Source organism: Muricoccus roseus, assembly GCF_900141905.1.
GTDB classification, from domain to species: Bacteria; Pseudomonadota; Alphaproteobacteria; order Acetobacterales; family Acetobacteraceae; genus Roseomonas; species Roseomonas rosea.
This window is the reverse complement of the sequence record NZ_FQZF01000005.1, coordinates 56,937-111,101: the sequence shown is the minus strand read 5'-3', so window position 1 is coordinate 111,101 and position 54,165 is coordinate 56,937. Positions and strand designations below refer to the sequence as shown.

Here is a 54,165-nt window from a genome sequence, read left to right as displayed (position 1 = left end):
GGCACCTCCATCCGCCGGGCCGGCTGGTCCATGACGCTGCCGATCTTCGTGCTGGGCGGCATCTATATGGGCGTGTTCACCGCGACGGAGGCGGCCGGGGCCGGCACGCTCTATGCCATCGCGATCGCGGCGCTGATCTACCGTACCCTGACCTGGCGGGACCTCTGGGACGGCGTGCAGGATGCCACGCGCACCAGCGCCATGCTGCTGATGATCATCGCGGGCGCGGCGGTCTATGGCTACATGCTGACCAAGCTGCGCATCCCGCAGGAGCTGGCGGCGCTGGTGACGGAGATGGGGCTGTCCCGCACCGGGTTCCTCATCGCGATGATGGTCCTGCTCTTCGTGCTGGGGCTGGTGCTGGAGAGCTTCAGCATCATCCTGCTGACCATGCCGGCCGTGCTGCCTTCGCTCGCGATCCTCGGGATCGGCAAGGTCTGGTACGGGGTGCTGCTGACGCTTTCGCTGGAGATGGCGCTGATCAGCCCGCCGGTGGCGATGAACCTGGTGGTCATCAAGGCGATCACGGGGGCGCCGCTGAGCGAGGTGAACCGCTCTATCATCCCCTACATGCTGATGCTGGCGGCCGGGACGGCGCTTCTGATCGCCTTTCCCGAGATCGCCCTCTGGCTGCCGCGGCAGGCCGGGTACTAGCGCGGCGCCGCCCCGGTTCCGGCCCGCCGCGCGGTGTCAGGCCGCGCGGAGCACCTCGTCGCCCTTCTGCCAGTTGCAGGGGCAGAGTGCGCCGGCCTGGAGCGCATCGAGGACCCGGAGCACCTCCTGCGGGTTCCGGCCGACCGCGAGGTCGTTCACGCTGACATGGCGGATGGTGCTCTCGGTATCGACGAGGAAGGTGGCGCGGAGCGGCACGCCCTCGTTGTGGTCGAGGATGCCGCAGGCGGAGGAGAGCTCGCGCTTGATGTCGGAGAGCATGGGGAAGGGCAGGTCCCGCAATTCGGGCTGGGCGAGGCGCCAGTTCATATGGGCCAGCTCGCTGTCGAGCGAGACGCCGTAGATGACGGCGCCGCGCTCGGCGAAGTCCGGGGCCATGCGGCCGAAGGTCACGATCTCCGTCGGGCAGAGGGTGGAGAAGTCCTTCGGCCAGAAGAAGACGAGCTTCCACTGGGTGCTGTCATCGGCATCCGTCACGATGCGGAAGGCGGTTTTCGGGTCCAGCCCGCGCGCGCCGCCCTCGAGGGCGTTGAGCTTGAAGGAGGGGAAGCGGTCGCCGACGGTCAGCATGGGGTGGGGTCTCCGGGAGGGGCCGGGGCTCAACGCCGCTCCCGATCGGTTGTTTGCGTCGGGGTCAGGGGGATGCCGATGCCATCCGGTGCCGCTCCACGCCGCCGACACGGGTGGAGAGCACGCGGGTGCCCGCGATCGCCGCCGGATCACCCTCCAGGATGTCGTTGTCGAGGATGGCGAAGTCGGCCAGCAGGCCGGGGCCGATGCGGCCCTTCTCATGCTCCTCGCGCTGGGCCCAGGCGGCAAGGGTGGTGTAGGCGGCCAGCGCCTCGCGCGGGGTGATGGCCTGGCGGATGTCGAGATCGGCGCCGCTGGCGGTGCGGCGGGTGACCATGGCCGAGAGGGCGGTGAATGGATTCACCCGGCAGACCGCGAAGTCCGAATGCCCCGGGGCGGGAACGCCGGCATCGATGAGGGCCCGGTGGGGCCACATGTTCACCATCTCCGCCTGGCCGCGATGGGCGACATAGGCCTCGCCCAGCTCATCCATGAAGCCGGTGGCGGAGCTGTCCACGAAGCCGCCGCGCCTGAGCCGGGCCAGGATCTCCGGGGTGACGTTGCAGCAATGCTCCACGCGCATCCGGTGGTCGGCGACGGGGTGGGCTGCCAGGGCGGCCTCCATCACGTCGAGCGCGAAATCGATGCCGCGGTCGCCCACGCCCTCGATCATCACCTGCAGCCCGGCGGCGTGCGCGGCGGTGGCGCGGCGGGTGAGGTCGTCACGGTCATAGAGGAGCATGCCCGTATTGGGCACGGGCTCGCCCGGGACGGGGGTGCCGAGATAGGGCGCGTAATAGGCGGCGGTGCGGCCGGAGGTGGAGCAGTCCGGGCACCACTCCACGCCGATCAGGCGAAGGGTGGAATCGCCGAAGCCGGACTGGATGCCGGCGGCGATGAGGGCCTCGATCAGCCCGTCTTCGCGGCCCGAGGCGATGATGCCCATCCGCAGGCGCCAGCGGCCGTCCCGCTTCATGGTCTGGTAGGCGCGGATGGCCTTGGAGGGGCAGAGGGAGTTCGCGATGGAGGTGATGCCATGGGCCAGGCACTGGTCCTGCACCATCTCCATCCCGTCGGCGATGTCCTCCTCGGTATCCTGGCCGTGGATGGCGTTGAGGAAGACATGCGCGGCGGTTTCCCGCACGAGGCCGGTGAAGCCGCCGCCGTCGCGGTCGAAGCGGCCGAAGGGCGGGTCCGCCGTGTCCGGCCCGATGCCGCAGGCGGCGAAGGCGGCGGAGTTGGCGAGGCCGAGATGGCCGTCGGTGCGCAAGATGAAGAGGGGGCGGCCGCCCGTCGCCGCGTCCAGCTCGGCGAGGCTGGGATAGCCGCCGCTGGCGCGCTCGTTCAGCCGGTAGCCGGCGAACCAGCGGCCGGGCGGGAGCTCGGCGCAGCGGGCGCGGATGGTGGCCAGCAGCTCCGCCCGGCTCTGGATGCGGTCCGGCGAGAGAAGGGTCCAGCGCAGCAGGCGCACGGCATAGGCATCGGGGTGGTTGTGCCCGTCGACGATGCCGGGAATCACGCGGCGGCCCTGGGCATCCAGCACGCGGGTGGCGGGGCCGGCGAGAGCGGCGATGTCGGCGTCCTCGCCCGTTGCGGTGAAGCGGCCGTCCAGCACCGCGAAGGCGGTGCAATCGCCGCCCTCGGCCATGGTGGCGACGCGGCCGTTGAGGAGGATGAGGTCAGGGGCGGGCATCAGGCGGCGATCCGGTCCATGCGGTCGCGCAGCCGGTACCAGCCGCCGACGAGGGGCAGGAACCAGGGGCGGCCGCCATAGCTGGGGGCGGTGGGGAAGGGGAGGTCGGCGAGGGCGAAGGGCTCGTTCTCGGCCCCCGCGATGCGGAGCACCGCGCGATGGCCGAGCCAGCTGGCCATGGCGACGCCGGAACCCTGGCAGCCTGCGGCGTAGTGGATGCCGTCCTGCGTGCCGAGATGCGGCAGGAAGTCGAAGGTGAAGGCGACGTTCCCCGTCCAGGCATGGGTGATTCGGACCTTCTCCAGCTCGGGGAAGACATCCGTCATGAAGCCGTGCAGCACGGGGGCGGCCTTCTCCGGCGTCGTCGGGCCGAAGGAGGCGCGGCCGCCCCAGAGCACCCGCGTGCCGTCCGGCGAGGGGCGGAAGTAGTTCAGCACGCGCTTGGTGTCGCTGATCATGCGCCGGCCGGGGAAGAGGCGGTCGATCGTTTCCGTGGGCAGTGGCTCGGTCGCGATGATGTAGGAGCCGACGGGGATGAGGCGCCGCGCGAGCCAGGGCATGGCGCTGCGGCCCTCGGCGTCGAGGCTGTAGCCATTGGTGGTGACGAGCACGGCGTCCGCCCGGAGAAGGCCGCGCGAGGTGCGCAGCACGAAACGGCTGCCCTCCTGCGCGATGCCCTCCACGCGCGTGGAGTCGACCAGCGTGGCGCCGGCCGCGGCGGCGCTGGCGGCGAGGCCGCGGGCGTATTTGCCGGGATGCAGGCTGCCCGTGGCGGCGGCGAGCATGCCGCCGTGATAGTGGTCGCTGCCGAGCGCCTCCCGCTGGCGCTCACGCGGGAGCATGGCGGCGGGAAGGCCGGTCATGCTTTCGATGAAGGCGACCTTCTCGGCCTGAGCCTCGTAATGCGCGGGGGTCCAGGCGGCGGCGAAGCGGCCGCAGCGGATGTAGTCGCAATCGATGCCTTCGCGCGCGATCAGCTCCTCGAGGAAGGGGAAGGAGGCGGCGGCGTCGCGGGCGATGGCGGCTGCACGTTCCGCGCCATGCGCGCGCGCCAGGTCGGAGGTGGCGAGCTTCAACCCGCCCGAGACCATCCCGCCATTCCGGGACGAGGCGCCCCAGCCGATGCGCTCGGCATCCAGCACCACGGGCCGGTGGCCGAGGCGGCAGAGGGTGAGGGCGGCGGAAAGGCCGGCATACCCGCCGCCGACGATGGCGACCGCCGCCTCGTCGGGCAGCTCGGCCGGGCGGGAGGCGGGCTCGGCGGCCTCCCACCACCACGGCGTCGTCCGGAACCCTTCGGCAAGGAGAGAGTGGCTCATGGCTACCGGTGCCCCCGCTGGTATCAAAATTGCTGGCTACTTTCCCCAGACATGGCAGGGTTGCGCCGGGCCGGGGTTTCGGCAAGGGGCGAAGGTCAGGGGGAGAGCACCGATGCTGCAGAGCTTTCACGAGGATTGCGTCGAACGCGCGCAGGGTGCCCTGCGGCGTGGCGTGGACCGGCGGACGGCGCTGCGCGCGCTCGGCGCGCTCAGCCTGGCGCCGCTGGCGGCGGGTGGGCCGGCCCGCGCGCAGGGCGCGAGGGAGCTGGTGATCGTCAACTGGGGCGGCATCGCCAATGAGGGGTTCGGCCGGTTCTATGGCGCGCCTTTCGAGGCCGCGAATGCGGGCTTCAAGGTGATCCAGAACAGCACCGGCCCCTCGGCCGGGCGGATCAAGAGCATGGTGGACAGCGGTTCCGTCACCTGGGACCTGTGCGACAGCTCCTCGACCTCCGCGCGCGTGCTGGGCAAGCAGAACCTGGTCGAGAAGATCGACTACGCCGTCGTGAAGAAGAGCGACGCGATCTCCGAGGCTTTCACGCTGGAGCACGGGGCGGCGCCCTATTCCTTCTCCTCCGTGCTTGCCTATGACAGCAGCAAGTTCCCGAATGGCGCGCCGCAGAGCTGGGCGGATTTCTACGACCTGCGGAAGTTCCCGGGCACGCGGCTGATGCGGCGCGACGCGCTGGCGGTGCTGGACGCGGCGCAGATGGCGCTGGGGAAGGATCCGCGGAACCTCTATCCGCTGGACACCCGCGCCTGCCTGAACAAGCTGAAGGAGATCCGGCGCAACGCGGTGTTCTGGGCGAACGGGTCGGAAAGCGAGCAGTTCCTGCGCACCGGCGAGGCGGTGATGGGGCAGATCTGGCACACTCGCGCCAAGGTGCTGGAGCAGGAGACGAACGGCCGCATCAAGTTCATCTGGAACCAGGGGCTGCTGCAGGCGGGCATCTTCGTTATCCCGCGTGGCGCGCCGGGCGGCGCGAACACGCAGCGGTTGCTGGCGAGCATGCTGGCCAACCCCGAGCCGCAGGTGGAGCTGCTGAAGTTCCTCGGCAATGGGCCGACCAACCCGCGCGCGGCAGCGCTGGTGCCGGAGGAGTTCAAGCGCTTCAACCCGACGGATCCGGCGAACGCCGTGCAGCAGGTGACGCTGGACGGCAATTGGTGGGGTGACAATTACACCCAGCTGAACCAGGACGTGATCGACATCATCACGGGCTGATTCATGCTTCTGGTAAAGGCCGAGGGCGCCAAGGTGCGCCAGAACTGGTGCGAGCTGCTGGCCGAGCTGCGGCCGGGCCTCGTGGCGAAGCCCTTCGACGCGCCTGACCTTCGGGCCGAGGACACGGCCTATGTGCTGGCCTGGGAGCCGGAGCCGGGCTGGCTGGCGGGCTTTCCGAACCTGCGGGCGATCTTCTCGCTCGGCGCGGGGGTGGACCACATCACGCGCGACCCGGCATGGCCCCGGCACGTTCCGCTGGTGCGGATGGGCGGCGAGGAGACCGGGCAGCGCATGGGCGAGTACATCGCCTGGGCCTGCCTGACCCTGCTGCGGCATGGGCGGGACTTCGCCCGCCAGCAGGCCGAGCGGCGCTGGGGCTACAAGGTGGGCGAGGACACGGCGCGCGACCTGACGGTGGGCATCATGGGGCTGGGCACGCTGGGTGCGGCCGCCGTGCCGATGCTGCGCGGGCTGGGCTACCGCGTGATCGGCTGGTCCCGCTCCCGCAAGGCGGTGGAAGGGGCGGAGAGCTATGCTGGCGAAGCGGAGCTGGACGCCTTTCTGGCGCGCAGCAACGTGCTGGTCTGCCTGCTGCCCTCCACGCCGGAAACCGCCGGCATCGTGAATGCCGGGTTGCTCGCGAAGCTGCCGGAAGGCGCCGCGCTGGTGAATGCGGCGCGGGGCTCGCATGTGGTGGTGCCGGAGCTGATCGCGGCCCTCGATTCCGGGCATCTCTCCGGCGCCGTACTGGACGTTTTCGACCCCGAGCCTCTGCCGGAGGACAGCCCGCTCTGGTCGCATCCGAAGGTGACCGTCACACCGCATGTAGCGAGCGTTGCGCGGCGGCGGGAGCGGGCGCGCTACGTGGCGGATGCGATCGCCGCCTTCGAGGCGGGGGCGGCGCTGCCCAACCTCTATGATCCCGAGCGGGGCTACTGACATGCCGCTTCCCCCGCCGCCGGTCCGGCCGGACCCGAACCATGTGCCGACCGAGGCCGAGCTGCGGCGCGACCTGGCCGCGGCCTACCGTCTCTTCGCCCTGTTCGGGATGACGGATCTCGTCTTCACGCATCTCTCCGTGCGCGTGCCGGGGGAGGGGCACCGGTTCCTGGTGAACCCCTACGGGCTGCTCTTCGAGGAGATCACCGCCTCCTCCCTCGTGCTGGTGGATGCGGCGGGCGAGCCGGCGCAGGAGACGAGCTGGCCGGTGAACCCGGCGGGCTTCGTCATCCATTCCGCGCTGCATCTCGGCGCGCCGCGCGCGCATTGCGTGATGCACACGCATACGCTGGCGGGCATGGCGGTGGCCGCCCAGAAGGGCGGGCTGCTGCCGCTGAACCAGATCAGCACGGAATTCCACGGGCGCGTGGCCGTGCACGAGTATGAGGGCATCGCGGCGGACGACAATCTGGGCGAGCGGGAGCGGCTGGTACGGGACATGGGGGACAAGCCCTGCATGATCCTGCGGCATCATGGGCTGCTGACGGTCGGGCGCACGGTCGCGGAGGCCTTCTACTGGATGTACTATCTGGAGCAGTCCTGCCGCATCCAGCTCGCCGCGCAGTCCAGCGGCGCGCCGCTGGACATTCCGCCGGAGGAGGTGGTGGTGCGGGCGCGCGACCAGATGGGCGACAGCCCGGTGAAGGGCTGGCTGCCCTGGCAGGCGCTGCGGCGGAAGCTGGACCACGAGCAGCCGGACTACGCGTCGTGAGCGGGCCGGCCGGCCATGCGCTCTCGCTGCAGGGCGTGGCGAAGCGCTATGGCGACTTTACCGCGGTGCAGGGGGCCACGCTGGAGGTGGCGAGCGGCGAGTTCCTGACGCTGCTCGGCCCCTCCGGTTCCGGCAAGACCACGATCCTCATGATGATCGCGGGCTTCGTGGAGCCGAGCGCGGGGCGGATCCTGCTGGACGGGCGGGACATCACCGCTCTGCCGCCGGAGCGGCGCGACTTCGGCATGGTGTTCCAGGGCTATGCGCTGTTCCCCCACATGACCGTGGCGGAGAACGTGGCCTTTCCCCTGCGCGTGCGGCGGATGGCGCGGGCGGAGCGGGATGCCAAGGTGCGCGCGGCGTTGGACCTCGTGCAGCTGGACCGCTTCGCGGACCGGCGGCCTTCGCAGCTTTCGGGCGGGCAGCAGCAGCGCGTGGCGCTGGCGCGGGCGCTCGTCTTCGACCCCGCCCTGCTGCTGCTGGACGAGCCCCTTTCGGCGCTGGACAAGAAGCTGCGGGCGGAGCTGCAGGAGGAGCTGAAGGCGCTGCATCGCCGCATCGGGCGCAGCTTCATCAACGTCACGCATGACCAGGAGGAGGCGCTCAGCCTTTCCGACCGGATCGCCATCCTCAACCATGGGCATGTCATGCAGGTGGGCTCGCCGGAGGCGCTGTATGAGCGGCCGGCGACGCGCTTCGTGGCGGATTTCCTCGGCAAGTCGAACTTCATCGAGGGCGAGGCGGAGCCGGATGCGGGCGGCATGGCGTTGCGGCGCGGCCGCGCGCGGGTGGTCGCGCGAGGCACCGCCCCGGCCGGGCGCGCCCTCCTCTCGCTGCGGCCGGAGAAGATCGTGCTGCTGCCGGCGGAGGGGGCGCCCGCGCTGGCCGAGGACAATGTGGTGGAAGGGCGGATCGCTGCCTGGTCCTATCTCGGCACCGGCTTCGCCGTGACGGTGGAGACGCCCGATCTCGGCGCGATCCGGGTGCATCTGCCGGCCTGGCGCTCGCCGGTGGCGCCCGCGGAGGGGCTGGCGGTGCGGCTGGGCTGGTCGCGGGATGCGGCGGTGGTGGTGGCGGAGGATGCCGCCATGGCGCCGCAGGGCCACGCCGCTTGAGCCCGAAGGGCCGCCATGCCGCGGGGTGGTGGGCGCTGATCCTGCCCGCCTTCCTGCTGATGACTGCTTTTTATGTCGCGCCGATCCTGCAGGTGCTGGCGATCAGCGTGACGGAGCCCTCTCCGGGCCTGGGCAATTACGAGCGGCTCTTCACAAGCGAGAGCGTGCAGCGGGTGATCGGGACCACGCTGCGGATCGGGGTGGTGACCACGGCGGTCGCGCTGCTGCTCGGCTATGTGCTGGCCTATCGCATCGCCCTGGCGGGGCCACGGGCGCAGCGCTGGTGGCTGCTGGCCGTGCTGGTGCCGCTCTGGATTTCCGTGCTGGTGCGCGCCTTCGCTTGGGTGACGCTGCTGCGGCGCCAGGGGCTGGTGAATGAGGGGCTGCTGGCGGCGGGGGTGATCGACCAGCCGCTTTCGCTCGTCTGGAACGAGTTCGGCATCATCATCGGGATGGTGCACTACATGGTGCCCTATGCGGTGCTGCCGATGCTCTCGGCCATGCGCGAGATCGACCCGCGGGTGCTGGCCGCGGCGCGGGGGCTGGGCGCGAGCCGGACGGGGGCGTTCCTGCGGGTATTCCTGCCGCTTTCCCTGCCGGGGGTGATCGCGGCGGGGGTGCTGGTCTTCATCTTCTCGCTGGGCTTCTACATCACCCCGGCCATTCTGGGCGGCGGCAAGACGCTGATGGTGGCCGAATGGATCAAGCTGCAGATCCTCGACCTCATCCGCTGGGGGTTGGGCGCGATGATGGCGACCGTGCTGGTCGTCGCCATCCTCGCCACGCTCGCGGTCTTCTCGCGGCTGGTGAACCTGCGGCGGCTCTTCGGGGCGGGGGGCTGAGGCGATGGGCGGGTATCGGCCGGGCTGGCTGAACGGGGCGGTCGCCTGGGCGACGGTGATCTATCTCATCCTGCCCATCACCATCATCCTGCCGGTCTCCCTGACCGATCAGCGCTTCCTCTCGCTGCCCGTGCACGCCCTGTCCGGCGAGCACTACCTGCGGCTGCTGACGACGCCGGCCTGGACGAATGCCATCCTGCAATCGGCCTTCATCGCGGTGGCCTCCACCGTGCTGGCGGTGGTGCTGGGAACGCTTTGCGCGATCGGCTGCTGGCGGCTCTCGCGGCGCAGCACGGAGCTCGTGCGCGCGCTGATGCTGCTGCCGATCATTATCCCCAGCATCGCCTATGCCATCGGGCTGTACCGGTACTTCGCGAAGCTCGGGCTACTGGACAGCTTCACCGGGGTGGTGATCGCGCATGGGGTGACGGGCATTCCCTATGTGGTCATCACCGTCTCCACGGCGCTGGCGGCCTTCGACCCACGGCTGGAGAGCGCGGCGCGGGGCATGGGGGCCTCGCTGCCTCAGACGCTGCGCTGGGTGATCCTGCCGCGCATCGCGCCGGGGATCGTCTCCGGCGCTATCTTCGCCTTCATCCATTCCTGGGACGAGCTGGTGGTGGTGCTCTTCATCGCCTCCCGCCGCGTCTTCACCCTGCCGCGGAAGATCTGGGACGGGATCAACGAGAACCTGGACCCGGCCATGGCTGCCGTGGCCGTGCTTCTGGTGGCGATGACGGTGCTGCTGCTGTTGCTGGACCTCGCCTTGCGGCGGCAGCGCAGGGATTAACGCGCCGCCCGGGATGGGGCATGAATCCACGCCCTGCCGGGCGCGCGCCGCTGCTCCTATCGAAGGCCTCCCCATGACCGAGAAGCATCCCGTCACGGCCCACAAGGGCATGGTGGTGACCAACCATCCGCTGGCCTCGGCGGCGGGGTCGGAGATGCTGCTGGCGGGCGGCAACGCGGTCGATGCGGCGATCGCGGCGCTGTTCACCTTGACGGTGGTGGAGCCGATGATGGTCGGCATCCTCGGGGGCGGGGTGGCGCATCTGCGCCTGCCGGATGGGCGGCATGTGGTGGTGGACGGGCTTTCCACCGCGCCCGCCGCCGCGCGGCCGGACATGTACCGCACCGTGTCCGATGTGCTGCCGGACTATCAGGAGACGGTGGGGCGGCAGAACCATTTCGGGCCGCTCGCCATGGCTGTGCCCGGCGCGCTGCGGGCCTGGTGCCACACCCTGTCGCGCTACGGTACCCTGCCGCTGGCCGATGTGCTGGAGCCCGCGATCCGTTGCGCCGCGCGGGGATGGCGCGCCACGCCCTACCTGGCCGACGCTGTGGGCGACAATGCGAAGGAGCTGGCGACGGATGAGGGGCTCGCGGCCATCTTCCTGCCGCAGGGCACGCCCATCCGCGCCGGGGACCGCGTGCTGCGCCCGGATTACGCGGACACGCTGCGCCTGATCGCGGCTGTGGGGCCGGATGCGCTGCATGACGGCCAGCTCGGCGATGCCCTGGCGGCGCATATGCGGGCGGCGGGCGGGCTGATCACCGCTGCGGATCTGCACGCCGCCGCGCCGGTGGAGCGCGAGGCGATCCGCGCCTTCTACCGGGGCCATGAGGTGATCGGGCCGCCGCCGCCTTCCTCGGCCGGCGTGCATATCGCGCAGATGCTGCATGTTCTGGAGGGCTTCGACCTGCGCGCGCTCGGGACCGGCTCCGCCGATGCCGTGCATCTCCTGGCCGAGGCGCTGAAGATGGCCTTCGCCGACCGCGCCGTGGCGACCGCCGACCCGGCCTTCGTCGAGGTGCCGGTGGCCCAGCTGACGGCGCGCGACTATGCCGAGGCGCGGCGCGGCGAGATCGACATGGCGCATGCGCGGGACTGGGCGCCCGGGGCGGGGCTGATGGAATCGGCCAACACCACGCATGTGACCGTGGCGGACGGGCAGGGCACGATCATCGCCACCACCCAGACCATCAACAGCCTGTTCGGCGCGCGCTTCACCGTGCCGGGCACGGGGATGGTGGCCAACAACTACATGTACAACTTCGACCCGCATCCGGGAAAAGCGCTCTCGGTCGCGCCGGGAAAGCGGGTTTTCACCTCCATGGCGCCGATGATGGTGCTGAAGGACGGGAAGCCGGTGGTGGCGCTGGGCCTCCCAGGTGGGCTGCGCATCTTCGGCTCGGCCATGCAGGCCATCATCAACCTGCTGGACCACCGCATGTCGCTGCAGGAGGCGGTGGAAGCCCCGCGGGTCTGGAGCCAGGGCCACCTGCTGGAGCTGGAGCCCGGCATCAGCACCGAGACCGAGGCGGCGCTCGTGGCGCGGGGGCACCGGACCCTGCGCGTGCCCACGGTGGGCGGCGGCATGGGGGCCGTGGCCTTCGGGCCGGACGGCACGCTGACGGGCGCGGCCTGCTGGCGGGCAGACGGCACGCCAGTCGGGATCGGCGGCGGGCTGGCGCGGCCGGGGGTGCGCTTCGTGCCGGAACAGCGGCCCTGAGGTTTTTGGGGTGTCGGTCTGTCCCGGGGAGAGGAAGAAGGAATTCTTCCTCTCCCTGGACCCCTCATCATCATCTTTTTCTCAGAGTTTGGAATCGCTGGGCTGACGGTGCGCCTGAGGTCTAGGACCTCAGGCGACTGAAGAGGCAGGAAGAGGCACCCTCAACGGGAGACCCCCTCGATCCGGGGTATCCACGGCAGTCGAACGGGGTTCCAAGAGCCTCAGGCGCTTGGCGGGTGGAGGGCGGAGCCCTCCTCTTCCCTACCCGACAACCAGCGGCGCCACGGCGTCCCGCAGGGCCTGGGGAAGGGGGGTAGGGCGGGTTTGGGTCTCCCGGTCCACATAGACGTGGATGAAGTGGCCTTCGGCGCTCGCCTGGTCTTCGGCGTTGCGGAAGATGCCGATTTCGTAGCGGATTGAGGTGTTGCCGATGCGGGCGACGCGGAGGCCAGCGGTCACGAGGTCCGGGAAGGCGATGGGGGCGAGGTAGCGGCAGCCCGTTTCGACCACCACGCCGATCACGGGCGAGGTTTTGAGGTCGATGGCGCCGGATTCCAGCAGGAAGCGGGACACGACTGTGTCGAAGAAGGAATAATAGACGACGTTGTTGAGGTGGGCATAGGCGTCGTTGTCGCCCCAGCGGGTGGGGATTTCGAGGAAGTGCCGGTAATCCGCCCGGGTCGGGCGCGTCTTGCCGCTCATGGGACCTCGCCTGTGGGTTGCGATGTGGCCCTGGGGCCGCGCCGCAGGGTCCGCGTGTCGGCAACGTGGCGCAAGGCTTCGCCTGCCGGACACTTCCCTGTAATGTGAGGGCGAGACCCCCGCCCTCAGGATCACGCAGCCCGGTATGTCCTCTCCCGCGTCCGAAGCCCGATTGGAGCCGTTCCGGCTGCGCGGGGCGAATTTCAACCTCCTGGTGCTGCGCCTGCTCGACCCGCGGGTGGAGGTGGTCGTTCCTGCGCTGGCCGATCAGTTCCGGCGGGCGCCGGGCTTCCTGCGGAATGCACCGATCGTGCTGGGGCTGGACGACCTGGACCCGGCGGCGGCGCCCGATTTCAACCATCTCATCGCCCAGCTCCGGGGTGTCCAGATCGCCCCGATCGGGACCACGGGCGGCGGGCCCGAGCTGCGGGCAGCAGCGCAGGCCGCCGGCCTGCCTCCGCTGCGGGCGGCCGGGGAGCAGCCGCTGGCGGCCGCGCCGGCCCCGGCGCCTGCCCCCATGCCCGAGCCGGTCCCCGAACCGCCACCCCCTTCGGGCTGGCAGCCGACCATGGTGGTGGACCAGGCCGTGCGCGCCGGGCAGCGTATCTGGGCGCAGGGCTGCGACCTGATCGTGCGCGGGACCGTGAATCCGGGCGCGGAGGTGATCGCGGACGGGAATGTGCATGTTTACGGGGCCCTGCGGGGCCGGGCGATCGCGGGCGGGTCGGAGAACCTGTCCGCCCGCATCTTCGCCCTGAACTTCGAGCCGGAGCTGGTCTCGATCGCCGGCTATTACGCGGTGCGGGACGGGTTGGGGGACGCGCCGCTGGGGCGGGCCGTGCAGGTCTGCCTCATCGGGGAGAGCATGCGGTTCGACAAGCTGGGCTGAGCCTGCCCGGCAGGCCGGAATCCCCTTTGCAGGGCCGGCGCCGGGCATGCGATGGAGTGCAATGTTTCGCCCCGCCGGCCGAACAGGGGCGGCCGAGCAGGGGCGGGCTGCGGGATGAGGGGGTTGGAGAGCGGCGCATGGCGCAAGTGATTGTGGTGACATCGGGCAAGGGGGGCGTGGGCAAGACCACATCCTCCGCCGCCTTCGCGACCGGGTTGGCCCAATCCGGGAAGAAGACCGTGGTGATCGACTTCGATGTCGGCCTGCGGAACCTTGACCTCATCATGGGCGTCGAGCGTCGCGTGGTGTTCGATATCGTCAACGTCATCACGGGCGAGGCGAAGCTCAACCAGGCCCTCATCCGCGACAAGCGGGTGGAGACGCTGTCCATCCTTCCGGCCAGCCAGACGCGGGACAAGGACGCGCTGACCAAGGAGGGCGTGGCCACCATCATCGAGGAGCTGTCGAAGGACTTCGACTACATCCTCTGCGACAGCCCCGCAGGCATCGAGAAGGGCGCGCTGCTGGCGCTCTACTTCGCCGACCAGGCGATCGTGGTCACGAACCCCGAGGTTTCCTCGGTGCGGGACAGCGACCGCATCCTGGGCGTGCTCCAGTCCAAGTCCCGCCGGGCCGAGGAGAAGAAGGACCCGGTGAAGGAGCACCTCCTCGTCACCCGCTACGACCCGAACCGGGTCGAGCGCGGCGAGATGCTGAAGCTCGAGGACATCCAGGAGATCCTGCGGATTCCGCTGCTGGGCGTCGTGCCGGAGAGCGAGAGCGTGCTCAAGGCCTCCAACACCGGCAATCCGGTGATCCTCGACGAGCCCTCGCCCGCCGGGCAGGCCTATCGGGATGCGGTGGCCCGTTTCCTCGGCGAGGACCGCCCCATGCGCTTCGTGGATGCGGAGAAGAAGGGCTTCCTCTCCCGGCTGTTCGGTGGGAGGGCCGCATGAGCTGGCTGAAGCTCTTCCGCGGCAAGCAGGCGGAGGCCCCGCAGACCGCTTCCCAGGCCAAGGAGCGGCTGCAGATCGTGCTCGCGCATGAGCGCATCTCCCGCAAGGGCGAGGATTTCCTGCCCAAGCTTCAGAAGGAGATCATCGAGCTGGTGGCCCGGCATGTCTCGATCGATCCCGGCCGGGTGAATGTGTCGCTGGAGCGGGGCGGGGACCTGTCCACCCTCGCGATCGCGGTCGAGATCCCGGGCCCGGAGCCGGTGCGGCGCGCCTCCTGAGGGCACGCTTTCCCGGCGTTTAACGATCGGGCAAGGCGCCCCGCGCCATGATCCGCATGGAATTATGCGGGAATCAGGCGGATGGCGGGGCGTCTCCTTCCCTGGCAGGGTTTGCGGTCGCGGTTGTTCTTCCTCTCGGCCGCGCCCTCCCTGCTCTGCCTCGTGGTGACCGTGCTCGGCGTGGGGTGGCTGGCGGGGGACCAGCAGCGCGACCGGGACGAGGACGCGCTTCGTGCCGCCAGCCTCCGGGTCGAGATGCGGATCGCGGAGCTGCGAGGCCGGCTTGAGGGCCTGGGCCGCCTGCTTTCCCGCGACCAGCAGCTTGCCGAGACGTTGGCGGCGGACCGGCCGCTCGACGGTGCGCTCCTGCGCCATCTGCTCTCCGAGTTGCAGGTCGGGGAGCCCTTGATCGGCGGGCTGGAACTGCGGGTCCAGAGCCCTGGGCACCCGGACCGGGGCGGGCGCATCGAGGAGGGCTGCGGCGTGGCGGGCGCCGCTTGCGGCGCGGCCGGCCTCCCCTCCGTCAGCAGCCTGTTCAACGTTGTTCTGCCAAGCGGGGTGGTGGCCGAGGCCCGGATCTCGGCCGCCCTGGGCTATGACCTGGCCGAGGGGCTGGCGGCGGCGGAGCAGGGCGCCCTTTTCCTCGTCGTCGATGGGGAGGCGCGGGTCAGCACCATTCCTCTGCCGGCCGGCCCGGTGACCCGCTGGGCGCCGGCCTGGCTGCTGGATGCGCTGGCCGAGGACCATTCAGGGAGCGGCACCCTGCGGATCGAGGGGCGGAACTGGCTGGCCCGGAGCATGCCACTGCCCGGCTCCCTGCCCGGCGGCTTCTCGGGGACGCGGCCGGCCATCCTCCTGCTCCTGCCGGCGAGCGCCGGGGTCATGGCGATGGACGAGACCCTGGCCATGATCCTGTCCGGCGCCGTGCTGGTGCTGGCGCTCAGCATGACCTTCGCGGCCGGGGCCGCGCGGCGGCTGGGCGGCATGCTGGCGGCACTGAGCGAGGCCTTGCGCCGCCTGGGGCGGGGCGACCTGGCCGTGCCCATCCCCCCGGCGCCGCCGGGCGCGCCGCGCGAGGTGATCGAGCTGACCGATGCCTGCATCCTCTTCCGCGACGCGGCGGCGGAGCGGAGCCGCCTTTCCGAGCGCCTGCGGTGGCTGGCGAATTTCGACGGGCTGACCGGGCTGCCGAACCGCGCCCTGCTGGGGGACCGGCTGGAGCTGGCCTTCGCCGCCGCGCAGCGCGACGGCACGGGGCTGGTCGTGCTCGCCCTCGACCTCGACCACTTCAAGGAGGTGAACGACACGCTCGGCCATGCGGCCGGGGACGAGGTGCTGCGGGTGGTGGCCGGGCGGCTGCGCGGCTGCCTCAGGGCGACCGACACGCTGGCCCGGATCGGCGGGGACGAGTTCGTCCTCGTCGCCCCGGGGCTGGACGCGCCGGAGCAGCTGGCCGCCTTCGCGGGGCGGCTGCTGGCGGTGATGGAGGAGCCGGTGCCGATCGCCTCCGACCACCGGTCCGTCGGCGTCTCCATCGGCGCCGCGATCATGCCGCCGGGCCGCTTCGACGGCCGGCCGGAGGCGCTGCTGCAGGATGCCGACCTGGCGCTCTATCAGGCGAAGGCGGAGGGTGGCTCCTGCCTGCGCGTGTTCGAGCCCGCGATGGACGAGCGGCTTCGCACCCGCCGGGCGCTGGTGGCCGATCTGCGCAACGCCATGGCCCGGCAGGAGCTGACCATCCTCTTCCAGCCGCAGGTCTCCACTGCCACGCGGCGGATCACCGGAGCGGAGGCGCTGCTGCGCTGGCACCACCCCACGCGCGGCCTGATCAGCCCCGAGACCTTCATCCCGCTTGCGGAGCAGACCGGCCTGATCGTGCCGATCGGCGCCTGGGTGCTGGAGCAGGCCTGCCATGTGGCGCGGGGTTGGGGGGACCTGCATCTGGCGGTGAACGTCTCCCCCCTGCAGGTGCGGCAGGCGAGCTTCGTGGCGACGGTGGAACAGGCGCTGGCGCGTTCCGGCCTGCCGCCGCAGCGGCTGGAGCTGGAGATCACCGAGGCCGCGATGCTGGCCAACAGCGCCGAGACGCTCGGCATCCTCTCGCGGCTGCGCTCGCTCGGCGTGCGGCTGGCGATGGATGATTTCGGGACGGGCTATTCATCCCTGGCCACCTTGCAGCGCTTTCGCTTCGACAAGATCAAGGTGGACCGGTCCTTCATCCGCCATCTCGCGCGGGATGCGAGGGCGGTGGCGCTGCTGCGGGCGGTCATCGCGCTCGGCAGCGCGCTGGATGTCACCACCAATGCCGAGGGGGTGGAGGATGAGGGGCAGCTCTCCCTGCTGCGGGCGGAGGGTTGCGACGAGGCGCAGGGCTACCTCTTCGGCCGGCCCATGTCCGCCGCGGAGTTCCATGCCCGGGTCAACCGGCAGGACAGCCGGGCGGCCTGATCGCCGGCGGTCCTTGCGGAGCGGCTAGCGCCCGAAGCGAAGGTCCAGCCCGGCCGCCTTCCAGGCCGCTTCGGTCGCCTCCATGTCGATCTCGCCCGAGGGGTTCGCCTTCCGGGGCTGCCGGTCGAGATAGGGCGCCCGGTCGCGCCGCCAGATGGCGAGGAGGCGGGCCAGCTCCTTCAGCGGCTCGGGATGGTCGTCCACCCGGATGTCGAGATCGGGGAAGTCCTCCGTCGTCACTAGGCGGAGGGCGGCGGACTGGCGGCCGCGCCGGTCGCCGCCCGCGGCCTCGCCGGCCTCGAGCGCGGCGACCAGGCGCTCCGGCAGGGGGCTGTCGCCCTTCACGGTGAAGGCCGCGAAGGTGTCGTGCAGCACTTCGGGGCCGGACAGCATGTTCCCGGCGACGGAGAGGTTCTGCGCTGTCCGCTCGCCCGCCCATTCCACGCAGTTCCGGCCGGTGAAGGCGGCGCTGCGGCCGAAGCGGTCCACGGCATGGACTTGGCGGAGGTGGCGCCCCTCATCCCCGGCCAGCGCGCCCTCGATGGCCATGGCGGGGGAGAGGCCGCGCGCCATTCCGTCGAGCACGGCGGGGCCGAGATAACGGTTGGTGAAGGACTGGGTCGAGACGGCGCCCACCCCCGCGCGCAGATGCGGGCAGGAGGCGCCGACCGCGAAGCTGCAGGTCGTGACGGCCACGGCGAAGGCGCCGCTCGCCGGGTCGTGGACGACGATGGACCAGGTCATGGGGCCGCCGCGTTCTCTCCGCTGATATGGCGAGATTACACGGGCCCGGCGGGGCCGCCAGCCGCCCGGTTCAGCCCTTGCGCATGAGGAACAGCAGCCAGGCCGCGTGGCGGGGCCCGGCGGCCTCGCCGGCTTCCTCCAGCAGGGCGGCGGCCGGGTCGGCCTCGCCCAGGCCCGAGGGCGGGCTGTCCGCGCTGGCGCGCCAGGGGTCGAGGGAATGGCCCTCCAGCCGCTGCGGCAGGAGGCCCGCGGCCTGGGCGGCGCCACGGATCGAGGCCGCGGTGAGGCCCGGCGCCGTGGCCTGCCGCCCCAGCGCCGCGGCGAGGCGGCGGCCCAGCGATTCCGCGTTCTCCGCCACGACAAGGGCGAGCCCGCCGGGGCGGAGGGCGCGTGCCGCCTGCGCCAGCTCCCCTGGCAGGGAGGCGGCATCAGGGAGGATGAGCGCCAGATCCTGGCTGGCCTCGGGCAGGGGATCGGCGCCATCGGACAGCATGGCGGAAGCGGCAAAGGATGCGGCGGCGAGGTCCGATGCGGCCGGACCGAAGGTCGCGATACGCTGGCCGGCGCCATGGCCGAGCAGCCCGAGGAGCCGGGCCGGTAGGGCGCCCCATTCTCCGGTCCGCGGCGCGGCGGGCGGGCGGATCTCCGGCGGCTGGGGTGCCGGGGCCTGCAGGGGGGCCTGCAGGGGGGCCTGCAGGGGGGCTTGTAGGGGCGCCAGGCGCGGGGCGGTGGACGGCACGAGTTTGGGCGGCGCGGCGGCGGGCAGCGGCACCGGGGTCGGGCGCGGCGCGGCGGCCGCCGGCTGGGGCGCTGCTGCCGGGGCGGGGGCAGGCGGGGCCGGGGGGTGGGGCGCGGCAGCCGCCGGCTCGGGGCGCGGGGGGACCCGCAGGGCCAGCGCCTCGGGCGGGAGGGTGGAGCGCGGGATCTCCGGGGCGTGGGGCGGCGTGACTGGTGTCATTGCCGATTCGGGCGGCTTGTCGGCCTTGGGCACGCTGGCTTCGAGGAAGGTCGGGCCCGATGGCGGGCGGGGGGCGGCGGCTGGTTCGGCCTCGGGTACCCCGGCGCGCGCGCTCTCGGTCTGGAGGCTGTCGGCCAGTCCGCGAACGGGTGCGGAATTCCGCATGTCGGCCAGCCCAAAGGTCGGGCGGCGGGCGAAGACGATGTAGCCGTCATTGGCGTAGACCGCCGTCGTCTCCGCGAGAAGGCGGCGCAGCAAGGCGGGGGGCAGGGCACCCGGCCGGCCTGTGGGGACCACGGCCCAGTCCGGCACCGCGCCGGGATCGGGTGCGGCGAGGTTCCCGAGCACGGGGGCGAAGCTATCGGGCGCCACGACCCGGAGACCGGGGGGGATGCGGCCTTCGAGGAACCGGGCGGCGCCGGCGAAGGCCGGGTCTGTGGCGATGTCATCGCCAGGAGTCGTGTGGGGCATGGGTTCAGGGTTGCGGCGTTGCGCGGCGCGATCAAGCGGGCGCGGGCGGCGATACGCGCATCCGTCGCAGGTGTGATGGACGGGTGACGGCCCGGCGCCGGCGCGCTGCGTTCCGGCGCGGTACGGAAGCGCGCGGCGGGCCACTGTCTTTCGTTGCGTATCCGGGCTGAGGCGCTACATCAACGTTGCCGACCGTCTCATCCCATGAGGATTCGCCATGGCCCGGAACGCAGCCTCTACCAGTGACCCGACAGATGGTCCGAACCCGCGCGACCCGGTCGCCCACGCCGGCAGCACGGTGCCCTCGAACCTGGCCGAGCTGCGCTATGCTGCGCCGCGCCAGATCGCGCATGCCGAGGAAGGAGAGGGGGGCCGCGGGGAGTGGTGGGCCCTGCTGAAGGCGGTGGTGATCGGAGCCTTGATCGTGATGCTGATCGGCTGGCTGATCTCCGGCTGAAACGGCCTGCTTTCGTCTTTGCAGTGCGGCGCCGCGGAGGCTATGGCTTCGCCCATGCGACGACGCGACGCGCTTTCCGGTCTCATGGTGGCCCTGCTGCCCTCGATCGGCCATGGGCAGCCCTTCGCGCCGGAGGCGCTCCCGGAACCCCCGCCCGCCCCGGTCATCCCGGCGGGGCCGGGGCCGCAGAGCTGGGATTCCGTGTTCCGCCTGGCCGCGCGGCTGCGCAGGCTGGGGCAGGACGGGCTGGACGTGGCCGCCTACGCCATCCCGCCGGACAGCCTGGGCAGCTCCGAGCCAGCCACCTTCCACGCGGCCGTCTATCATGCGGCGAATGCGGCGCTGGGTGACCTGGTGCTCGGGCGGCTGCGCCAGCCCACGGGCCGTGGGGACATCCTGCGCGATCCGGCAGGCGCCGATTTCCCGCGCTGGCAGGGTGAGCTCGTCGGGGCGGCGGAGCCGGCGGGGCTGATCGACCGGGCGGCCAACCTCCCGGAGGGCGCGCCCGCGCTGCGGGCGGAGCTGGCGAAGGCAGGCGGGGTGGTGGCGGCCGGCGGCTGGCAGCCCATCCCGCCCGGCGGGACGCTGGAGCCGGGCATGGAGGATGCGGCGCGCATCCCCGCGCTGCGGGCGCGGCTGAAAGCAGAGGACCCGGTGCTGGCGGCGGCCCGCGACGGCGGCGCGACCTATGACGCGGCGCTGGAGGCGGCGGTGCGCCGCTGGCAGGCGGCGAGCGGGCTGGAGGTGGATGGCAAGGTCGGCCCGATCAGCCAGGGCTTCCTGAACCGCCCGGCCTCGGCCCGGCTCGGGCAGATCCGCGCCGCGCTCGACATGCGCCGCAACCCGATGCGCCCCGGCGATGAGCGGCGGATCGAGGTGAACATCCCCGATTACGTGCTGGTGGTGCAGGAGGGCGAGCGGGTCCTGCTGAAGATGAACGTCATCGTCGGCAAGCCCGCCCGGGCGACGCCGACCATGCGGGCGCGCCTGACCACCATTCAGTTCAACCCGACCTGGGGCGTGCCCGAGCGCAACGCGCGCGAGGACCTGCTGCCCCGCTTCCGCCGCGACCCGGCGGGGATGGCCGCCAAAGGCTTCCGTCTCTACAGCGTCGTGGGAGGGGAGCGGGTGGAGGTCAATCCCGCCTCCGTGGACTGGTCCAGCATCCGGCAGGACCGCTTTCCCTATCTCATCCGACAGGACGCCGGCGACGGCAACGCGCTCGGACGGATCAAGTTCATCATGCCCAATTCCGACGACATCTACCTGCACGACACCCCGGACCGGAGCCTGTTCGGCCGGCCGGACCGGGCCTTCTCGTCCGGCTGCATCCGCCTGGCGCAGCCGAACGAACTGCTGAACATCGCCTTCGAGGGGATGGGCTGGGACGCGGGGCGCATCCAGCGCGCCTATGACAGCCGCCAGACGCAATCGGTGGGGCTGCGGCGCTCGCTTCCCGTGCGGCTCCACTACACCACGGCCGTGGTCGAGGGCGGGCGGGTGAGGCTGCGCCCGGACATCTATGGGCTGGACGCCGCCTATGTGCGCGAGATGGATCGCGGCGGGGTGCGCATGGCCTCGTCCGGGGGGGCTGCCCGATGATCCGCGTCCTCTCCGGCAACCGGCCGCATGAGCCGGAATGCCCCTGCTGCGCGGATGCGCGGCTCGGGCGGCGTTCCCTGATCGGGGCCGGGATCGGCCTGCTGGCCTGCAGCGCGGTGGCGCCGGCCGAGGCGCAGGTGGCGCGGGGCGCGCGGCGGCTGAACGTAAAGCGCGCCTATACGAGCGACGCCTTCTCCGGCGTGTATTTCGCCGATGGCCGCTATGTCACCGAAGCCCTGCGCAGGCTGGACTGGGTGTTCCGTGACCTCTCGCGCGAGGAGGTGACGCCGATGGACCCGCGCCTTTTCGACGTGATGAACGCCGTGGCGGCGCGCATGGAGGCGACCGAGGCCTTCGAGGTGATCAGCGGCTACCGCTCGCCCGAGACCAATGCCGCGAATGCGAGGCGTTCCGGGCGCGTTTCGACCGTGTCGCTGCATATGTCCGGCATGGCGGGCGACATGCGGCTGCCCAGCCGGAACTCCTATGAGATGGCGCGGCTGGCGGCGTCCATGGGGCTTGGCGGTGTGGGGCTGTATCGCCGGGACGGCTTCGTCCATCTCGACTGCGGGCAGTCCCGCCGCTGGTGACGGTGCCCCGGGAGGGCGGCTGAGGCCGCCGTCCCGCCGGGCCTTCAGCAGCTCATGAGGTCGCCCGGAGAGGGTTGGCCAGCAGCAGGCCCGAGCGCCGCATCATCAGCCCAAGCGCCAGGGCCGGGCCCATGGCGGCATAGGCGGCTGCGGGCGGGGCGAGCTGGAGGAAGGCGGCCAGCGCCTCGCGCCGCGTGGCGCGCTGGGCCAGGCCGAGGCCGAGCAGGAGCGTGCCCTCCGCCGGGGTGATTCGGGGGCAGAGCCGGCATCCCATTGAGCCCGGGCAGGCCAGGGCCCGCAGCACGGCATCCAGCGCGCCGGCGGCCTCGCCGAGGCCTTCGGTCACGAGCGGCAGGCGCAGGGCGACGAGCGGGGCGCCGCCATTTCGCGTGGCCTCCACCCAGGATCGGATGGCGTCGAGCAGCACGGCTTCGGCGGGGGGAAGCTCGTCCGGGGCGGCGCCGTTCCAGGGCCAGTTCGGAAGGCCGCGAGTGGCCATGGGGGAATCTCCGGCGGTGTTGGTCGGGTCAGGTTGCCTGGAATGATAATCGTTCGCAAGTGAATTCCAGCCGGTGCGCGGGGGCGGTCTGCGCCGAAAGGGGCTTCCCAGGCCGGCTTTCGCGGCGCAGCAAGGGTGCCGCGCTGCGATGAAGGATCCCATGCCGGTCTGGCTTCCCCTGCTTCTCGGCTTTCTCACGGCCATCAATCCGATCTCGACCGACATGTACCTGCCTGCCTTCCCGCAGATGGAGGCGGAGTTCGGGAGCGGGCCGGGCAGCGCCCAGCTGACCCTGGCCACCTGGTTCCTCGGGCTGGCCGTGGGGCAGATCATGCAGGGGACGCTGTCGGACCGCTTCGGCCGGCGCGGGCCGCTAATGGTGGGAACCGTGCTCTACACCGCGGCCACGATCGGCTGCGCCCTGGCGCCGGACATGGGCTGGCTGGCGGCCTTCCGCTTCGTGGAGGCCTTCGGCGCCTCGGCGAGTTCGGTGATTCCCCGCGCCATCGTGCGGGACAAGGTGACGGGGCTGGAGGCGGCGCGGATCATGTCCCGCCTCATCCTCGTCATGGGCGCCGCGCCGATCCTCGCGCCCTCGCTGGGCGGCGGGTTGCTCGGGGTGGCGGGCTGGCGCTCGATCTTCTGGGTGATGGCGGGTTATGGCGCCCTGTCCGGGCTGTTGGTCTGGTGGCTGCTGCCGGACACGCTGCCGCCGGAGAAGCGGCTCCGGCTGGGGCCGGCCGCGCTGCTGCGGAATTTTGGGCGGGTGCTGGCCGAGCCGGTCTTCCTCACGCACGCGCTCATGGGTGCGGCGGTCATGTTCTGCATCTTCGCCTATATCAGCGGCGCTCCGGCTATCTACATCGAGCATTTCGGGATCACGCCGGGGCAGTTCGCCATCATCTTCGGCGGCAGCGCCGCGGGCTTCATCGGGGGGGCGCAGCTGAACCCGCTGCTCTCGGCCCGCTTCGGCCCGGGGCGGGTGCTGACGATCGCATCGCTGGTGCTGCTGGCGAATGCGGGCGTGCTGACGCTGCTAGCCTTCACGGGCTGGGGCGGCATGTGGGGCTTCTTCCCGCCGGTGCTGATCATGCTGACGGCGAGCAGCCTCATCATGCCCAATTCCGCCGTGGGTGCCCTGGCGCGGCATGGGCAGCGGGCCGGCACGGCCTCGGCGATGCTGGGGACGCTGCAATTCGCCGTGGCGGCGGTGGGCAGCATGGCGGTGGGGGCGCTGGCGGATGGCACGCCCCGGCCGGTGGCGGGGGTGATCCTGTTCGGGGGGGTGCTGACCTTGGCGCTGAACGGGCTGCGGCGGCGCTACGGGTAGCGGCCCCGCCGCAGCTGCGTGTTGCACCGGGAGCGCAAGAACGCCAGATAGCGACCATGGATCAGACCACCCCTATCGAGGCCCTGCCGGCTACCGCCGCGGGTGCCACGGCGGTTGCGCGGGAAGCGGCCCGCCGCCGGGCCTTCGCCATTATCGCCCACCCCGACGCCGGCAAGACGACGCTGACGGAGAAGCTGCTGCTCCGCGGCGGCGCGATCCAGCTGGCCGGGCAGGTGCGCGCCAAGGGCGACCGGCGGCGGACGCGCTCGGACTGGATGAAGATCGAGCAGGACCGCGGCATCTCGGTCGCGACCTCCGTCATGACCTTCGAGCGGGACGGGGTGGTGTTCAACCTGCTCGACACGCCAGGCCACGAGGACTTCTCGGAGGACACCTACCGGACGCTGACGGCGGTGGATGCCGCCGTGATGGTGATCGACGCGGCCAAGGGCATCGAGGCGCAGACGCGCAAGCTGTTCGAGGTGTGCCGGCTGCGCGACATCCCGATCATCACCTTCATCAACAAGATGGACCGGGAAAGCCGGGACGTCTTCGAGCTGCTGGACGAGATCGAGAAGACCCTGGCGCTGGACGTGACGCCGGCCGCTTGGCCGGTGGGCTCGGGGCGCGGCTTCCTCGGCACCTACGACATGCTGGAGCCGGCGCTGCACCTGCTGGCCGAGGGGTCGGAGCCGGTGAAGCTCTCGGGGCTGGACGATCCGAAGATCGACGAGCTGGTGCCGGCGGCCGAGGCGGAGGCGCTGCGCGAGGGGGCGGAGCTGGCCAGCGCCTTCCCGGCCTTCGACCTGGAGGCCTTCCGCCAGGGCACGATGACGCCGGTTTATTTCGGCTCGGCGCTGCGGGATTTCGGGATCGGGCACCTGCTGGAGGGGCTGGCGCGCTTTGCCCCCCACCCCGGCGCGCGGCCGGCGGATACGCGGCGTGTGCAGCCGGACGAGGCGGCGCTGACGGGCTTCGTTTTCAAGATCCAGGCGAATATGGACCCGAACCACCGGGACCGGGTGGCCTTCCTCCGCATCTGCTCCGGCCGGCTGGAGAAGGGGATGCGGCTGCGCCAGACCCGCACGGGCAAGCAGGTGCCGGTGAACGCGCCGCTCTTCTTCTTCGCCCAGGACCGGCAGGTGGCGCAGGAGGCCTGGCCGGGCGACGTGGTGGGCATCGCCAATCACGGCATTCTCCGCATCGGCGATACGCTGACGGAGGGCGAGCAGATCAACTTCCGGGGCGTGCCGAGCTTCGCCCCCGAGATCCTGCGCCGGGTGATGATCGAGGACGCGATGGTGGGCAAGAAGCTCCGCACCGCGCTGGAGCAGCTGGCCGAGGAAGGGGTGGTGCAGCTTTTCCGCCCGCTGGACGGCACGCCACCCGTGGTGGGCGTGGTGGGCGCGCTGCAGCTGGACGTGCTGGCCGAGCGGCTGAAGGCCGAATACTCCGTGCCCAGCCGCTACGAGGCGACGCCCTGGGGGATGATGCGCTGGGTCGTATCAGACGATAAGGCGGCGATGGAGAAGTTCCGGCAGTCTGCCCCGCATGACACGGCCGAGGATCATGACGGGGCGCTGGTCGCCTTCTTCACCAGCGACTGGCGGCGGAACCGGGCGGAGGAGGAGTGGCCGATGCTCAAATTCCTCAAGCTGCGGGAGCAGCATGCCGCGGCCTAGCCGGGGGGCGGCATGAGCGGTCACACGCTGTTCCTCGACCTCGACGGCGTGCTCGCGGATTTCGACTGGGGGGTGAAGGTCGTGACCGGCCGCCGGCCGGAGGAGCTGCCGCTGAAGCGGATGTGGGCGGCGCTGGCCAAGGCGCCCGCCTTCTTCGACACGCTGGACTTCATGCATGACGCGGAGGCGCTGTGGCGCTTCTGCGAGCCGCACCGGCCGACCATCCTGACGGGGCTTCCGCTGGGGAGCTGGGCGCCGGCGCAGAAGAAGCAGTGGGTGGCTCGGATGCTGGGCGCGCATGTGCCGGTGATCACCTGCATGAGCCGGGAGAAGCCGCGCTGGTCCGGGCCGGGCCATGTGCTGGTGGACGACCGCGCCTCCGCCCGCGAGGGCTGGGAGGCGAAGGGTGGCATCTTCGTCCACCATGTCTCGGCGGAGCGGTCGATCGCCGCGCTCCGCAAGCTCGGCTTCTCCGGCGAGGGCCCGACGGGCGGCTGATCCGCCCCTATTGCGTGCTGTCGAAGATGGCGGGTTCGAGGCGGATGTCGCGCGGGGCTTCCAGCGGCGTCCAGCGGTGTTGCCGGATCACGTCGTTGCTCTCCACCGGCTTCCGGCCCGGCCCGAGGGACCAGGTGATGTGCCAGGTGGAGCCGTCCGGGCGGCGCGTGGTGCCGCCGATCTCCACGACCAGGGCCTGCACGCCCTTTCCGTCATCCGCCAGGCCGACCACGCGGCCGGAGGTTTCGCGCGGCAGGGGGGCCTCCTTCCGCGCGCCGGGCTTGAGCGTGACGTGGTGGGCCACGACCCGGGCATAGCGGGGCGGGATGAGGGCGAGGAGCGGCGCGCGCTCCTCCTGCGGCAGAAGCCAGCCAGCCACGAGCCGTGTCATTGCGTCCTCCCGTTTCCGCCGGGTTAACGCCGTTGGCCCGTGCCCGGTGGCGGGGCGGCGGGCCGCGACGCGAACCCGGGCGGATCAGGAGGATGCCGGCCCGGTGGCCCGGGGCGCCTGGGCTGGCGAGTGGGCCGCTTCCGCACGCGCGCTGGCCTGCCAGGAGCGGGCGAGGAGAAGGCTGGCGCCGGAGATGAGGCTGGCCCCGATCACGACGTGGGCGGGTGCCATCACGTCATGCGCCTCGCGCATGAGGTACTGCACCACCACCGGGGCCAGACCGCCGAAGATGCCGACGGCGCTTCCATGGGCCAGGGCGATGCCGGTCACGCGCGCATGGGCGGGGAAGGCGCCTGTCATCAGCGGCCCCATGGGGGCGACGAGCAGGGCGAAGGCGCAGGCGAGCCCGGCCTCGCCCAGCGTGTCCAGCATCGGGTCTCCGCTCCGCATCATGGCCAGCAGGGGGCGCGCGCCGAGCAGCAGCCCCGCCACGCCCAGCAGGGCGGTGCGGCGATGGCCGATGCCGTCCGCGAGCAGCCCGGCCAGGGGCATGGCGAAGAACAGCAGGATGAGGGTCTGGAGGTTCACGGCCAGCGCGTCGTCATAGGCCATGCCGGCGGCCTGCATGAGCCAGGGCACGATGAACATGAAGACAACGAAGCTGGTGGTACCGGTGAGGATGTTGGCGAAGAACACGCCGGCCAGCCCGGGGATGTTCTGCCGCAGCACGGTGGCGACGGGCTGGGTAACATGAGGCGGGGTGTGGTCGTCCCGCAGCAGGGCCCGGCGCAGCAGCACGGCGGCGATGGTGAGCACGGCGCTGAGCAGGAAGGGAATGCGCCAGCCCCAATCCAGCATGGCTTCCGGCCCGAGCAGGCTGGCCGTGACGTAGCAGGTGGCGGTGCCCAGGAGCATGCCGCCCGTGGCCCCCGCCGTGGCGAAGCTGCCGAAAAGGGCGCGGCGGCCCTCCGGCGCGCTTTCGACGAGGTAGACGAGCGAGGCCGGGAACTCGCCGCCCAGCGAGAGGCCCTGGATGACGCGGAGCAGCACCAGGAGGATGGGGGCGAGGACGCCGATGGTCTCGTAGCCCGGCAGCAGCCCGATGACGAAGGTGGGCACCGCGATCATGGCCGCGGAGGTGACGAGCGCCCGGAGCCGGGTGCCGCGGTCGGCCAGCAGGCCGAAGGCGAGGCCGCCGAGGGGGCGCATCAGCATCCCGACCGCGAAGGCGGCGAGGGAGGCGAGGATGGCGGCCACCCCGTCGCCCGCCGGGAAGAAGGCCTCGCCGATCTGCAGGGAGAGGTAGCCGAAGATGAGGAAGTCGTAGAACTCGATCGCGTTCCCCACGGCGCCGGCGGCGATGAGTCGGACATGGCGCTTCATGCGGGGGCTTCTTCCTGGCCAGCGGTGACGCGCGGCAGACTCTGTTGCCGCCGGACGCGCCAGCGTTGCGTCGCCGGGATGGTTCCGCAACCGGCGGTGGTCGCCGCGGCGGAGAATTCCGCTCCCTGTGGCGCGCGGGTGCCGTTCAGCGGGGGAGGGCGACGGGGGTGACGGTGACCAGGGCTCCGGGGCTGAGGGCCTGCAGCTCGGCCGAGACGGCGTCCGTCACGGCCTGGATCTCGCCGATGCGGCGGCCGGGCTCGAAGCCCAGGGCGATGTCGATGATGGCCAGGTTCCCCGCGATGCGGGACTTTACGCCGAGCATGGCGTCGTAGCCGGTGAAGTGGGTGGCCAGGGCGCGGTTGATGGAGGCCTGGCGCGCCTCGTCCAGGCTGCGGTCCAGCAGGTGCGGCACGGCTTCCCGCCAGAGGCTGATGGAGAGCTGGACCATGACGATGCCGACGAAGCCGGTGCCCAGCGCCTCGGCCAGCGGGCCCAGCCAGCCCGGCGCGTTGCCTAGCAGCTCCGCCCCCGCGTTCACGCCGATGGCGATGGCGACGAGGACGGAGGAGAGCAGCTTCACCACGCGGCTACGGATCTGGACGGTCATGATGGCGGAGGTGCCGTCGCGCCCGGCCAGCCAGAGCGCGCGGAGCGCCAGGGCGTTGAGGGCCAGGTTCGCGAAGGCCAGCGCCGTGCCGAGGAGGAGGCCCAGCCCGGCCTGTTCGGGCGGGTGCCACCAGCGCGTGACCGCGGAGAAGAGCAGCCAGAGCCCGCAGGCGCCCATGACGACGCCAATGGCGAGGTTGGCGAATTGCTCGAGCTTGCCGACGCCGTAGTCGTATTCGGTCATCCGGCCGCGGTGGATGCGGCGGAGGACCACGAGGAGCACGAGCTCCAGCGTGACCATCGCGCCGCCGCGCATCGCCTCGGCCACCATGGTGAGGGAATTGGCGGCGAGGCCGAAGGCCACGTAGGGGATGATGACCGCGCAGTCGAGCAGGCAGGCAATGAGGATCGAGCGCTCGCGCCGGAGGGCGGCCGCGTCGGGCTGGGTGGCGGAATCCATGGAGGTGGATCGATGCGATGCGGGGACGTTCACCACGGGAGAATGCCCGGACGGCTCGTCCGGCGCGAGCGGGATTCGCGGCTTCACCCGCCGGCGGCGAGGGCGGCCTGGACGGCGGAGCGGAATTCCCGCCGGTGCAGCTCGGAGACGACCCAGAGCGAGGCGAGCATGAAGACGACGGGGTGGACCATCCAGCCCAGCACGGCGAGGCCGAAATAGTAGGCGCGCAGGCCGGTGTTGAAGTGCCGCGCGGCGCGGTTGACCACCTCGGCCGCGATGTCGGCGGCGGGGAGGGCGGCCTCGGTCCGGCCCAGCCCGCCGATGAGGATGGAGCCGTAGTTGAACTGGCGGAGCGCCCAGGTGAGCTCGAAGAAGGCGCGGACGAAGATGACGAGCAGGAGGAGGACGCGGGCCTCCCAGCCTCCATCCGTCATCGGCGTCTCGGCGAAGGGCATGGCGTTCAGCACGCGGCGGCCGACATCCGGGGCGGCGAGGAGCGCCATACCGCCGCCGATGATGAAGATGCAGGTGTTCGCCAGGAAGGAGGTGGAGGACATGAGGTTCCCCACGATGCCCACATCGGCGATGCGGTTCTCCTTGGGGATGGCGTTGCGGAGCCAGCGGCGGCGGTGCTCGTTCATCGCGTGGATGACGCTGCGCCGGTGGATAGCCGGCACGCGGTCCACCACCGTGGCGTAGCCGACCCAGCACAGGAGGAAGACGGCGAGGGCGGCGAGGTCGAGCGGGGTGAGGAAGCCGGGCATGGGAACCGCCGGAAAAGGAGAGGGGCGGGGCCTTTCGGCACCCGCCCCTGAGACTAGCAAGCCGCCGGCCAGAGGGCCGGCGCGTCGCGTCAGGCGCGGGCCTTCTGCAGGTTCTCGTCCAGCTTGTTCAGGAAGGCCTGGGTGTTGAGCCAGGGCTGGTCCTTGCCGATGAGGATGGCGAGGTCCTTGGTCATGTGCCCGCTTTCGACCGTCTCGATGCAGACCTTCTCGAGCTGGTTGGCGAAGTCCACCACATCGGGCGTGTTGTCGAACTTGCCGCGATAGGCGAGGCCGCGCGTCCAGGCGAAGATGGAGGCGATCGGGTTCGTGCTGGTCTCGCGGCCCTTCTGGTGCTCGCGGTAGTGGCGCGTCACTGTGCCGTGGGCGGCCTCGGACTCCACCGTGTTGCCGTCCGGGGAGAGCAGCACGGAGGTCATCAGGCCGAGGGAGCCGAAGCCCTGGGCCACGATGTCGGACTGCACGTCGCCATCGTAGTTCTTGCAGGCCCAGATATAGCCGCCTTCCCACTTCAGGGCGGAGGCGACCATGTCGTCGATCAGACGGTCCTCATAGGTCAGGCCGCGCTTCTCGTACTCGGCCTTGAACTCCTCGTCGTAGATCTTGCGGAAGATGTCCTTGAACTGGCCGTCATAGGCCTTGAGGATGGTGTTCTTGTGGCTGAAGTAGACGGAGAAGTTGCGGGCCAGGCCGTAGTTGAAGGAGGCGCGGGCGAAGCCCTCGATCGACTTGTTGAGGTTGTGGATCATCATCGCGACGCCGCCGGTGGCGGGCATGGCGAACTCGCCGATCTCCTGCGGCTCCCCGCCCTCGGGGATGTAGGTCATCTTCACCGTGCCGGCGCCCGGCACCTTCATCTCGACCGAGCGGTAGATGTCGCCATAAGCGTGGCGGCCGACGACGATGGGCTTGGACCAGTGCGGCACCAGGCGGGGCACGTTCTGGCAGATGATGGGCTCGCGGAAGATGGTGCCGTCGAGGATGTTGCGGATGGTCCCGTTGGGGGACTTCCACATCTTCTTCAGGCCGAACTCCTTCACCCGCGCCTCGTCCGGGGTGATGGTGGCGCACTTCACGCCCACGCCGTACTGCTTGGTGGCGTTGGCGGCATCCACCGTCACCTGGTCGTCGGTCTGGTCGCGGTACTCGATGCCGAGGTCGTAGTACTTCAAGTCGATGTCGAGATACGGGAGGATCAGCTTCTCCTTGATGAAGCCCCAGATGATCCGGGTCATCTCATCCCCGTCCATCTCGACGACTGGGGTCTTCACCTTGATCTTGGCCATTCCGATCCTCGTTACCTAAGGGGGCGGGCGGTTCCCGCCGGGCGAACACTGGGCCGGGGGTGCCCCCCCGGCGGCGGGCCGGACATTCGCATCCGGGCCCCGCCGGTTCAAGGCGGTGGCGGGCTTTTCAGCCGGATCCGGCACTCCAGATGGAAGGGCTGGACCGGGAGGCAGCATGGAACCCATCCGAGAATGCCCGCAGTGCGGGGAGCCGACCGTGCCGAACCGCCTGGCGGATGGGCAGGTGGTGTGTTCCTGCGCGGCGGAGCGGGAGTTGCCGGGGCCGCGGGCCGCCGTGCCCGAGGCCAAAGAGACCCGGCGGGGGGCGGCGAAGGGCGGGAGCCCCGGCGGGTTCTAGGCGGGGGGCGCTTCCGCAGGGCGCAGCGGGCCGGCCATGCGGGGCAGCACGTCATGCCGCAGGAGGCGGCGGTGGAGGATGACCATCGCCACATGCCCGGCCACAACGGCCAGGAGAAGCCAGGCCAGTTCCCCATGCGCCGCGTTGCCGGCCTGCACCAGCGCCGGCGCCGTGCTCTCCCGGGCACCCCACAGAGGGAGGCCGAAAGGCGCGAAGGCCCGGCCGGAGCCCCATTGCCGCAGCAGGGCGAGGCCGGGGACCACCAGCATCAGCGCATAGATCAGCATGTGGCCGAGCCGCGCCGCCCAGCCCAGCCAGCCCGCGCGATGGCTGGGGCGGCGGCGCGCGTTCAGCAGGCCCCAGGCGCCGCGAAGCAGCACCAGCACGAAGAGGAGCGTCCCCACGCCCGCATGCGTGCCGACGAAGAAAGCCGAGACGGGATGGCGGCCGAGCAGAAGCCGGAGCCCCATGCCGGCGAACTGCCAGGCAAAGAGCGCCGCCATGCCCCAGTGAAGCACCCGGCTGACCAGGCCGTACCGGGCCGGGCTGTCGAGGAGTTGGTCCCGCCGCACGCGCTGCCTTCCTGCTGCGTTGAGGCGGGTGGTTTAGGGTAGGGGGCGGGGCAATGCATCCCTTGGGGTTCTGTGGGGTGGGGCGTTCTGGGGTGTCGGTCTGTCCCGGGGAGAGGAAGAAGGAATTCTTCTCCCCGGACCCCTCACCTTCTTCTTTTTCTTCGAATTGGAATTGTTCGGCTGACGGTGCGCCTCGGGTCGATGACCCGAGGCGACTGCAAAGGCAGGATGGGGGCAGAGACCCCCTCGATCAGGGTATCCACGGCAGTCAGATGAGGTTCCAAGGGCCTCAGGCCCTTGGCGGGTGGAGGGCGGAGCCCTCCGTGGCGGAAAGAATCAGTCCGGAATGAGAGCGGTCGCCTCGATTTCCACCCGCGCGCCGGGTTCCGCCAGGGCGACGACGCAGACCAGGGCCATGGCGGGGAAGTTTCGTCCCATCACGGCGCGGTAGGCGCGGCCGAGTTCGGGCAGGCAGGCCCGGTATTCGTCCATGTCCACCACGTACCAGGTGAGGCGGCCGACATGCTCCGGCCCCGCGCCGGCTTCCCCCAGCACGGCGAGAATGTTGCGGAGCGCCTGCTCCGTCTGGGCGACGAAGCCCTCGGCGAGGCAGCCCTGCTCGTCCCAGCCAATCTGGCCGCCGACGAGCACGACGCGGCCGCGGCCGGCGACGCCATTGGAATAGCCCTTCGGGGCGGGCCAGCCCGGGGGCTGGAGGATGTCGAGCGGGCCGCTCATGCGGGGTTCTCCTGGCCCGCCACGGGGCCGCATTCGGATTGGTAGCGCAGCAGGGCGGCGCGCAGGTCCGGCGGCACCGGCACGCTGGTGCGGCTGGCGAGGTGGGTGGTGGCGGTGACGAGGTCCAGCCGCGCCAGTTCCTCCTCCCCGCGATGAATGTGCAGGTCGATGGCGTAGGACGCGCCACCGACCCTGCGGATGAGGGGGGTGAGCATTACCTCATCTCCCATCATGCCCGGGCGCATGAAGGTGGCGGCGGCATGGACGAAGCCCGTGCCGATGCCGCGTTTGCCGTGCAGCTGGTGGAAGTCGATCCCCAGCCGCTCGCGGAACAGGTCCTCCATGGCGGCGTTGGCGAGGACGAACCAGTTGGGGAAGAAGACGATCCCCGCCGGGTCACAGTCGCCGAAGCGCACCCGTGCCGCCGCGCGGTAGGCGGCGGCGGGGAGGTGGGAGGCCGGGATGGGGGAGGGGCGGGCCGTCAAGGATTGGCCATCTTGCGCAGGGCGAAGCGCTGCAGCTTGCCGGATTCGGTGCGCGGCATGGCTTCCAGGAACTCGATGATGCGGGGGTATTTGTAGGGCGCGATCTCGGCCTTCACATGGTCCTGCAGGGCCTTGGCCAGGGCATCGCTGGGCAGGAAGTCGGGCTTGAGGGCGACATAGGCCTTCACGAGCATGCCACCCTTGCCGTCCGGCGCGCCGACGACGCCGCATTCGCGCACGGCGGGGTGGGTGAGGAGGGCGCCTTCCACCTCGGGACCCGCGATGTTGTAGCCGGCGGCCACGATCATGTCGTCGCCGCGGCCCTGGTAGCGGAAGTAGCCGTCCTCGTCCTGGATGTAGACGTCGCCGGTGACGTTCCATCCGTGGCGGACGTAATCGGACTGGCGGGGATCGGCCAGGTAGCGGCAGCCGATCGGGCCGCGGATGGCGAGCCAGCCCGGCGTTCCGCGCCGAACCTCCCGGCCATCCATGTCGATCACCTTCGCCTGGTAGCCGGGCACGGGCAGGCCCGTGCAGCCCGGGCGGAGGGATTCCTCCGGCGCGGCGATGAAGATGTGCAGCAGCTCGGTGCCTCCGATGCCGTCCATCAGCCGGAGGCCGGTCGCCTTCTCCCAGGCATCGAAGATGGCGCGTGGCAGGGTCTCGCCGGCGGAGACGCATTTGCGGAGGGAGGAGATGTCGAACCCATCCGCCTTCTGCGCCATCACGCGATAGGCGGTGGGCGCGGTGAAGAGGATGGTGGCGCGGTACTTCTCGATGGCGGGAAGCAGCTCATCGGGCCCGGCCTTCTCCAGCAGGATGCCGGTGGCACCGATGCGGAAGGGGAAGAGGACGAGGCCGCCGAGGCCGAAGGTGAAGGCGAGCGGGGCGGAGCCGATGAAGCGGTCCTCCGGCGTCGGGCGGAGGACGTGGCGGGAATAGCCGTCGCAGATGGCCAGCATGTCCCGGTGGAAATGCATGGTGCCCTTGGGAAGGCCGGTCGTGCCCGAGGTGAAGCCGATGAGGCAGACATCGTCGGCGGCCGTGTCGCAGGCGGTGAAGCCGGCCGGCTGGGCGGCGCAGCGGGATTCGAGATCCCCCTCGCCCCAGTAGACGACATGCTTCAGGTGCTTCGCCTCGGCGGCCGCCTTCTCCATCTCGTCGCGGAGCTTCACGTCGCAGAGGGCGTGGGTGATGCGGGCCTTTTCCAGCATCTGTCCCAGCTCCTTCGCGCGGAGGAGGGGCATGGTGGCGACGACGACGCCGCCGGCCTTGAGCACGGCGAGGTAGGTGGCCGTCATCCAGGCATTGTTGGCGCTGCGGAGCATGACGCGGTTGCCCGGCACCATGCCGAGGTCGCGCATGAGCACGTTGGAGATGCGGTCCACCCGGTCCTGCAGCTGGCGGTAGGTGAGGGTTTCCTCGGGGGTGATGATGGCGGGGTGGTCGCCGCGGCCGTTCCCGACATTGCGGTCCAGCAGCTCGACCGCGCAGTTCAGGCGGGCGGGGTAGCGGTAGTCGGGCAGGTCGAAGAGCAGCTCGGGCCATTGGTCCCGCGGCGGCAGGTTGTCACGCGGGAAGGTGTCGATATGCGCGCTGGGCGCGAGGTCCGGCGTGGCGCCGGACCATTCGGCCGTCATCGTGCTGGTTTGCGTCATGCCGCCCCCTCGGCCCGCGCCTGTTCCGCGCGGGCGATGATGATCCGCTGCACCTCGCTGGCGCCCTCATAGACGCGCAGCGCGCGAACCTCCCGGTAGAGTTTTTCGGCCGGGTGGTCGCGGACGACGCCGTGCCCCCCGTGGATCTGCACGCAGCGGTCCGCCACGCGCTGGGCGGCCTCTGTCGCGTGGAGCTTGGCCATGGAGGCCTCCCGCGAGACGCGGGGCGCGCCGGAATCCTTGAGCCAGGCGGCGCGGTAGACGAGGAGGGCGGAGGTCTCCACATCCACGGCGCTTTCCGCGATGGCGGCCTGGGTCATCTGCTGGTTGAAGAGGGGACCGCCGAAGAGATGGCGGTTGGAGGCGCGCGCGACGGTCAGGTCCAGCGCGTGGCGGGCGAAGCCCAGGGCCGCGGCGCCGACGGTGGAGCGGAACACGTCCAGCGTGGCCATGGCCACCTTGAAGCCGTCCCCGGGCTTGCCCAGGCGGTGCGTGTCGGGGATGCGCAGCCCATCGAAGCGCAGGGTGGCGAGGGGATGCGGGGCGGAGACCTCGATGCGCTCGGCGATGGTGAGGCCGGGTGTTTCGGCGGGGACGAGGAAGGCGGTCAGGCCCTTGGCGCCCGGCGCCTCGCCGGTGCGGGCGAAGACGACATAGGTGCCAGCAATGCCGCCATTGCTGATCCAGGTCTTGCTGCCGTCGATCCGCCAATGGGCGTTGCCGTCCCGCCTGGCGCTCGTGGAGAGGGCCGCGACGTCGGAGCCGGCTTCCGGCTCGCTGAGCGCGAAGGCGGCGAGGGCGGCGCCGGCGCGTGCGGCGGGGAGGAATTGATCCTTCAGCGCGTTATCCCCGAAGAGGGTGACGGAGCCGGTGCCGAGCCCCGCCATGGCGAAGGCGAAATCCGCGAGGCCGGAATGGCGGGCGAGGGTGTCGCGCGCGATGCAGAGGGAGCGGACGTCCAGCCGGCCATCCCGGGGGACCGCCACGCGGAGGAGCCCGGCATCCCCCATGGCCCGGGTGAGCGCGCGCACCGCCGCGTCCGTGTCGCCTTCCGAGAGGCGGGCCGCATGCGCGGCCGCCCAGGCTTCGACCTCCTCCGCCCATTCGCGGTGGCGGGGTTCGAGGAAGGGCCAGGAGAGGAAGTCGCGGTCGGGCATCAGTTGCCCTCGAAGACCGGGCGGCGCTTGGCCGCGAAGGCCTCGTAGGCGCGGCGGAAATCCGCGGTGGTCATGCAGAGGGCCTGGGCGACGGCCTCGGCCTCGATGGCCTGCTCGATGGACATGGCCCATTCCATGGCGAGCATCCGCTTGGTCATGGCATTCGCGAAGCCGGGCCCCTCGGTGATCCCGCGCGCGAGGTCCTCGGCGGCCTGCATCAGGGCCTCGGGCTCCACGGTCCGGGAGAAGAAGCCCCATTCCAGCCCTTCCTGCGCGGACATGGAGCGGCCGGTGTAGAGGAGTTCCGAGGCGCGGCCCTGGCCGATGATGCGGGGCAGCATGGCGCAAGCCCCCATGTCGCAGCCCGCGAGGCCGACGCGGTTGAAGAGGAAGGCGACCTTGGCGCGTGGCGTGGCGATGCGGAGGTCGGATGCCATGGCGATGATGGCGCCGGCGCCGGCCGCGATGCCGTCCACCGCCGAAAGGATGGGCTGCGGGCAGGCGCGCATGGCCTTCACCAGCTCGCCCGTCATGGCGGTGAACTGCATCAGGCCCTTGGTGTCGCGGTCCAGCAGCGGGCCGATGATCTCGTGCACATCGCCACCGCTGCAGAAGTTGCCGCCGGAGCCGGAGACGACGAAGGCGCCGACCGTGTCGTCCTGCACGGCGGCGCGGAAGATCGCGACCAGCTCGGCATAGGATTCGAAGGTCAGCGGGTTCTTCCGCTCAGGCCGGTCCAGCAGGATGGAGGCCGTCTTGCCCTCCACCGTGAGGCGGACATGCCTGGCCGCAAAATCCTTGAGGCTCATGCCCCGCCCTCCGAAATGGCGCCGCGCACGCTGCGCCGTGTGCGGTCCAGCAGCCGCAGCAGCGCGCCGCGATCCGTGGCGGACAGGCCGCCGAGAAGCTCCGCCACCCAGTCCTCATGTGCTGCGCTCTGGCGCGCGAATTCGCGGCGGCCCGAGGGCGTCAGCCGGAGGGTGACGGCCCGGCGGTCCTCCCGCACGGCACGGCGCTCGATCAGCCCTTCCTCCTCGAGCCTGGCGGCGAGGCCGGTGACGTTGCCGCCGGTGACCATCATGCGGCGGCTGATCTCGCCGGGGGTGAGGCCATCCGGGGCGCGTTCGAGCTGGGCGAGGAAGTCGAAGCGGGGAAGGGTGGTGTCGAAGTTGATGCGCAGTCGCCGGCGGATCTCGGCCTCGATGAGCCGGGCGCAGGAGAGCATGCGCAGCCAGAGGCGGAGGTCGTCCTTGTGACCGGCCGGGGCGTGGTCCAGGGCGGTCTCGGCATCCACATGCGTGTCGGGCGGGGTCATGGCACCTCGCCTCCATCCACCGCGATGGCGCGGCCGTTTACGGCGCTCGCTCCGTTGCCGCAGAGGAAGAGGACGGCGGCCGCCACCTCCTCGGGCCGTACCAGCCGGCCCTGGGGGTTGTGGCGGGCCAGCTCGGCCCGCGCCTCGGCCTCGCTGCGGCCGGTCTTGGCGGTGATCCGGGCCACGCTCTCGGCCACGATGTCCGTTTCCGTGAAGCCGGGGCAGACGGCGTTCACGGTGATGCCCTTGGTGGCCACTTCCAGCGCGAGGGCGCGGGTGAGGCCGAGCAGCCCGTGCTTGGCGGCCGTGTAGGCCGTGACATAGGGGTAGCCGCGCAGCGCGGCGGTGGAGGCGATGTTCACCACCCGGCCCCAGCCGGCCTCCAGCATGGCGGGGAGCACCGCGCGGGTGGTGGCGGCGGCGCCGAGCAGGTTGACCTTGAGCATCCGGTCCCAGAGCTCGTCCCCCGTGCGGAGGAAGGGCGCGCTTTCGGCGGCGCCGGCCGCGTTCACGAGGATGGCGGGGTGGCCGCAGCGGGCGAGGGCGGCGGCGAAGGCGCCTTCCGCCGTGATGTCGGCCAGTTCGAAGCCCTGGGCCTTGCCGGCTTCCACGGCGGCCCGCAGCGGCGCCTCGCGCCGGCCGAGTACGGTGACCGCGGCGCCCGCCCCGGTCAGCGCGGCGGCGATGGCCAGGCCGATGCCTGAGCCTCCCCCCGTCACGATTGCCTGCCGCCCGGAAATGCCGTCCATGATGCTTGAAGCCTAAAATGTTTCGGAGGGCCGCCGCAAGCCTGTTGAACCCCCTGAAAGTTGAAGCCTAAACTATTTCCGGTTCGGGCATCCAGGAGGCTTCCCATGCGGATCGCGGTCATCGGCGGCGGGCCGGCCGGGCTCTATTTCGCGATCCTGATGAAGCGGGACCGGCCGGAGGCGCGGATCACGGTGGTGGAGCGCAACCGGGCCGACGACACCTTCGGCTTCGGCGTGGTGTTCAGCGACCAGACGCTGGAAACCTTCGAGCGCGCGGACCAGCCCTCCTACGAAGCGATCCGCGACGCCTTCGCCTATTGGGACGACATCGAGATCCACGCCAAGGGCGCCGTGCACCGGATCGGCGGCAACGGGTTCTGCGGCTGCTCGCGCCGCACGCTGCTGATGCTGCTGCAGGAGCGGGCCCGCGCGTTAGGGGTGGAGCTGGAATTCGGGCGCGAGGCGCGGCCGGAGGATTTTCCGGATGCGGACCTGATCGTGGCGTCCGACGGCATCAACAGCGCCGTGCGGAACAGCGACCCCGAGCATTTCGCCCCGAAGATCGACCTGCGCCCCAACCGCTTCGCCTGGATGGGCAGCACCCGGCCCTTCGACGCCTTCACATTCTTCTTCAAGGAGCGGCCCGAAGGCATCTTCATCGCCCATTGCTACCAGTATGAGAGGGATGCGAGCACCTGGGTGCTGGAGACGGATCCCGAGACCTTCGAGCGGGCGGGGCTGGGCGCCATGGACGAGGCGGCGAGCGCCGCCTTCCTGGAGGAGGTCTTCGCCGAGGAGCTGCAGGGCCATCGGCTCGTCACCAACCGCAGCATGTGGCGGCAGTTCCCGATGATGCGCTGCGCCCGCTGGTCCAGGGGCAATGTGGTGCTGCTGGGCGACGCCAAGGCCACGGCGCATTTCTCCATCGGCTCGGGCACGAAGCTGGCGATGGAGGATGCGATCGCGCTGCATGGCGCCTTCATGCGGGGCGGAGCGGTGGAGGAGGCGCTGGCGCGCTTCGAATCCGGCCGGCGGGAGGATGTGGAGAAGATCCAGCATGCGGCGGATGTGTCGCTGGTCTGGTTCGAGCATGTGGACCGGTTCTGGCACATGCCGGCGACGCGCTTCGCCTTCGGGGTGATGACGCGCTCCAAGGCCATCACCTGGGACAACCTGGCCCTGCGCGCGCCGGAATTCGTGGAGGAATCGCGCGCGCTGTTCGAGGGCGAGGTGGCGGCCGGAGGGTTGCCCGCCGTGAGGGGCGCGCCGCCGATGTTCCAGCCCTTCCGCCTGCGGGGAATGACGCTTCCCAACCGCGTCGTCGTCTCGCCCATGTGCCAGTATTCGGCGACGGACGGGATGCCGGATGACTGGCACCTCATGCATTACGGCGCGCGCGCCACGGGCGGGGCGGGGCTGATCTTCACCGAGATGACCTGCGTCTCGCCGGAGGCGCGCATCACGCCGGGCTGCACGGGCCTGTGGAACGATGCGCAGGAGGCGGGCTGGAAGCGCATCGTGGATTTCGTCCATGCGCATGGCGAGAGCCGCATCGCCCTCCAGCTCGGCCATGCCGGGCAGAAGGGCGCGACGAAGCTGATGTGGGAGGGGATGGACCAGCCGCTGGAGGAGGGAGCCTGGCCCATCGTCTCGGCCAGCGCGCAGCCCTATTTCCCGAACAGCCAGGTGCCGCACGCGATCACCCGCGCGGAGATGGACAAGGTGCGGGACGACTTCGTGGCCGCGGCGCGCCGTGGGGCGCGGGCGGGCTTCGACATGCTCGAATTCCACTGCGCGCATGGATACCTCATGGCGAGCTTTCTCTCGCCGCTGCTGAACCACCGCGCGGACGAGTATGGCGGCAGCCTGGAGAACCGGCTGCGCTATCCGCTGGAGGTCTACCGGGCCCTGCGGGCCGCCTGGCCGGCGGACCGGCCGATGAGCGTGCGTGTCTCCGCCACGGACTGGGCGGAGGGAGGCATCACGGATGAGGAGACGCTCGCCGTCGCGCGCGCCTTCGCCGAGGAGGGGTGCGACCTGCTGGACGTCTCCACGGGCCAGACGGTGGCGCGCAGCGCGCCACATTACGGGCGCATGTTCCAGGTGCCCTGGTCCGACATGATCCGGAACGAGGCGAAGGTGGCCACGATCTGCGTCGGCAGCATCACCGGCCCGGACCAGATCAACACCATCCTCGCGGCCGGGCGGGCCGATCTCGTGGCGCTGGCGCGGCCGCATCTGGTCGATCCGGCCTTCACCCTGCAGGCCGCCGCCCGCTACGGCGTGCGCACCGCCTGCCCGCCGCAGTACCGTTGGGGCCAGGAAGCCCTGCTCCGCAGCGCGGCGCGGGAGGAGGCGGATCTGATGGAGCTTCGCCGCAAGGCGCGGCCGAAGCGGCACGCCCGCTAGGGCGGAGTCAGGCGCGGGAAACGGGGCCAGGGGCGGCGCGGTGCCGTTCCTGGCCCCGTTGCTGTAACCGGAACGTCCCGCAACCCCCATGCGACTCGCCCGTTTCTCTGGCATCCCGCGATGAGGTCGTGATGCCGGGCGAGGTTCCCGAGGAAACCGTGCTGCCCGTCGTCGAGGAAACCCTGCGCCTCGACAAGCGGGTGGTCGAAACCGGACGCGTGCGGGTTTCCCTCTCCACCGAGGTGGAGGAGGAGGTGCTGCGCGAGACGCTTCGCCGGCGCCATGCCGAGGTGGAGCGACATCCGGTCGGGCGCGAGGTGTCGGAGATGCCGCGTGTCCGGCAGGAGGGAAACCTCCTGATCATTCCCGTCGTCGAGGAGGTTCTCGTCGTCGAGAAGCGGCTTGTCCTGAAGGAGGAGATCCATCTCCGCCTGACGGACGAGGACGTCGCCGTTGAGCAGCCGGCCACGCGCCGGGTGCAACATGCTGTGGTGGAGCGGGTGCCGCCCGCCTCCGACCCGGCGGATCGCTGAGCGCCACTTCCCCTTTCCGCGTCCCCCCAAAAGGAGAGCCTGCATGATGCGCACCATTACGGGCCTGTTCGACAGCCGTTCCGAGGCCGAGGCTGTCATCGCCCACCTGCGGAGCCATGACGGCGTCGATGCGAGCCGGATCACCATCCATGGCCAGATGGATTCGACCGGCTCTGCCGCCGACACCGAGGATCGCGGCTTCTGGGCCTCGCTGCGCGACCTCTTCATCCCCGACGAGGACCGCTACGTCTATTCCGAGGGCATCCGCCGCGGTGGCTATGTCGTCTCGGCCGAGGTGCCGGACACGATCGTCGAGCACGCGCTGGATGTGTTCGAGGAGCATGGTGCGGTGGACCTGGACACGCGCGAGGCGGAGTGGCGCAGCGCGGGCTGGTCGGGCTACGAGGCGGGCGCCATGGGCTCGGATAATTCGGCCGGCACGGGCCTGCCGATGAACAGCTCCGCCGCCGTCGGGGCCGCCACCATGGGCGGTACCTCCACCCCGGCCGTGGGCGGAACCACCGGAATGGCGGCTGCCGGCACGGGCATGGCCGGCACGGCGCCGGGAGCCACGACGGGCGCCACGACTGGTGCTGCGATGGGCGGAATGAACGCCGCGCGCGGGACCGAGACGAAGGAGGAGCGCATCCCCATCGTCGAGGAGCAGCTGCGGGTCGGCAAGCGCGAGATGGATCGCGGCCGGGTGCGCGTGCGCTCCTATGTCGTGGAGACGCCGGTGAGCGAATCCGTCACGCTGCGCGACGAGCATGTGCATGTGGAGCGTCGCGCAGTGGACCTGCCGCTCTCGGCCGCCGACGATGCCTTCCGCGACCGCACCATCGAAGCGGTGGAGCATTCTGAGGAGGCCGTGGTCTCCAAGGAGGCGCGGGTGAAGGAGGAGCTGGTGATCCGCAAGGATATGGGCCAGCGCACGCAGAACGTCACCGACACGGTCCGCCACACCGAGGTGGAGGTGGAGGACGACCGGACCGCCGGCGCGACGGGCACGCCGAAGCGTCCCGCCGGCGTCTGAATACGCCAGTCTGAACAGCCCGGCCGCTCTGGCCGGAAGGAGGGGCCGCGGCACGTCGCCGCGGCCCTTTTCCTATGCGAGGCGGGCAGCTTCCAGCACCGCCTGGGCCGCGGCCTCGCTCGGGCTGCCGCCGCCAGGGGGGGCGAGCTGGGACATGACGCGGGCGAAGCCGGCGCGCTGCGCCCCGGCTTCCGGCCCGCCGGTCAGCAGCCGTTCCAGCCCTTCGGCCAGGCGGTCCGGGCGGCAATCCTGCTGGATGTATTCGGGGATGACGGGCGCATCGGCCAGGAGATTCACGATGCTGGCGTAGCGCACCTTCACCAGCCGCCGGACAATCTCGGCCGTGATGGGGTTCACCCGGTAGCCGACGACCATGGGCACTCCCGCCATGGCGACCTCCAGCGAGGAGGTGCCGGATTTGATGAGGCCGGCGGCGGCGGCGGCATAGGCGTCGTGCTTCTCGGTCAGGTCGCGGATGAGGATGGGGCCGGGCTTCCAGCCCAGCGCCGCGGCGCGCACCGCCTCCTCCACGGGGCCGGCCAGGGGCACCACCGGGCGGATGCCCGGTACCCGGGAGGAGAGAAGGCGCAGCGCCTCGCCGAAGATGGGCAGGAGGCGGCGGATCTCGGTCCGGCGGCTGCCGGGCATCACCAACACCACCTTTTCCTCCGGCCGGATGCCATGGGCGGCGCGGAAGCGCGCCGCATCGCCCCGGTCCGCGCCGCTTTCCAGCACGGGATGGCCGACAAAGGTGACGGTGATGCCGGCCTTCTCGAAGAAGGGCGGCTCGAAGGGCAGCAGGGCGAGGATGCGGTCCAGCCGGTGGGCCATTTCCTTCACGCGGCCCTGGCGCCAGGCCCAGACCTGGGGGGCGACATAGTGGATGACGGGGATGCCCAGCGGCTTTACCTGCTTGGCCAGGCGCAGGGCGAAGCCGGGGCTGTCGATGGTGACGAGGGCGGCGGGGCGGCGGGCGGTGATGTCCGCCACGGTCTCGTCCATGCGGCGGGCAAGGCTGCGGAGGTTGGGCAGCACCTCCAGCAGCCCCATGAGGGCGAGCTCACGCATGGGAAAGAGGCTTCGCAGGCCCTGCTCGGCCATGCGCTCCCCACCGATGCCGGCGAAGGTGAGGTCCGGGCGCTGCGAGCGGATCCGGGCGATCAGGCGGGCCCCGAGCACATCGCCCGAGGCCTCCCCGGCCACGAGGTAGAGCAGGGGGCCGGGGGCGGCCCGGGAGGGGAGGTCCGACATGGGACCTGCATAGGCGGGCCGCGGCGCCCGCGGAAGGGCGGGCTTCGGCGCCCACCCGGGAGCGGGCGCCGGGAGGGCGCTACATGAGCGGCGTGTAGCGGGCCATCTCGATGAAGATGTCGCGCACCGCGTTGCCGAGGGAGCGGTTCAGCTCCTCGAGATTCGTCACCTGCTCGATGCGCGGCTCGGCCGATTCCAGCGCGTCCTCGGCGAGGATGAGCGGGAGCAGCCCGGCGGCGCGGCAGAGGCCGATGAGGAGGGAGTCGCGCGGCTCGGGGATGTCGTCGTTGAAGATCACCCCGGTCAGGCGGGCCTTCACCTCGCGCTCCTCCTTGTCGGAGATGACGGGGTAGCGGCGCTCGGGGAAGATCCAGAGGAAACGGCCCTGCTCCTCCCGAAGGATGCCGCGGCCGACCAGGCGGGCGAAGATCTGGTCCCGGAAGCTGTCCGCCTCGCGGCCCAGCGTCTCGATCCACCAGCGGCTGCCATGGGGCATGTCGTCCTCGCCCGGGCCCGGGCCGGGGTCGGCGGCGATGCGGGCGAGCACGGGGTCGAGGATGTCGTCGCCGGTGGGCGCGGGGTTGGTGACGTAGAGGCGCTGCGTGTCCGTGTCGATCCGGTTGTGCAGGGCCAGCTCGGCCAGGATGGCGCCGGCAATGGCATAGCCCGAGGCGGGCCCGGCCATCTCGTTCAGCCGACCGCTCCGGTCGTCCAGCATCAGGAGGATCAGCTCCTCCGGCATGGTGAGCGGCATGGGGAACCCCGAATCCGTGTGACGTTGGCGCAAAGGAAGCGCCCCGATGGCGGGAGCGTCAATCGTCACTCCGCCATTCCGGGCCTAGTGGGCCGCGCCGTAGAGCGAGGCGGGATCGGCCAGCACGGGTTCCAGCGGCGCGACCTCGCCGGCCCGGAGGCCCCAGGAGAAGCAGGAGCGGCGCCCGGTGTGGCAGGCGACGCCGTCCTGGTGGACGGTGGCCAGGAGTGCGTCGCCGTCGCAATCGAGCCGCAGGTCGATCAGGTGCTGCACCTGGCCGGAGGTCTCGCCCTTGCGCCACAGGCCCTTGCGGGAGCGGCTGTAATAGGTCAGCCGGCCGGTCGCGAGGGTCTCCTCCACGGCTTCGGCATTCATCCAGGCGAGCATCAGCACCTCCCCGGTGCCATGGGCCTGGGCGATGGCGGCGACGAGGCCGTTCCCGTCCGGCTTCAGCGCGGCGAGGAAGCGGGCGCGGGCCTCGGGGGAGGGGGCGTCCCAGGGGGGCAACTCCGTGGGGCGGCCAGAGGGGCGGCTGGTGGGGCGGTTGGGAGGCGTGGCCATCCGCCCTATATAGGCGGCAGCGGCGCCGGCGTCCTCCGTGCGCCAGTCCAGGACCGCCCCGGAACCTTGATGCCCCACGGCGACCACCATCACCCAGCGGCCGACCAGTCCGGCGCGCTCCGCGAGGCGGAGGAGGCCTGCCTGCGCCGCGGCGCGCAGCTCACGCCGCTCCGGCGGCGCGTGCTGGAGATGGTGTTGGAGGCGGGGCAGCCCGTGGGGGCCTATGCGCTGCTGGACCGGCTGCGGGCCGAGCGGCCGGGTGCCGCGCCGCCGACCGTGTATCGCGCGCTGGACTTCCTACTGGCCCAGGGGCTGATCCACCGGATCGAGCGGCTGAACGCCTTCATCCCCTGCACCGAGGCGGCGCATGGGCATGACCATGAGCACCCCCACCAGTTCCTGATCTGCCGGAATTGCGGCCGCACCGCCGAGCTGTCGGACGATTCGGTCGCGGCGGCCGTGGCCGCGGCGGCCCGGGCGGCGGGGTTCAGCCCGGCGCGGGCCACGGTGGAGGTGGAAGGAACCTGCGAGGCGTGCGCGGCGGCCGCGTGAGTCCCGATTTCGTTTCGCTGTTAACATTATCGCGACAGGGCGCTATCTAACCTGTCGCGCCGATCGGGCTTGGTCGGCCTGATCGGAGACCTTCCATGCGTCGTCGCCTCTTTCCCGTGCTCGCCGCCGCCCTGGCGGTGGGGCTGCCGGCCCTTGCCCAGGCGCAGAGCCGCCTCGACTTCAGCCTCGTGAACCGCACGGGCTATGAGATCAACGAGGTCTATCTCGGCCCGTCCAGCTCCTCCTCCTGGGGCAATGACGTGCTGGGGCAGGACACCCTGCCGAATGGCCGCTCCGTGGACATCCAGTTCAACCGCCGCGCCTCGACCTGCAGCTGGGACATGAAGGTCGTCTATGCGGATGGCGACCAGTCCGAGTGGCGGGGGCTGGATCTCTGCACGATCTCCAAGGTTACGCTGTTCTGGAACCGCCAGAGCAACACCACGCGCGCCGTGACCGAATAGCACAGCGCTGGCCCCGGCCCCCGCGCCGGGGCCGCGCCCGCATGGCGATGCCAGCCCGCCGGGCTGGCATGGGCCTTTCGGCTGGCCGTGAAAGATTTCCAAATCCTCTCATTCGCGTAACACTCCCCATCCGAGATGGTCAGGATGCGATCCCGGCGGAGCCGCCGCGGTCACGCGCCTTGGGGAGATGACGCCATGCACGCCACCCGCCGGACTGCCCTCGTTGCCCTGGGAGCCGGGCTCGCCGCCGGCCTGGCCGGGCGCGGTGCCGCCGCGCAGCAGCCCGCCCTCATCCGCAAGCCCATTCCCTCATCCGGGGAGATGATCCCGGTCATCGGCCTGGGCTCGGCCCGGCGATACGAGGAGGCGAGGACGGAGGAGGATCTGGCGCCGCTGCGCGAGACCTTCCGCCGCTTCCAGGTCCTGGGCGGCACGGTGGTGGACACCGCGCCCTCCTACGGCAATGCCGAGGCGATCATGGGCGGGCTGGTCGCCGACCTGAATATCCGGCCGGACCTGTTCATCTGCACCAAGGTCGGCGCGGACACTCCGGAGCAGGGGCGGGCGCAGATCGAGCAGTCCTTCCGCAACCTCCGGACCGAGCGGATCGACCTGCTGGCCGTGCACAACCTGCGGGACATCACCAACCAGCTGGCCATCCTGCGGGAGCTGAAGGCCGCTGGGCGGATCCGCTATGTCGGCGCCACCACCTCCTTCGACCGGCAGTATGAGGCCTTCGAGGCGATGATGCGGCGCGAGACCCTGGACGCGATCCAGATCGACTACGCGCTGGACAACCGCAACGCGGCAGAGCGCATCATCCCGCTGGCGAAGGAGCGGGGGATGGCGGTGTTCATCAACCTGCCCTTCGGGCGCGGCAGCGTGTTCCGTGCCACCCAGGGCAAGCCGCTGCCGGATTGGGCGGCCGAGATCGACTGCACGAGCTGGGCGCAGGTGATGCTGAAATACCTGGTTTCGCATGACGCGGTGACCTGCGCCGTGCCGGGCATGGCCCAGGCCCGTTACGTGGACGACAACCTCAAGGCCGCCCAGGGCCGCATGCCGGATGCCGCGCTGCGCCGCCGGATGGAGCAGTTCATCGATGCGCTCTGACGCGCCCGGGGGCGCGACAGCCCCTGGGCCGCGGCCTCCGGAGGATCGCGGCTGGATCGGCCGGGTGCTCGTCGCGGCACCGGGCGAGCTCCTTCCGGTGCTGGTGGGATTCCTGCTCTTCTTCCTCCTCTTCGCCAGCTACTTCATGCTTCGGCCGGTCCGTGAGACCTTCGGCATCGCCGGTGGCGTCAACAACCTGCAATGGCTGTTCCTCGCCACCTTCCTCGCGACGCTGGTGGTGCTGCCGGCCTATGGCTGGCTCAGCAACCGCGTTCCCCGCCGGCAGTTGCTGGCCGTGTGCTACGGCGCTTCGGCGGTGACCCTGATCGGCTTCGGCTTCGTGCTGCTGATCGATCCGGAGGATGTCTGGGCCGGCCGCGTCTTCTATGTCTGGCTTTCCGTGTTCAACCTGTTCGTGATCTCGCTGGCCTGGAGCGTGATGGCGGACGTGTTCGAGCCGGAGCAGGCGAAGCGCCTGTTCGGGCAGATCGCCGCCGGTGCCAGCCTCGGCGGGCTGGCCGGGCCGCTGCTCAGCACGGCGCTGGTGGCGCCGCTGGGCCTGGCGGGGCTGCTGTTCCTCTCCGCGGCGATGCTGCTGGGCACGCTGCTCTGCGCCGCCTGGCTGTTCCGCTGGCGCGAGCGGCAGGGCTGGAAGGCCATGCCGACCGGCGAGAGCGCGGATCGCGCCATGCGCGGCAGCATCCTCGCGGGGCTCACGCTCGTGCTGCGCTCGCCCTACATGCTGGGCATCGCGCTGTTCGTCATCCTGCTCGCCTCCGTCTCCACCTTCCTCTACTTCGAGCAGGCGCGGCTGGTGCGCGCCACCTTCCCCAGCCGCGTTCAGCAGACCCAGGTCTTCGGCACCATCGACGCGGTGGTGCAGACGCTCACCATCCTGATCCAGGTCTTCGTCACCGGGCGGCTGACGCGCAAGCTCGGCGTCGGCGTCCTGCTCACGGCGGTCCCGCTCGGCATGGCGGTGGGCTTCGGCGCGCTGGCGCTGGCGCCGACCTTCGGCGTGCTGGTGGTGGTGATGGTGCTGCGCCGCGTGGGCGAATACGCGCTCGTGCGGCCCGGGCGGGAGATGCTGTTCACCACGGTCGATGCCGAGACGAAGTACAAGGCGAAGAACGCCATCGACACGGTGGTCTATCGCGGCGGCGACGCGGTCAGCTCCTGGATCAAAACGGGGGTGGACGCGATCTCGAGCAGCCCGGTCGCGGCGATGGTGGTGGGGGCCGCGATCGCCGCGAGCTGGGCCGCCACCGGCTACGCGCTGGGGCGCCGGGCCGAGCGCGAGGAGGGGGCGTCACGGCGGCTGGAGCGCGCGGCCGTCTGATTCCGGCATGCGGGGGTTCTGGGCTTGTTGGGGCCTTCGTGTTGGAGGGCTCTGCCCTCCACCCGCCAAGGGCCTGAGGCCCTTGGAACCCCATCGGACTGCCGTGGATACCCCGGATCGAAGGGGTCTCTGGTTGCAGGCGCTTTTCCTGCCTTTGCAGTCGCCTGAGGTCCTGGACCTCAGGCGCACGTCAGCCCTGTGACTCCAAACTTGAAGAAAAAGATGATGGGTCGAAGGCACTGCCTTCGACGGGTCCGGGGAGAGGAAGAATTCCTTCTTCCTCTCCCCGGGACAGACCGACAGATCAGAACTGAGGCCCGGCGCTGCCCTCAGCGCGGCAGCCGGTCGAGGGCCTGTGCGAGGTCGGCGATCAGGTCCTGCGTATCCTCCAGCCCGACATGCAGCCGGATGGCAGGACCGCCGAGGGCCGGGTCGCCCGCCGTGCGGGTGATGGAGGGGGTGGTGGGCAGGGCGAGGCTTTCGTAGCCGCCCCAGGAGGCGCCGATCCCGAAGAGGGCGAGCGCATCCACCACCGCTTCCGCATCCGCCTCGGAGTAGCGGGGCTGGAGCACCACGCCGAAGAGCGAGCAGGCGCCGCTGAAGTCCCGGGCGAAGAGGGCGTGCTGGGGATGGGAGGGCAGGGCGGGGTGCAGGAGGCGCAGCACCTCCGGCCGGCTCTCGAGCCAGCGGGCGACGACGAGCCCGTTCTCCGCCTGCTGCTTCAGCCGGACGGGGAGGGTGCGAAGGCCGCGCAGGCACAGCCAGCAATCATCGGCGCTGGCGAACTGGCCGAGCTGGATGACCGCGCCCTTCACGATCGACCAGTCCTCGGGGTTGTTCACCGTGACGCTGCCCAGCAGCACGTCGGAATGCCCGGCGGCGTATTTGGTCAGGGCCTGGATAGAGACATCCACCCCATGGACGAAGGGCTGGAAATTGTGGAAGCCCCAGGTGTTGTCCATGAGCACCTTGGCGCCGGCCGCATGGGCGACGCGGGCGATGGCGGGGATGTCCTGCACCTCGAAGGTGTGGCTGCCCGGGCTCTCGGTATAGACCACCTTCGTGTTCGGCCGCATCAGCGCGCGCAGCCCCGCCTCGTCCACGCAGGGGTCGTAATAGGTCGTCTCGATGCCGAAGCCCGTCATCAGCCCGTCCGCCAGGTTGCGGGCGGGGCCATAGACGCTGTCGGGCATGAGGCAGTGGTCGCCGGACTTCAGATAGGCCAGCAGGGGCACCATCACGGCGGCGAGGCCGGTGCCGACGATCGCGCAGCGCGTGCCGCCCTCGATCTCGGCGATCATGTCCTCGAGCATGTGGTGGGTGGGGCCGCCCGCGGTGCCGTAGGTCAGCACCTGCTCGTAGCGCTGCTTCGCGGCGGCCTTGCGGGACCCGCAATCCGGGAACAGCACGGTGGAGCCGCGATGGACGGGCGGGTTGACGAAGCCATGCACCTTCGCCCCCGCGCGCCCGTGATGGGACATGCGGGTGGAGAAGCCGAGGGACTTGTCGTGGCGGTCGGCCATCAGGCGGGCTCTTTCGTCGTCTTGGGGGTTTCGGGCCGCAGCGCCCATTCGGTCCAGGAGCCGTCATAGACGGAGCCTTCGGGCAGGCCGGACTCGACGAGGCCGAGGGCCAGCACGCAGGCGGTGACGCCCGAGCCGCAGGAGAGGATCACGGGCCGCTCGCCATCCACGCCGGCGCGCTCGAAGCGGGCGCGCAGCGCCTCGGGCGGTAGCATCGTGCCCTCGGGGGAGAGCAGCTCGGTGAAGGGGATGTTCGCCGCGCCGGGCATATGGCCGTTGGGCAGGCCCGGGCGGGGCTCGGGCGCGGTGCCATCGAAGCGGCCCGCCGAGCGTGCGTCGATGATCAGCGCCTCGCCGCCGCCCTGGCGGACGATGCGCTTGATGTCGCCGATGCCGCGCAGGCGGTCCGTGCGGAAGTCAGGGGTGAAGGTCGCGGCCGGCGCGGCCTTCGGCTCACCGGATTCGATCGGGCGGCCCTCGCGCTTCCATTTGGGCAGGCCGCCATCGAGCACATGGGCCGCCTCATGGCCCATCAGGCGCATCAGCCACCAGCCGCGGGCGGCGGCGCGCAGGCCATGTGCCTGGTCGTAGAAGATCACGCGGCTGTCGTTGGAGATGCCGAGGGCGCCCGCGAGCTTGGCGAAGCGCGCGGGGGTCGGGACCATATGCGGCAGGTCGGTATCCGGGTCGGCGAAGAGGTCGATATCGAAGAAGCGGGCGCCGGGGATGCGGGCTTCGAGATAGCCGGCCTTCTTGTCCCCGGGCTCGCCGGGCAGGACGAGAGAGCAGTCCAGCACCACGAGATCGGGCTTGCCGAGTTCCCCCGCGAGCCACTCGGTCGAGACGATGTTCTTCACTTCGCGTCCTCCGCCAGCACGATATGGATGCGCCGGTTCTGCTTGCCCTTGCTTTCCATCTTCACGACCTCCACGCGGCCGATCTCGCCCGTGCGGCGGACATGCGTGCCGCCGCAGGGCTGGAGGTCGATGGGCGCCTCCTCCGTGCCGATCCGCACCAGCCGCACCTGGCCCGCGCCGCGCGGCGGCTGGACGGAGAGGGTGCGGACGAGGCCCGGATTGGCGTCCAGCTCCGCCTCGCTGATCCAGCGCTCGCCGATCGGGTGGTCCCCGGCGATCAGTTCATTCAGCTTTTCCGTCACCCATTCCTTCGCGGGCGGGTCGGGCAGGTCGAAATCGAGGCGGGACTTGTCGGCGCCGATCTGGTTGCCGGTGGCGTAGATGCCCGGCATGGCGGCGCAGAGCAGGTGCAGGGTGGTGTGCATCCGCATGTGGCGGTGGCGGCGCGTCCAGTCGAGCTTCGCCGTGACCTTGGCGCCTACGGGCGGGATGGCGGCGCCGGCGGCCGGCACATGCAGGGCGGAGCCGTCCGGCGCCTTCACCGTGTCGGCCACCGGCATCTCGCCGCCTTCCCAGAGGATCGCGCCGGTGTCGCCGGGCTGGCCGCCGGCGCGGGGATAGAAGACGCTGCGGTCGAGGACGATGCCGGCCTCGGAGCTTTCGACCACGACGGCGGAGTTGCCCTCGGCATAGGCGTCTTCGCGGAACAGGGCTTGGGTCTGCATCATCTCGTCCATTGGTCGCGCAGGCGCGCGTGGTTCACCTGAAGCCAGAGCAGGGCAAGGGCGGCGGGCGCGTTGCGGATGCGGTTCTCCGCCACCATGGCGAAGGCCTCGGCCGTGTCCACCACCCGCACCACGGTTTCCTCGTTCTCGGCCGCCAGGCCACCGGCCCGCGTCGGCTTCACCGCCAGCGAGACCTCGGCGAGTTGGAAGTGCACCCGCTCATCGGCGGAGCCCTGCATCAGCAGGAAGGCGCCGATGGGTTGCATCCGGCCGCAGGCGAGGCCGGTTTCCTCCTCCAGCTCGCGCCGGGCGGTCTCGGCCGGGTCCTCGCCCGGCTCCACCAGCCCGGCGGGCAGCTCGGTCATCACTGGCTCCTCCCCGGCGGCGAGGGCGGGGAGGCGGAACTGCTCGATCAGGGCGATCCGTTCCGTCACGGGGTCCCAGGGCAGGATGACGGTGCCCTGGCCCCGCCGCAGCAGCTCCCAGGTGATGGGGCCGGAGAGGGAGCCGTCCTGCTTGCGGTAGCGGAAGCGGACCCGCTGGACCGGGAAGCGGCCGGCCCAGACCACCTCATCGGCCTCGGGCAGGTAGAGGGGGTGGGGCGGAACCGGCGGGGCGTTGGGCGGCCGGGGGGCGCCGTCAGGCTCTGTCATGCGGCGCGGACGCTACAGCGGAACCGGGGCGGTTGAAATCACCCCGCCCGAAACGGCGCGCCTCTTCCCGGACGGAGCCCGGGGCCCGAGAATGCCGCCGTCACACGAAGCCCCAGGCCCGCATGAGTTCCCCATCCCCGCCCGCGCCCTCGCGCGGCCAGCGCGCCGCACGGGCCCGGGCCATTGCCTGCGTCACCGGCTCCGCCGGCTTCTTCGCCGTGGCCGCCGCGGCGGTGAAGGCGCTGCAAGGCGCGCTGCCGCTCTCCGAGGTGGTGCTGTTCCGCAACCTGCTGGCACTGCCGGCGATGCTGGTGCTGGCGCATTGGACCACCGCCGGCGGGCTGCGCGCGGCCCTGCGCACGCGCTACCCCGCCCGCCACGCGGAACGGCTGATTGGCGGGCTGATGGGCATGTACGGCTCCTTCTACGGCTACGTGCATCTGCCGCTGGCGACGGTGACGGCGCTGAACTTCACCATGCCGCTCTTCCTCACCGCCCTGTCCGTCATGCTGCTGCGCGAGACGGTGGGATGGCGGCGCCTGGTCGTGGTGCTCGCCGGGTTCGGCGGCGTGCTGATCATGCTGCAGCCCGGCGGCGGAGGGCCGCTCCATCTCGGGGCCGTGGGCGCGGTGCTGGCAGGGGCGCTGGGCTGGGCCTATGCGATGGTCTCGATCCGCCGCATGGGCGAGGCGGGCGAGGCCGGCATTACCATCGTGCTGTGGTTCGCGATCGGCGCGGCGCTGGTGGCCGGGATCGCCTCCATCCCCGTCTGGGTCTGGCCGACGCCTGGGCAATGGGGGCTGCTGCTGGTGGTGGGCATCGTCTCGGTGGCGGCGCAGCTGCTGATGACGGCGGCCTACCGCTCCGCCGATACGACCGTGGTCGCGCCCTTCGAATACTCGGCCATCCTCTGGACCACGGCACTGGGCGTGCTGCTCTGGGGCGAGGTGCCAGATGGCTGGGACCTGGTCGGCTTCCTCGTCCTGGTCGGCGCGGGACTCGCGATCTGGAGGATGGAGGTTTCGGCGCGCTGAAGGCGGGTCAGGGCATCCTGTGGATTCTGTGACCTGGCCCGGGGAGTTCCTGAGGAGGGCTCTGCCCTCCACCCGCCAAGGGCCTGAGGCCCTTGGAACCCCATCGGACTGCCGTGGATACCCCGGATCAAAGGGGGCTCTGGTGGGCGGGCGCCTGTTCCGGCCTTTGCAATCGCCTCGGGTCCGCGACCCCAGGCGCACCGTCAGCCGAGTGACTCCAAACTTCCAGAAAAAGATGATGGTGAGGGGGCCGGGGAGAGGAAGAATTCGTTCTTCCTCTCCCCGGGACAGACCGTCAGCCCAGAACCAGGCCCAGGCAGTATCACCGGCTTTCGCGCCGGATCGCCTCGGCCAACGCCTGTGCCTCGGCCGCTGCCTGCCCGCGCGGCGCGGCTTCGGTCACGCCCAGCCCCTCCGCGAAGGCGGCCGCGAAGGCGGTGCGGTTGCCGAAGGAGGCGGCGAGCAGGGGCAGCTTCCGGGCGGCGAGCGTGGCCGCCACTTCCTGCGCGGCCCGGCCCTGGGCCGGCACGCGGTTGAGCATGAGGGCGACGCTGCGCTTTTCCGCCGCTGCCACCTCCAGCGTCGCCTCCATCGCCCAGAGGTCGGGCACGGAGGGTTGGAGCGGGATCAGCACGAGGTCGGCGGCGCGCATCGCGACCCGGCTGTCCGTATCGGCATGGGGCGGCGTGTCCAGGATGATGAAGTCCATCGAGCGGCGGAGCCGGTCCACGGCCTGGGGCACGCGCCAGCCCGAGGGATTCTCGAAGGGCAGGGGGCGCGAGGCGTCCCGCAGCCCGTGCCAGCGGGTGAGGGTGGCTTGCGGGTCCGTGTCCAGCAGCGCGGCCCGCGCGCCGCCCGCCGCCAAGGCCACGGCCAGGTTGGCCGCGACCGTGGACTTTCCCGCCCCGCCCTTGCGCTGGGCTACCGCCACCACGAAGGCCATGGGTGCCTCCCCGTCGATTCGCGGAGGAGCCTAGACCGGATCAGTTGAGGAAGGGGTTTGCGTTGCGCGGCCCACGGCGCGGCGCGAAGTGCTGGGCGAGGTAATCGACCACCAGCACCCGCACATCCCCCTCCAGCGGGGCCATGCCCTGCTTTTCCGTCATCCAGTCCATCAGCTCGTCCCACCGGGCGCGGGAGAAGCCGCTACGGCGGATGATTGCCGTGCTGTGGCAGGCGGTGCAGCGGGCGAAGACCTCCTCCCGCCCATTCCCGGCCGGGAGGACATCCTCGGTTTCGGCCGGGTGCTGGACGGCGGCGAGGCGATCCGCCTCGGCCTTCGCAGCGGCGGCGCGCTCGGCTTCCTGGCGCCCGGCCTCGGCACGGATGGCGGCGGCGCGGGCATCGGCCTCGGCCGTGGCCAGGGCGGCCGGGGTGGGCGGCAGCGGGGCGGGCGGGACGGGCCGGCGCAGGGCCGGCACGTCCATCGCCATGACGAGGAGGCCGAGGGCGCAGACCGCGCCCAGAGCCCCTTTTTCCAAGGCGGAGAGGCTCATCCGACCAGGATCGCTGTCCGTGCCATGGCATTGGCCGCGTAGCCCTGCGGGTTCCAGTTGGCCGCCGCATGGGGCTGCATGCGCCCCTGGCTGTCTGTCGCGCGGGTCCAGATCTCGAAATACCCGTCGGAGGGCAGCTCCAGCGAACCCTGCCAACGCTG

The 54,165-nt window shown here is 71.1% G+C and carries 56 protein-coding genes (2 of these 56 running past the window's edge); 26 read left to right on the top strand and 30 right to left on the bottom strand.

What is annotated here, in order from left to right; all coding sequences use genetic code 11:
• Positions 1-654, top strand: the 3' portion of a protein-coding gene (locus BUB97_RS05550) for a TRAP transporter large permease (RefSeq protein WP_073132454.1). It extends 621 nt beyond the left edge of the window; the window shows 654 of its 1,275 coding nt (coding positions 622-1,275); its start codon lies off the left edge, out of view; it ends in the stop codon at positions 652-654.
• Between the two features lie 36 nt (positions 655-690).
• On the opposite strand, the gene BUB97_RS05545 is transcribed toward BUB97_RS05550, so the two are convergent.
• From BUB97_RS05545 to BUB97_RS05535, 3 genes are all read right to left on the bottom strand, one after another.
• The gene (locus BUB97_RS05545; RefSeq protein WP_073132452.1) at positions 691-1,242 is read right to left on the bottom strand and encodes a peroxiredoxin; all 552 of its coding nucleotides are present in this window, start codon (positions 1,240-1,242) and stop codon (positions 691-693) included.
• Between the two features lie 64 nt (positions 1,243-1,306).
• Positions 1,307-2,935, bottom strand: coding sequence for an amidohydrolase (locus BUB97_RS05540; protein ID WP_073132450.1), 1,629 nt, complete (start codon positions 2,933-2,935; stop codon positions 1,307-1,309).
• Entirely contained in the window at positions 2,935-4,254 is a 1,320-nt protein-coding gene (locus tag BUB97_RS05535) for an NAD(P)/FAD-dependent oxidoreductase (protein WP_073132448.1), read from the bottom strand. The genes BUB97_RS05540 and BUB97_RS05535 overlap by 1 nt, the downstream gene beginning before the upstream one ends.
• A gap of 112 nt (positions 4,255-4,366) precedes the next feature.
• Between BUB97_RS05535 and BUB97_RS05530 the strand changes: the two genes are divergently transcribed.
• The 7 genes from BUB97_RS05530 (at position 4,367) to ggt (ending at position 11,660) form a co-directional block, all read left to right on the top strand.
• Positions 4,367-5,479 (top strand): extracellular solute-binding protein, encoded by a 1,113-nt coding sequence (locus BUB97_RS05530; RefSeq protein WP_073132446.1) that lies wholly within the window; start codon positions 4,367-4,369, stop codon positions 5,477-5,479.
• A gap of 3 nt (positions 5,480-5,482) precedes the next feature.
• Positions 5,483-6,418 carry a 2-hydroxyacid dehydrogenase gene (locus tag BUB97_RS05525; protein ID WP_073132444.1) on the top strand — a complete coding sequence of 312 codons (936 nt, stop codon included), beginning with the start codon at positions 5,483-5,485 and terminating at the stop codon, positions 6,416-6,418.
• 1 nt (position 6,419) lies between these two features.
• Positions 6,420-7,190 (top strand): class II aldolase/adducin family protein, encoded by a 771-nt coding sequence (locus BUB97_RS05520; protein WP_073132442.1) that lies wholly within the window; start codon positions 6,420-6,422, stop codon positions 7,188-7,190.
• Positions 7,187-8,305, top strand: coding sequence for an ABC transporter ATP-binding protein (locus tag BUB97_RS05515; RefSeq protein WP_073132439.1), 1,119 nt, complete (start codon positions 7,187-7,189; stop codon positions 8,303-8,305). Before BUB97_RS05520 ends, BUB97_RS05515 begins: the two co-directional genes overlap by 4 nt.
• Complete coding sequence (locus BUB97_RS05510; RefSeq protein WP_245818199.1) at positions 8,302-9,147, top strand: ABC transporter permease; 846 nt, start codon at positions 8,302-8,304, stop codon at positions 9,145-9,147. The genes BUB97_RS05515 and BUB97_RS05510 overlap by 4 nt, the downstream gene beginning before the upstream one ends.
• 4 nt (positions 9,148-9,151) lie before the next feature.
• Positions 9,152-9,937, top strand: coding sequence for an ABC transporter permease (locus BUB97_RS05505; protein WP_073132437.1), 786 nt, complete (start codon positions 9,152-9,154; stop codon positions 9,935-9,937).
• Positions 9,938-10,010: 73 nt separating this feature from the next.
• Positions 10,011-11,660: a gamma-glutamyltransferase gene (gene ggt, locus BUB97_RS05500; protein ID WP_073132434.1), complete on the top strand. Its 1,650-nt coding sequence runs from the start codon at positions 10,011-10,013 to the stop codon at positions 11,658-11,660.
• A 261-nt stretch (positions 11,661-11,921) separates the two neighbouring features.
• Here the strand turns inward: ggt and BUB97_RS05495 are convergent, their stop codons facing one another.
• The gene (locus BUB97_RS05495; protein ID WP_073132432.1) at positions 11,922-12,362 is read right to left on the bottom strand and encodes an acyl-CoA thioesterase; all 441 of its coding nucleotides are present in this window, start codon (positions 12,360-12,362) and stop codon (positions 11,922-11,924) included.
• A 145-nt stretch (positions 12,363-12,507) separates the two neighbouring features.
• Here BUB97_RS05495 and minC point away from each other — a divergent pair, with 145 nt between their 5' ends.
• The 4 genes from minC (at position 12,508) to BUB97_RS05475 (ending at position 16,933) form a co-directional block, all read left to right on the top strand.
• On the top strand, positions 12,508-13,251 hold the full coding sequence (gene minC, locus BUB97_RS05490; protein WP_073132430.1) for a septum site-determining protein MinC: 744 nt from the start codon (positions 12,508-12,510) through the stop codon (positions 13,249-13,251).
• 137 nt (positions 13,252-13,388) lie between these two features.
• Positions 13,389-14,207, top strand: a complete 819-nt coding sequence (gene minD, locus BUB97_RS05485; protein ID WP_073132428.1) for a septum site-determining protein MinD — start codon at positions 13,389-13,391, stop codon at positions 14,205-14,207.
• Positions 14,204-14,485 carry a cell division topological specificity factor MinE gene (gene minE / locus BUB97_RS05480; protein WP_073132426.1) on the top strand — a complete coding sequence of 94 codons (282 nt, stop codon included), beginning with the start codon at positions 14,204-14,206 and terminating at the stop codon, positions 14,483-14,485. The genes minD and minE overlap by 4 nt, the downstream gene beginning before the upstream one ends.
• 81 nt (positions 14,486-14,566) lie before the next feature.
• The gene (locus BUB97_RS05475) at positions 14,567-16,933 is read left to right on the top strand and encodes a putative bifunctional diguanylate cyclase/phosphodiesterase (protein WP_139281299.1); all 2,367 of its coding nucleotides are present in this window, start codon (positions 14,567-14,569) and stop codon (positions 16,931-16,933) included.
• A gap of 24 nt (positions 16,934-16,957) precedes the next feature.
• On the opposite strand, the gene BUB97_RS05470 is transcribed toward BUB97_RS05475, so the two are convergent.
• Together BUB97_RS05470 and BUB97_RS27190 are read right to left on the bottom strand one after the other, a co-directional pair.
• Positions 16,958-17,677, bottom strand: a complete 720-nt coding sequence (locus BUB97_RS05470; protein WP_073132422.1) for a DUF1028 domain-containing protein — start codon at positions 17,675-17,677, stop codon at positions 16,958-16,960.
• 70 nt (positions 17,678-17,747) lie between these two features.
• On the bottom strand, positions 17,748-19,106 hold the full coding sequence (locus tag BUB97_RS27190; RefSeq protein ID WP_073132420.1) for a hypothetical protein: 1,359 nt from the start codon (positions 19,104-19,106) through the stop codon (positions 17,748-17,750).
• 217 nt (positions 19,107-19,323) lie between these two features.
• On the opposite strand from BUB97_RS27190, the gene BUB97_RS05460 reads away from it, so the two are divergent.
• The 3 genes from BUB97_RS05460 to BUB97_RS05450 are packed head-to-tail and all read left to right on the top strand — an operon-like array spanning position 19,324 to position 21,755.
• Positions 19,324-19,563: a hypothetical protein gene (locus BUB97_RS05460; protein WP_073132418.1), complete on the top strand. Its 240-nt coding sequence runs from the start codon at positions 19,324-19,326 to the stop codon at positions 19,561-19,563.
• Between the two features lie 54 nt (positions 19,564-19,617).
• Positions 19,618-21,165, top strand: coding sequence for a L,D-transpeptidase family protein (locus BUB97_RS05455; RefSeq protein ID WP_073132415.1), 1,548 nt, complete (start codon positions 19,618-19,620; stop codon positions 21,163-21,165).
• The gene (locus BUB97_RS05450; protein ID WP_073132413.1) at positions 21,162-21,755 is read left to right on the top strand and encodes a YcbK family protein; all 594 of its coding nucleotides are present in this window, start codon (positions 21,162-21,164) and stop codon (positions 21,753-21,755) included. Before BUB97_RS05455 ends, BUB97_RS05450 begins: the two co-directional genes overlap by 4 nt.
• A gap of 52 nt (positions 21,756-21,807) precedes the next feature.
• Here the strand turns inward: BUB97_RS05450 and BUB97_RS05445 are convergent, their stop codons facing one another.
• Positions 21,808-22,254, bottom strand: a complete 447-nt coding sequence (locus BUB97_RS05445) for a hypothetical protein (protein WP_073132411.1) — start codon at positions 22,252-22,254, stop codon at positions 21,808-21,810.
• A 160-nt stretch (positions 22,255-22,414) separates the two neighbouring features.
• Between BUB97_RS05445 and BUB97_RS05440 the strand changes: the two genes are divergently transcribed.
• From BUB97_RS05440 to BUB97_RS05430, 3 genes are read left to right on the top strand one after another with little or no spacing between them, the layout of a single operon-like run.
• The gene (locus tag BUB97_RS05440) at positions 22,415-23,584 is read left to right on the top strand and encodes a multidrug effflux MFS transporter (RefSeq protein ID WP_073132408.1); all 1,170 of its coding nucleotides are present in this window, start codon (positions 22,415-22,417) and stop codon (positions 23,582-23,584) included.
• 56 nt (positions 23,585-23,640) lie between these two features.
• On the top strand, positions 23,641-25,266 hold the full coding sequence (locus tag BUB97_RS05435; protein WP_073132405.1) for a peptide chain release factor 3: 1,626 nt from the start codon (positions 23,641-23,643) through the stop codon (positions 25,264-25,266).
• 12 nt (positions 25,267-25,278) lie between these two features.
• A complete protein-coding gene (locus BUB97_RS05430) occupies positions 25,279-25,764 on the top strand; it encodes a hypothetical protein (protein WP_073132403.1) in 486 nt (161 codons plus the stop codon).
• A gap of 7 nt (positions 25,765-25,771) precedes the next feature.
• Here the strand turns inward: BUB97_RS05430 and BUB97_RS05425 are convergent, their stop codons facing one another.
• The 13 genes from BUB97_RS05425 to BUB97_RS05360 form a co-directional block, all read right to left on the bottom strand.
• Positions 25,772-26,155 carry a hypothetical protein gene (locus BUB97_RS05425; protein WP_073132401.1) on the bottom strand — a complete coding sequence of 128 codons (384 nt, stop codon included), beginning with the start codon at positions 26,153-26,155 and terminating at the stop codon, positions 25,772-25,774.
• 84 nt (positions 26,156-26,239) lie between these two features.
• Positions 26,240-27,538 (bottom strand): MFS transporter, encoded by a 1,299-nt coding sequence (locus BUB97_RS05420; protein ID WP_073132400.1) that lies wholly within the window; start codon positions 27,536-27,538, stop codon positions 26,240-26,242.
• Positions 27,539-27,683: 145 nt separating this feature from the next.
• Positions 27,684-28,607: a cation diffusion facilitator family transporter gene (locus tag BUB97_RS05415; protein ID WP_073132397.1), complete on the bottom strand. Its 924-nt coding sequence runs from the start codon at positions 28,605-28,607 to the stop codon at positions 27,684-27,686.
• Positions 28,608-28,690: 83 nt separating this feature from the next.
• Positions 28,691-29,371 carry a DUF599 domain-containing protein gene (locus BUB97_RS05410; RefSeq protein WP_073132395.1) on the bottom strand — a complete coding sequence of 227 codons (681 nt, stop codon included), beginning with the start codon at positions 29,369-29,371 and terminating at the stop codon, positions 28,691-28,693.
• 89 nt (positions 29,372-29,460) lie between these two features.
• Positions 29,461-30,675: an NADP-dependent isocitrate dehydrogenase gene (locus BUB97_RS05405; RefSeq protein WP_073132393.1), complete on the bottom strand. Its 1,215-nt coding sequence runs from the start codon at positions 30,673-30,675 to the stop codon at positions 29,461-29,463.
• A 354-nt stretch (positions 30,676-31,029) separates the two neighbouring features.
• Entirely contained in the window at positions 31,030-31,605 is a 576-nt protein-coding gene (locus tag BUB97_RS05395; RefSeq protein ID WP_073132388.1) for a cytochrome b, read from the bottom strand.
• A 336-nt stretch (positions 31,606-31,941) separates the two neighbouring features.
• Positions 31,942-32,343, bottom strand: coding sequence for a RidA family protein (locus tag BUB97_RS05390; RefSeq protein ID WP_086061923.1), 402 nt, complete (start codon positions 32,341-32,343; stop codon positions 31,942-31,944).
• Complete coding sequence (locus tag BUB97_RS05385) at positions 32,340-32,828, bottom strand: acyl-CoA thioesterase (protein ID WP_086061922.1); 489 nt, start codon at positions 32,826-32,828, stop codon at positions 32,340-32,342. Before BUB97_RS05385 ends, BUB97_RS05390 begins: the two co-directional genes overlap by 4 nt.
• Positions 32,825-34,486 (bottom strand): AMP-binding protein, encoded by a 1,662-nt coding sequence (locus BUB97_RS05380; RefSeq protein WP_073132384.1) that lies wholly within the window; start codon positions 34,484-34,486, stop codon positions 32,825-32,827. Before BUB97_RS05380 ends, BUB97_RS05385 begins: the two co-directional genes overlap by 4 nt.
• The gene (locus BUB97_RS05375; protein WP_073132382.1) at positions 34,483-35,643 is read right to left on the bottom strand and encodes an acyl-CoA dehydrogenase family protein; all 1,161 of its coding nucleotides are present in this window, start codon (positions 35,641-35,643) and stop codon (positions 34,483-34,485) included. The genes BUB97_RS05380 and BUB97_RS05375 overlap by 4 nt, the downstream gene beginning before the upstream one ends.
• Entirely contained in the window at positions 35,643-36,452 is an 810-nt protein-coding gene (locus tag BUB97_RS05370) for an enoyl-CoA hydratase family protein (protein WP_073132380.1), read from the bottom strand. Before BUB97_RS05370 ends, BUB97_RS05375 begins: the two co-directional genes overlap by 1 nt.
• The gene (locus BUB97_RS27185) at positions 36,449-36,958 is read right to left on the bottom strand and encodes a MarR family winged helix-turn-helix transcriptional regulator (RefSeq protein ID WP_073132378.1); all 510 of its coding nucleotides are present in this window, start codon (positions 36,956-36,958) and stop codon (positions 36,449-36,451) included. Before BUB97_RS27185 ends, BUB97_RS05370 begins: the two co-directional genes overlap by 4 nt.
• A complete protein-coding gene (locus BUB97_RS05360) occupies positions 36,955-37,707 on the bottom strand; it encodes an SDR family NAD(P)-dependent oxidoreductase (protein ID WP_073132376.1) in 753 nt (250 codons plus the stop codon). The genes BUB97_RS27185 and BUB97_RS05360 overlap by 4 nt, the downstream gene beginning before the upstream one ends.
• Before the next feature lie 105 nt (positions 37,708-37,812).
• Here BUB97_RS05360 and BUB97_RS05355 point away from each other — a divergent pair, with 105 nt between their 5' ends.
• The 3 genes from BUB97_RS05355 (at position 37,813) to BUB97_RS05345 (ending at position 41,682) form a co-directional block, all read left to right on the top strand.
• Positions 37,813-40,116 carry a bifunctional salicylyl-CoA 5-hydroxylase/oxidoreductase gene (locus BUB97_RS05355; protein WP_073132374.1) on the top strand — a complete coding sequence of 768 codons (2,304 nt, stop codon included), beginning with the start codon at positions 37,813-37,815 and terminating at the stop codon, positions 40,114-40,116.
• 131 nt (positions 40,117-40,247) lie between these two features.
• Positions 40,248-40,649: a DUF2382 domain-containing protein gene (locus BUB97_RS05350; RefSeq protein ID WP_073132372.1), complete on the top strand. Its 402-nt coding sequence runs from the start codon at positions 40,248-40,250 to the stop codon at positions 40,647-40,649.
• Positions 40,650-40,692: 43 nt separating this feature from the next.
• The gene (locus tag BUB97_RS05345; RefSeq protein WP_073132370.1) at positions 40,693-41,682 is read left to right on the top strand and encodes a YsnF/AvaK domain-containing protein; all 990 of its coding nucleotides are present in this window, start codon (positions 40,693-40,695) and stop codon (positions 41,680-41,682) included.
• Between the two features lie 72 nt (positions 41,683-41,754).
• Here BUB97_RS05345 and lpxB read toward each other — a convergent pair whose 3' ends face one another.
• The 3 genes from lpxB to hisI form a co-directional block, all read right to left on the bottom strand.
• Entirely contained in the window at positions 41,755-42,933 is a 1,179-nt protein-coding gene (gene lpxB / locus BUB97_RS05340; RefSeq protein WP_073132368.1) for a lipid-A-disaccharide synthase, read from the bottom strand.
• 79 nt (positions 42,934-43,012) lie between these two features.
• Complete coding sequence (locus tag BUB97_RS05335; protein WP_073132366.1) at positions 43,013-43,687, bottom strand: GOLPH3/VPS74 family protein; 675 nt, start codon at positions 43,685-43,687, stop codon at positions 43,013-43,015.
• Between the two features lie 84 nt (positions 43,688-43,771).
• The gene (hisI, locus tag BUB97_RS05330; protein WP_086061938.1) at positions 43,772-44,248 is read right to left on the bottom strand and encodes a phosphoribosyl-AMP cyclohydrolase; all 477 of its coding nucleotides are present in this window, start codon (positions 44,246-44,248) and stop codon (positions 43,772-43,774) included.
• 69 nt (positions 44,249-44,317) lie between these two features.
• On the opposite strand from hisI, the gene BUB97_RS05325 reads away from it, so the two are divergent.
• From BUB97_RS05325 to BUB97_RS05310, 4 genes are all read left to right on the top strand, one after another.
• Complete coding sequence (locus BUB97_RS05325) at positions 44,318-44,800, top strand: Fur family transcriptional regulator (protein WP_073132364.1); 483 nt, start codon at positions 44,318-44,320, stop codon at positions 44,798-44,800.
• Positions 44,801-44,895: 95 nt separating this feature from the next.
• Entirely contained in the window at positions 44,896-45,264 is a 369-nt protein-coding gene (locus tag BUB97_RS05320) for a hypothetical protein (protein WP_073132362.1), read from the top strand.
• Between the two features lie 195 nt (positions 45,265-45,459).
• Entirely contained in the window at positions 45,460-46,377 is a 918-nt protein-coding gene (locus BUB97_RS05315) for an aldo/keto reductase (protein ID WP_073132360.1), read from the top strand.
• Positions 46,367-47,716 carry an NTP/NDP exchange transporter gene (locus BUB97_RS05310; RefSeq protein ID WP_086061921.1) on the top strand — a complete coding sequence of 450 codons (1,350 nt, stop codon included), beginning with the start codon at positions 46,367-46,369 and terminating at the stop codon, positions 47,714-47,716. The genes BUB97_RS05315 and BUB97_RS05310 overlap by 11 nt, the downstream gene beginning before the upstream one ends.
• Positions 47,717-48,045: 329 nt before the next feature.
• Here the strand turns inward: BUB97_RS05310 and metC are convergent, their stop codons facing one another.
• From metC to BUB97_RS05290, 4 genes are read right to left on the bottom strand one after another with little or no spacing between them, the layout of a single operon-like run.
• A complete protein-coding gene (metC, locus tag BUB97_RS05305) occupies positions 48,046-49,239 on the bottom strand; it encodes a cystathionine beta-lyase (RefSeq protein ID WP_073132358.1) in 1,194 nt (397 codons plus the stop codon).
• Positions 49,239-50,096, bottom strand: coding sequence for a sulfurtransferase (locus BUB97_RS05300; RefSeq protein WP_073132355.1), 858 nt, complete (start codon positions 50,094-50,096; stop codon positions 49,239-49,241). Before BUB97_RS05300 ends, metC begins: the two co-directional genes overlap by 1 nt.
• On the bottom strand, positions 50,093-50,824 hold the full coding sequence (locus tag BUB97_RS05295) for an alanyl-tRNA editing protein (RefSeq protein WP_456306320.1): 732 nt from the start codon (positions 50,822-50,824) through the stop codon (positions 50,093-50,095). Before BUB97_RS05295 ends, BUB97_RS05300 begins: the two co-directional genes overlap by 4 nt.
• Positions 50,821-51,474 (bottom strand): NUDIX domain-containing protein, encoded by a 654-nt coding sequence (locus tag BUB97_RS05290; RefSeq protein ID WP_073132354.1) that lies wholly within the window; start codon positions 51,472-51,474, stop codon positions 50,821-50,823. Before BUB97_RS05290 ends, BUB97_RS05295 begins: the two co-directional genes overlap by 4 nt.
• Positions 51,475-51,596: 122 nt before the next feature.
• Here BUB97_RS05290 and BUB97_RS05285 point away from each other — a divergent pair, with 122 nt between their 5' ends.
• The gene (locus BUB97_RS05285) at positions 51,597-52,508 is read left to right on the top strand and encodes a DMT family transporter (RefSeq protein ID WP_073132352.1); all 912 of its coding nucleotides are present in this window, start codon (positions 51,597-51,599) and stop codon (positions 52,506-52,508) included.
• 322 nt (positions 52,509-52,830) lie between these two features.
• Here the strand turns inward: BUB97_RS05285 and parA are convergent, their stop codons facing one another.
• The 3 genes in view from parA to BUB97_RS05270 are tightly spaced (at most 40 nt apart) and all read right to left on the bottom strand, a layout consistent with a single transcriptional unit that may run on beyond the window.
• Entirely contained in the window at positions 52,831-53,451 is a 621-nt protein-coding gene (gene parA / locus BUB97_RS05280; protein ID WP_073132350.1) for a ParA family partition ATPase, read from the bottom strand.
• A 40-nt stretch (positions 53,452-53,491) separates the two neighbouring features.
• Positions 53,492-53,989: a hypothetical protein gene (locus BUB97_RS26115; protein WP_175562562.1), complete on the bottom strand. Its 498-nt coding sequence runs from the start codon at positions 53,987-53,989 to the stop codon at positions 53,492-53,494.
• Between the two features lie 11 nt (positions 53,990-54,000).
• Positions 54,001-54,165, bottom strand: the end of a protein-coding gene (locus tag BUB97_RS05270) for a sulfite oxidase (RefSeq protein ID WP_073132346.1). Its footprint extends 1,137 nt past the window's final position; the window shows 165 of its 1,302 coding nt (coding positions 1,138-1,302); its start codon lies beyond the right edge, outside the window — the gene reads right to left on this strand; the stop codon is at positions 54,001-54,003.

Bases quoted from the DNA above. Each gene is read 5' to 3' on its own strand.
- BUB97_RS05545 (WP_073132452.1), bottom strand. From the start codon at position 1,242: ATGCTGACCGTCGGCGACCGCTTCCCCTCCTTCAAGCTCAACGCCCTC.
- BUB97_RS05540 (WP_073132450.1), bottom strand. From the start codon at position 2,935: ATGCCCGCCCCTGACCTCATCCTCCTCAACGGCCGCGTCGCCACCATG.
- BUB97_RS05535 (WP_073132448.1), bottom strand. From the start codon at position 4,254: ATGAGCCACTCTCTCCTTGCCGAAGGGTTCCGGACGACGCCGTGGTGG.
- BUB97_RS05530 (WP_073132446.1), top strand. From the start codon at position 4,367: ATGCTGCAGAGCTTTCACGAGGATTGCGTCGAACGCGCGCAGGGTGCC.
- BUB97_RS05525 (WP_073132444.1), top strand. From the start codon at position 5,483: ATGCTTCTGGTAAAGGCCGAGGGCGCCAAGGTGCGCCAGAACTGGTGC.
- BUB97_RS05520 (WP_073132442.1), top strand. From the start codon at position 6,420: ATGCCGCTTCCCCCGCCGCCGGTCCGGCCGGACCCGAACCATGTGCCG.
- BUB97_RS05505 (WP_073132437.1), top strand. From the start codon at position 9,152: ATGGGCGGGTATCGGCCGGGCTGGCTGAACGGGGCGGTCGCCTGGGCG.
- ggt (WP_073132434.1), top strand. From the start codon at position 10,011: ATGACCGAGAAGCATCCCGTCACGGCCCACAAGGGCATGGTGGTGACC.
- BUB97_RS05495 (WP_073132432.1), bottom strand. From the start codon at position 12,362: ATGAGCGGCAAGACGCGCCCGACCCGGGCGGATTACCGGCACTTCCTC.
- minC (WP_073132430.1), top strand. From the start codon at position 12,508: ATGTCCTCTCCCGCGTCCGAAGCCCGATTGGAGCCGTTCCGGCTGCGC.
- minD (WP_073132428.1), top strand. From the start codon at position 13,389: ATGGCGCAAGTGATTGTGGTGACATCGGGCAAGGGGGGCGTGGGCAAG.
- minE (WP_073132426.1), top strand. From the start codon at position 14,204: ATGAGCTGGCTGAAGCTCTTCCGCGGCAAGCAGGCGGAGGCCCCGCAG.
- BUB97_RS05475 (WP_139281299.1), top strand. From the start codon at position 14,567: ATGGCGGGGCGTCTCCTTCCCTGGCAGGGTTTGCGGTCGCGGTTGTTC.
- BUB97_RS05470 (WP_073132422.1), bottom strand. From the start codon at position 17,677: ATGACCTGGTCCATCGTCGTCCACGACCCGGCGAGCGGCGCCTTCGCC.
- BUB97_RS27190 (WP_073132420.1), bottom strand. From the start codon at position 19,106: ATGCCCCACACGACTCCTGGCGATGACATCGCCACAGACCCGGCCTTC.
- BUB97_RS05460 (WP_073132418.1), top strand. From the start codon at position 19,324: ATGGCCCGGAACGCAGCCTCTACCAGTGACCCGACAGATGGTCCGAAC.
- BUB97_RS05455 (WP_073132415.1), top strand. From the start codon at position 19,618: ATGCGACGACGCGACGCGCTTTCCGGTCTCATGGTGGCCCTGCTGCCC.
- BUB97_RS05450 (WP_073132413.1), top strand. From the start codon at position 21,162: ATGATCCGCGTCCTCTCCGGCAACCGGCCGCATGAGCCGGAATGCCCC.
- BUB97_RS05445 (WP_073132411.1), bottom strand. From the start codon at position 22,254: ATGGCCACTCGCGGCCTTCCGAACTGGCCCTGGAACGGCGCCGCCCCG.
- BUB97_RS05440 (WP_073132408.1), top strand. From the start codon at position 22,415: ATGCCGGTCTGGCTTCCCCTGCTTCTCGGCTTTCTCACGGCCATCAAT.
- BUB97_RS05435 (WP_073132405.1), top strand. From the start codon at position 23,641: ATGGATCAGACCACCCCTATCGAGGCCCTGCCGGCTACCGCCGCGGGT.
- BUB97_RS05430 (WP_073132403.1), top strand. From the start codon at position 25,279: ATGAGCGGTCACACGCTGTTCCTCGACCTCGACGGCGTGCTCGCGGAT.
- BUB97_RS05425 (WP_073132401.1), bottom strand. From the start codon at position 26,155: ATGACACGGCTCGTGGCTGGCTGGCTTCTGCCGCAGGAGGAGCGCGCG.
- BUB97_RS05420 (WP_073132400.1), bottom strand. From the start codon at position 27,538: ATGAAGCGCCATGTCCGACTCATCGCCGCCGGCGCCGTGGGGAACGCG.
- BUB97_RS05415 (WP_073132397.1), bottom strand. From the start codon at position 28,607: ATGGATTCCGCCACCCAGCCCGACGCGGCCGCCCTCCGGCGCGAGCGC.
- BUB97_RS05410 (WP_073132395.1), bottom strand. From the start codon at position 29,371: ATGCCCGGCTTCCTCACCCCGCTCGACCTCGCCGCCCTCGCCGTCTTC.
- BUB97_RS05405 (WP_073132393.1), bottom strand. From the start codon at position 30,675: ATGGCCAAGATCAAGGTGAAGACCCCAGTCGTCGAGATGGACGGGGAT.
- BUB97_RS05390 (WP_086061923.1), bottom strand. From the start codon at position 32,343: ATGAGCGGCCCGCTCGACATCCTCCAGCCCCCGGGCTGGCCCGCCCCG.
- BUB97_RS05380 (WP_073132384.1), bottom strand. From the start codon at position 34,486: ATGACGCAAACCAGCACGATGACGGCCGAATGGTCCGGCGCCACGCCG.
- BUB97_RS05375 (WP_073132382.1), bottom strand. From the start codon at position 35,643: ATGCCCGACCGCGACTTCCTCTCCTGGCCCTTCCTCGAACCCCGCCAC.
- BUB97_RS05370 (WP_073132380.1), bottom strand. From the start codon at position 36,452: ATGAGCCTCAAGGATTTTGCGGCCAGGCATGTCCGCCTCACGGTGGAG.
- BUB97_RS27185 (WP_073132378.1), bottom strand. From the start codon at position 36,958: ATGACCCCGCCCGACACGCATGTGGATGCCGAGACCGCCCTGGACCAC.
- BUB97_RS05360 (WP_073132376.1), bottom strand. From the start codon at position 37,707: ATGGACGGCATTTCCGGGCGGCAGGCAATCGTGACGGGGGGAGGCTCA.
- BUB97_RS05355 (WP_073132374.1), top strand. From the start codon at position 37,813: ATGCGGATCGCGGTCATCGGCGGCGGGCCGGCCGGGCTCTATTTCGCG.
- BUB97_RS05350 (WP_073132372.1), top strand. From the start codon at position 40,248: ATGCCGGGCGAGGTTCCCGAGGAAACCGTGCTGCCCGTCGTCGAGGAA.
- BUB97_RS05345 (WP_073132370.1), top strand. From the start codon at position 40,693: ATGATGCGCACCATTACGGGCCTGTTCGACAGCCGTTCCGAGGCCGAG.
- lpxB (WP_073132368.1), bottom strand. From the start codon at position 42,933: ATGTCGGACCTCCCCTCCCGGGCCGCCCCCGGCCCCCTGCTCTACCTC.
- BUB97_RS05335 (WP_073132366.1), bottom strand. From the start codon at position 43,687: ATGCCGCTCACCATGCCGGAGGAGCTGATCCTCCTGATGCTGGACGAC.
- hisI (WP_086061938.1), bottom strand. From the start codon at position 44,248: ATGGCCACGCCTCCCAACCGCCCCACCAGCCGCCCCTCTGGCCGCCCC.
- BUB97_RS05325 (WP_073132364.1), top strand. From the start codon at position 44,318: ATGCCCCACGGCGACCACCATCACCCAGCGGCCGACCAGTCCGGCGCG.
- BUB97_RS05320 (WP_073132362.1), top strand. From the start codon at position 44,896: ATGCGTCGTCGCCTCTTTCCCGTGCTCGCCGCCGCCCTGGCGGTGGGG.
- BUB97_RS05315 (WP_073132360.1), top strand. From the start codon at position 45,460: ATGCACGCCACCCGCCGGACTGCCCTCGTTGCCCTGGGAGCCGGGCTC.
- BUB97_RS05310 (WP_086061921.1), top strand. From the start codon at position 46,367: ATGCGCTCTGACGCGCCCGGGGGCGCGACAGCCCCTGGGCCGCGGCCT.
- metC (WP_073132358.1), bottom strand. From the start codon at position 49,239: ATGGCCGACCGCCACGACAAGTCCCTCGGCTTCTCCACCCGCATGTCC.
- BUB97_RS05295 (WP_456306320.1), bottom strand. From the start codon at position 50,824: ATGATGCAGACCCAAGCCCTGTTCCGCGAAGACGCCTATGCCGAGGGC.
- BUB97_RS05290 (WP_073132354.1), bottom strand. From the start codon at position 51,474: ATGACAGAGCCTGACGGCGCCCCCCGGCCGCCCAACGCCCCGCCGGTT.
- BUB97_RS05285 (WP_073132352.1), top strand. From the start codon at position 51,597: ATGAGTTCCCCATCCCCGCCCGCGCCCTCGCGCGGCCAGCGCGCCGCA.
- parA (WP_073132350.1), bottom strand. From the start codon at position 53,451: ATGGCCTTCGTGGTGGCGGTAGCCCAGCGCAAGGGCGGGGCGGGAAAG.